Source organism: Proteus sp. G2674 (assembly GCF_009915195.1).
GTDB classification, from domain to species: domain Bacteria; phylum Pseudomonadota; class Gammaproteobacteria; order Enterobacterales; family Enterobacteriaceae; genus Proteus; species Proteus mirabilis.
In genome coordinates this window covers 1-57,671 of sequence record NZ_JAABLS010000039.1, presented here as the reverse complement: position 1 = coordinate 57,671, position 57,671 = coordinate 1, and the positions used below count along the sequence as shown (strand labels likewise).

Sequence of the window (57,671 nt, the reverse complement as noted above, 5' to 3'; positions counted from 1 at the left end):
ATAAAAAAGTGATCAGTTTTTGCATATTATCGGTTGGTAGCCAAGTAAAGTGTTCATCTTTATCTGCTTTAAAGCTCACTAACTCTCGAATAATTATTTGCTCATCTGTGGTTAATATATTTATTAACTGATTAAGCTCCATCGGTGGGATATTCCCCGTTTTTACTGTCCAATAAGCAGCTAAAAGTGAACGTAATAGATAGAAATATTTTTTTAATTTTATGGGCTCATCTATCGCTTTACTTGCATGATTCTCTTCAAAATGATGTCTACTAACGGCTTTTGCAATCCCTCTATAATGATGAACAATGATTTGGGGTTGATAATATAATTGTGCCAACTCAAATAATTCTTTTTGGATACCAGTATATTGTTGATAAACAATAGGTGATTGTAACCACTCAAATAAGATAGCATTTGACTTACGTAATAGATGCAATGCTTTCGTAATATCCCAAGCTCCTACATCAAACCAATTATTTTCTATCCACTCAAATGTTTCTTTAGGTTTATCAATTGAAAGATATGCATTGCGAGGCCGTATAAAAATACCTCGTACATCAACTATCCGTTGATGCGAAGCCCCAAGCACGGCTTCCACTTTCAGCAACATAAAGTAGTTTTATTTGATGCATTTGCTCTATTTGTGGCAGTTTTTTTAATATCTGATTATGCATGATGATGCTACTCGGTATTTCCTTACAACTCTTAAATTTAATAATGTTGCCAATTATGATGATGACTAGGACTAACAATAGCAACATAACTACTTTAGTGTCTTAATTTTATAATTTATTTTTTGATACCGTCTCCTATACCGTCATTTTTTTCGGTTCTTGTCAACCATTACCAACCATAGAAAACAAAAAAGCCACCAGTAACTTACTGATGGCTCTTGGTTTTTTAGCCTTTATCAACTATTGCTGATAAACGGTATTTTATTCCCACTCAATTATATTCTAGTAATTTAACTCACTGATAAATATAAATTATATTTAAATTAGATATCACAAACACCGTCACCGATACCGTCATTATAAAATCTGTCTACTTTTTCATCGGTAAGAGTTGATGAGTTTTTCCTTTGCTTCCAGCTCTGAAATACAAAGGTTGAGTGTTCTGGTGTTTTCATCTGCACGCTGAGCTTCACGCCCATATCTTTCAAGTGTTTCTCGTAGTTGTCGAGAAAGTTCACTGGCTTTGGCTTTCTCAATTCGGCAGGTATTGGTGTTATCGGTACTTGCAACTTCTGTTTGCGTGGTACCGGCTGAGAACTGCAACCTGTCAAAGTGATTAAGAACACGATCAAGCAAAGCATCTGTGCGTATCGTATCATGCTGTTGTGCGTCATGATATATCTCCAACCTATTCTGCTGTTCATTGTCTGCGTGTTTACGCAGTTCAATATTTGTGGCCACATCCTTTTCATCTAATTGATTACCTGCAATCTGTTTACTCATCGCTTGGTTATCAAAATAAATACCGCCAGCAACAAAGCCAGCGGTAAAGGAAACAGCCAAAGCAATTAACGCTATGACGGTTTTATTCATTAATCATCACCATTATTAAATTAATGAAAAGGCTCTATCAAAAACATCATCAACATAAGGTTGTTGAGCATTTTCAACAGAAATGATTGCTTTTGCCATTTTGATTGATGTTGATTTATCAAACAGGTTTAAGCATTCGTGACGTTCAAAGCCAGTATCCTTGCAAACTCGTTTAATATAATTTTCAGTATGGTTGTTATCAGATGATGGCGCCCATCGTTCTATGATTTCTTCAACAGTATCTATTTTGTCACAACCAACATTAGGCTTACCTTTTTGCTTACTATAAGTTTGAAGCAATTTCATTAATGCCCGAACACCATAATAAACATTGATAAAGGTACAAAACTTATCATCACTTTGTACTGTTGCTAGGCCTTGCCATTTAGAAGAACCATGTCGAATATTGCCCGGATTATTATTTCTGATACCTCTTACGCCAGTGTTAACGTAATCGTCTTTAAAAACTGACATATTCACCCCTTTATAAACTTGATGACATTGCCCTTACTGACCAACAACGTTGTGCAGATCAGGATATTGGCAAAGATGTTGTAGATATCAGCGTGATAATTAGGATCGAAGTAAGCGCGAATAGGTACGCTTGAAGAATAAGCAAGAATGAGGAAAGCTAACCATCCACCTTTTTTACAGTGTTGTCTGCCGTCACGTTTAAAATAGAACACACGTAGAAATATGACGGTACAGATGATGGCATTAACAATAGTGAGCAATGTTTCGCATTTCATTGTTGCCCTCCTTGTTTCGGTATATCAGCCCTTCCGTATGCTTTTACGCTTAACTTAACCACAAGCAAAGCGGAAACAAAAGCACCTACGGCGTCGATATGTTCGATTTCGTATTGCTCAGGTTTCACACCGAAAAGGCCAGTAACAGAAATAAAGATAGTTGCTGCAGGGCTAAAGAATATAAGACCACAAACGAAGCTTAGAAAAGCCAATAGTGATCTACGTTTAAAGCTATATTCAGTAGCAGCAGTGGTAAAGAAGATGGCTCCCAACAGTGAACCCATAACAACTTCTGCTGGAAGTCCTGCGAAGTAACCAAGAAAAGCAGTTGTGCCGATCCCAGCTTTTGTATAGACATCTTCTTGCATGAGTGTAGTACCAGTGATTAATGAGTAATCATGATACTACACCACCAAAAAGATAACCAAAAATGCACATTTGGATTTACCAAAACATAATAATATAAAAATTTATTTTATGGATGAAATTATAGCCAAAATGTACAATATAGCATTTGGTATAACAGTCGAGATTTAAAAGTGGAAAAAAGAGTAAATTATATAGATTACATTAGAGCTTTTGCCTGTATTATGGTTGTGTTAATACATACATCTGCACCATATGTAAACAATAAAAATATTATAGGTGAATTAAGTTGGGAATTTGCAAATATTATTGATGCATTATCTCGACCCGCTGTTCCTCTTTTTTTTATGATGTCAGGGTATTTTTTCTTAAATGAAAAAAATATTAAGATGAAAAATATAATAAAAATATTTTCTAGCCTTATATTTTATAGTTTGATAGCGTGGGTTATATTATATATAAATGGAACACCATACGAAAAGTTAACCTTTATTGCGAAACCAGCATATTATCACTTATGGTTTTTTTATACTTTAATCCCAATATATTTGATTATAAGTGTAATAAAAGTTAGGGAATTAAAAACAACACATGTTATATTTGTTTTTTTTGTTTTGTTTTTCTTGCTTAACTCTAATGCAATAAGTATTTACAAGGAAATAAATGTAAACATAGTCAATAAATTTATGGTAAATGGCATATTCATTATGTATTTTTTATATACAATACTTGGTGGATGCTTGAGAAATACAAAAATTAAAGACACATTAATTAACAAGATATTACTTATTTCTATATTCATTATATCATCATTATTAGTAGCATACCTTACTCATAGTTTAAGTTTAACATCAAATAAAGTAAACACCATAATGTATAGTTACGTTAATCCATTGGTATTCATATCAGCATTATCATTATTTTTATTTATGATGCTAATATCAAGTAAACTAAAAGATAATATTATAATTAAAACAATATCAAAATATTCACTAGGTATTTATGGAATACATGCATTTGTGATATTTTATATAAACAAATACTTAAGTTTTAATAACAACAGTGTTATATATATACCTATTTATTTTACCTTAACAATGTTGATATCTATCATAGTGTCTTGCATGATAAAAAAAATAGATAAAAAAGGGTACATATCATAGTTAAAATATAAACAAACCTATTATTTAATAGGTTTGTTCTTTATCTTAATATTTGTTTAATTAAATTTGAATCCAGAAATTTCCATCATAAATAAAACAAATTACATCTCCAGATTCTGGTTGTTTAACTTTACTTCTAATGTTTCCAGTATTGTTTATTGTTGTATTTGATGCTCTAAATATTATTAATATTTTTTGCCCGACCTTCCCATTTAAAATATTTGACAATATAACCCCATCATCATTTATAATGTGATTTTCACTACCATATGCATCAATATAATTAGCACCTACATCTTTAAATTTAAAAATATTCTGAAATGAATTTGGATGTGTAGAGTTTCCAATTGTAGATACTCTATTTTTTGAAATGTCGAAACATATTGCATAACAATCATCATTGTCTTTTGGTATGTTAATCTCTAATTCAGGTGTAGTATTGACATCCCAGTTTTTAAAGTGAATAGAAGTGTTATACCCTTCTAGACTGACCATTTTTACCCCTTTGCTATAAAAAGTTGGGTTTCCACTCCTTCTGTTTTGATGTGAAAATAACAAGTTCCTACAATTCTTGATCGTGATACCATCTCCTATTCCACCACCTTGATCCAATGGGGTTCCTAATGCTATGTTAGTAATATTAAATCCTCTACAATTGTCAAAAATAAACTGTTTTCCACCCTTACCTTCATTTATTAATAATTGCCCAAAAACTCCAACTGAATTAATAAAGTGAAAGCTAGAACTATTTTTATTTCCATTAGTATTGTGTAACATTTTTAAATTACATCCGTGAAGCCTTCCCTTAATTAACGTGTGATACCCACCACGCCTTAATGCTGCATATATATTAGATATATCAGAGTAATGGATTCCACTTCCATCATCATTAGGATATTCAGAATAATCAAAACTAAGCACAATAGGATCGTACTTATGATTTATAGGTGTGCAATCTGCAGTTATGTTATCAATTTTACCATACTTAACATTCCCTTCCAATTTTATAAGCTCGTTGTGATATTCACATGACCCCAATATATATATATTTTTAAATTCAAAATTTCTAAATGTATTATCAAGAACATCTTGTAAATTTGATTTATTTTGTTGTTTGTAATATATAGCTTTAACATTAATTATATTTGCTAATTTTATTGTGAAATTTTTTAAAGATTGAAAGTTAATAGGACCTTTAATTTGTTCCCATTCAAAAGCACCACGATTTTCTGGGAAGTTAATAGATTGAATGAATCTGGTAGATAAAATACTATCTCCAACAATATTAATGACGTACCTTGGTATAACACTTGACTTTGGTAGTATTATTGGTTTATCTAAAAGATAATCCCCTCTGGGGAAATATAAGGTTATACCGTGATTATCTTCTCCTGTTATATATACACTTAGCATATTTATAATACTTTGAATTTGATCACTACATGGAATACTTCCACTAATATCTATATATTCATCAAAATCTAATATAGATACAACTGAATTACTTTGTGGTAATAAATAGCAAACTATTTCTTTATTTCCATCTAAAGAAGATACTATTATTTTTCTTTTATCTATATAAATAATCTCTCCATCTGCTCTATTTGACAACTTATATATCTGAATAGAGTCCTTAATTTCCAATCTGACATGTGTATGTTTAAATGATATATAATCACCTAATTTAATATATTCTGAAATATTTTCAGGGAATACACATCCTTTAATTAAATTATCTCTCATTTTAGACACTTGAATACTTAAAGATAAATTACCAATACTAATCCAAGCCCCTATGTTGACTCCTCCAGTATATTCAGGTGTGGAGTTAATAGGAACTAATTTAGGTAAATCACCATCCCAACGATAATATTCTCCATTACTTTCCCAATGTAACGCCTGATACCGTGTGGTTATCTCCGCACCTTTCTCAAAAGAATCAACAAGTACATAACCAAGCGAACCAGTTTCAGCAGGATCAAGTAATTGAGGATAACCTTCATTATCAAAGCCGAGCTGTTTATTTCTGCGTTGTTCAGCGGATGGTAATGTAGGTATAGGCTTATCCTTTACCCTTAATGTCTTACTATCAATATCCTTAATACTGTTATCAACGTAGTCTTTATTAGCACTATCACTGCCGAATTTAGGTGGTGCCAAATTAGCAATACGATTTCCTTTTGCATCATAGTAATTCGATAGATAGGTAGGCTTACGTAAGCTTAAAGAGAAAGTACCCAATGTCTTTTGAATTAACATTGTTAGATAATCAAAGGCATCTTCATGTACTTCAGCAAAGAATTTTCCTTGATTACGTAAGTCAGTTTCTTGTACAACGGGTAAATCACGTTCTAATAATATCTTCCAGCCTCGAGCTAAAGGTTTATTTAAAACCACCTTACCGCCATGATAAGAACCAGCCCCCACAATAGTGTAATCAGTGCCATTCTTTAATGTTGTTTCATTGCCGTCACTGTCAGCAACTACAACAATCAAATGTTTGCTTTCAAAGATACGGAAACGAAAATCAAAATCCGTTGTTACGCCATTACCTACATACTCTTCATGGCTTAGTTCAGTAGATACCGTCATTGCTCATCTCCTCTAGTGTTAATGAGGATATGATACGTTTAACTACAAAATATATCCATATTTGCAATAATGGTTATCAAATAGAAAATTAAATTAACCATTTAGATGAACATTTTAATGCATTTACATTATTATAGTTTGCGTAATTATTTTCATTAGTGAGGACTTTAGCCATGGAAAAGAAGTATGAATACCCTGCACCAGCTAACTATCCAGATGTAGTGAATACCGATAAAGGGATTGAAAAGTTAATTACAAAATCAAACCTTGAAGCACTTTTAACAAAGATGGAAAGCGATGGTCATGATGTATCAGCTCCACTTGTAGAACTGATAGCAATGAGAAACTTTATAGTTCAAAAGATGAGAGGCAATAAAAATATAATACCGTTAGTGGAATGTATTTTAGCTGAATTAAAGAAATGAGAACAATGCACCGCTTAAGCGGTGCTATTTATCAGTTTTTTTTCAACAATTCTATTATTTTATTCTCTACTTGTTCGAGTATTGATTTTAATCTTTTATTCTGTATTGGTGAGCGGTTAGCCATTGATATATAGTCATATTCTATATCACATATATTCAGGTTTTTTTCATCTGATGAGTTAGTATTTAATTTATTTTTATCTTCTATTAACAGTTCAATATATTTTTTATTAAAATTTGTTTTTTTTGATTCCCTTGTTGAAACATATAATCTAGCTATATATTTATATTCCTCCCACTCACTTTCAGTTAATACTTTAATAGAAGTGCCTTTTTTTATTAAACCATCCACTAATACATCAGGAAAAACACCATTTTTTTCAATAGTTTTTATAAAAATAACATCATAAAATTCCTTTTCTTTTTCATAAATATAATCAGGTGTTAATGTTGATTTATCAAAAATCAAATCTGATAATTGTATTAACGATTGATGAACAACACTCCCACTATAAAAAGTTGTAGGTTGATTTATTAACCCATAATTTCTCAAGATACTAAAGTTCATAGAGAAAAAATTAATACCTTTATTCGCAATTGAGTGCTCATAAGATTCATTGTTTTTATAGCCAACTAAATCATACTTACTAGATATATAATAGTATTTTATTAGTTCAATAGATGAATTCGTTAAATTCTTCAATATATATAAAAAATTTTTTCTATCTGATTCTGAATAATTTGTATTACTAATATTTAGTATTAAATTAATATAATAATTAATTTTATTATTTTCCAATTCTTTCATGACACAATTTATAATCATCTCAGCATACTCAGGGCCAAGAGCTTGTAACATCTGAGGGTTGTCTTTATAGTTAATGCCATAAAAAAATTCAACTAGCCTTAATACTTCACTCTCATCTAGGTATTCAATCAAATCACTTCTAAATTGCGTTATCTGTTTAACTCCAGGTATAAAAGATAGAGCCACTGTCCTTGTTTTTGATAAAAAAACACTAGTTTTTTTCTCTTTTTCCTTTTTAAAATATTCAATTAGCTTTTCTTTATTTTGCTCATTCTCTATTGACATATTAACATCTCATTGTATTAAATTTATCAGATAAAAATCTGACTAGTTTTCTTTTTTATTTTACCAAAGAGCCTCATTTGATATTCCTACTTCATCTGCTCCTCAACCTGATTCAATAATGGTGACAAATAAAACAAGTTTTGGAAAGGTAATAGTTTTCGTACAGATCGCACTTCTCTATCATCAAACTCACCGTTTAATACACCTGATGTGATGTTTTTAATATCACCACCAAGATCAAATGTAGGACCTAATAATGCACCAATCCCATTACGGCTTTGATAACGTGATGCTGGTGGACCACCAAACATGGCACTCATACCATAAGTACCACCGCTAAGGTTTTCCAATACGTTATTAGGCTCACCTAACCAGCCCATCATTCCTGACCAGTCTAAACCCTCTTTTACTAAGTTAGCCGGTTCGGTATTAATATCTCGTCCCGCCATTTTGGCCTTGAGAACATAGACTAGGGATCCAAGTGCAACCTGAAGCAATGCACCATAATAGAATGATGCATCACCTGATTGTATTCCTGAGACCAACGCTCTATTGTGAGTAGCAAAGAAGAAAGTTTTAAACTGCATAACTATCTTACCTAGTTCACTGCTCATCATTAATGGTGTATCACCAATGCCTGGTGTTATAACTGTAGTTCTGACATCTTTTAATACTGCTGCCTGAAATGTTTCACGCACAACACGATCATCCCACAAATGGCTATGCCCTGTTAACATGCCGTCTAAGTCTTCACCGTGTCGCTTAAACTGATCTGCTATACGCTTTAGCATTGATTCATCGATACCAATATGAGCCAGTTTCTTTATTTCTCGTTTACTTAACGAACCACCAGCATCTAAAGTGTTTGCTGCTTTCAGTACCTTAGATTGAGTAATAAGCCCAGACCACATTTTCATAGTATCGGTGTATTGGTTCATCAACGTAAGGTTGCCAAATTTCTGTGACGACCATTGTAACCCACGCTCTAAATAGCTACGTCTACTGTATGGATCGCTAAGGTCAGCAATCACCTTAGAACGACTGGATAATACATATTCAAGACCAATACCCATTTCACGTAAATCAGCTTTAGCAATACGCATAGCACCGATATCAGTTAGCATCTTACCCAATGGTTTTAACGCACTACGTAAGCCGTGTTGCATAATCGGACGAGCCATATCAGGTAACGATGATATTGTCATGCCACCTAATAAACGTAAGAAGTTAACGTGACGAGCCACACGACCAGCACGAACAAAGAAACTAGATGGATCTTTAGGTGCGCCATAAGTTCCTAATAGACGATCACGCATAGCGCGAATATCACGTAAATCAGCTTCTCTTCGTGCTTCTAATCGACTGCGTTCTTTAGGTGTGGTTGCATCAGCAATAAGTTGGTTATATTCCTCTGTAATCGCTTTGATTTGATTATCCATATCAACACGGCCAAATTTAGCCGTGAGTTCAATTTCAGGCGCAACTTGGCGAATATAGTTTTCCATCACATAGTTAACATCTGATTCGAGATAGTCTTTAATGCGTTCATCAGGAATGTTTAGGGTTCTATCTTTTGTAAAACCAGCACGTTTAACTAACCCATCAGGGATCAGTTCACTAGGTACAATGCCAGATGGTGCACCGATAATTTTATTAACGATATCATCTGCTGCCGCATCTAACTCTTCGCGCTCTAAAGGTGTCATGCGATTTAATGCTGATTGCCTAATTCTGTCATGGCGAGTTAATGAATTTGCAGTTCGTGTTAAACGACGATGTTCATTTCTAAACTTGAGAGGGTTATCAAGAATATCTACGCTACGTTGTAACGCAGGCAATTTATTCTCAGCATCATTAATACGCTGTAATTTTCTTTGTAATGTTGCTTGTCTTCTTGTTTGTGTTTTATTTAGCTTAGCAAGGTTAGATAGTGAATTTAGCTCAACTTCTACTGCACTCTTTTCATTAATGATTTTTTGATATTTATTAATATCATCCATCAACAAGGATTTTTTACCTGACCAACTCTCAGCCTCTTTAATTTCAAGCCCTAAACGTTCAGCTTGTGGTGAAGCGTTACGTGCTTTATCAATACCAATTTCAGCACGATCAAGACTACCTTTGGCTTTATTTATCGAGGTTTGATTAATCTCTTCTAACCAGTCAGCAATGATTTTCTTAAATTCAGTACGATCATTTAAAATTTTGTCGAATTTATAAATACGAGGGAAGTAGCTTTGTGCTGTTGTCACCTTTACACCTTCACGTAAGATCCCTAATTCAACCATTCTATCTTTAGTTGCTTCGACAATAGGTCTAATAGAACGTGCCGCCTCTGCCACTTGTGGTATCGCATGAGTATCACCATTGCGCATAGCATCACCAACAGCCTCACTAAATTGGTAATAGCTCATATCACGGCCACCAGATTGACGATACTGTTTAAAGTGATCTTTCGTTGATTCTACTTGTTTATAAACGAGAGTTTCATAACCTCTCACTTTTGTTTCAACAGCGGTAAATGTCGCAATACCTTCTTCATTTTTAGCAAAGGTAAAGTTATTTTCTGTGAGTTGTTGGTTAATTTGGCGTGCTGTTTTAGAGGGTGATTGAGCAACACGGCCAACAGGGCTAACATTCATCGTACGATTAATAAATGATGGCCCTTTTAAGGTTTCTTGTTCTAATGTGGTGTTAGGTACTTCCATTGCACCAACACTAGAATTATCAGGAATATTATTTGGGATATTTTGTTGCCCTGATTGTTGTTCTCCAATTAAATCATTTCTTACTTTTGTTACCAATTCACCCCGGTTTTTTACTAACTGTGCGGCTGACCCTAAGGTTCCACCGATCATGGCATCAAGTGTAATGTTAATTGCACTTTCAGTTAATGTTCGTGTTTCTTGGGTACTATGTAATGCCATTTCAGAAGCTACGCCCCCAGCAGTATTTGCCAATGCAAACTTACCTGCTGTTGCACCAACACTACCGCCTTTTACTATTGCACCACCTGGTATCATCATTGCAGCAACATTAATTGGATCAATAACCCCCATAGCAATACTACTCACAACACCAGCACCGCCAGCATCTGCTAACATTTTCTTATCGTTACGCTCACGATCAATGCGTTGTTTTATTGCAGCAGTTTCTTGAGGAGAGTTTGAATGAATAAAGGAATCAGCATAATCTTCATAGCCTGAAAGCGTTAATTCATCTTCAAATGGATTATAGCCTTCTACATCTTCAAATTGATTAAAAGGTGCAGTAGCAATCAAACTACCCACTGAGTTATCGATACGAAACGCCGCATCACGTAATTCTTTAGTTTGCCGTCTATCATCAAGCGGATTAATAGGGTCATACCAAGACGGTGAAACATTATCACCATAAGTAGGTTCAGGTTGCTGAACAGCATTAATATCCGCAGATAAAACATCATCAGGTTGTTGTTCGTAAATAGGCATCAGTTTTTATCCCAAGAAAAATAATTATTGAATTTATTTACTCGCTCATTGTGAGCTTCTTTATATTGCTCACGGATATTTTGACGACGTTCATCAAATTCTGAGCGTGATTTATCCAATGCTTCTTCTCGTTCCCTTTTATTCTGTGCTTCCTTAACGATTTGCTGACGTTTTTCCATTACCTCTTTGTACATTGGTGATGATGACTGTTCTGGTTTAAAGCGAATAGGCAAGCCGTTATCTCCCGTGTATGGACGATAAATAGGGATATCATCACTACCGGTTTGTTTTATCATTATGCCGTAGCTGTAATCTCTTGGTGTCACTGCATCAGAGACAATAACGATTTCAGTGCTAGAAGAAGCACCACCAAATGACTTAGACATTAATTGCTTTTTCTCTTCCTCCCATTGGCCGGCGATCCAGTTTCCAGCACCTGATTCATTAATACCGTATACAGCTTCTGGCGCATAACGCATAACTTCTTCACTGCCATTAATATTTGATACTGCCCATGTTCTTTTAATTTGAGCGTTAGTCATTTTCTTGGCTAGTTCTGCATCACCGCCTGTTTCAGCAAAGTTAGCGTCATACAACGTTTGATAGTCACGTAAGTAAGCACCATTTTGAGTGCCAGGCTTACTGACGTTTGGTGAAGAAAATGGTTTATACCAAGGGTAAAAATCATTGATATTAGATTGCGCCGCTTTATCTCTATCCTTGATATATCCTTTATCCCTGATTTGAGAAGCGATCATTTGCTTAGTGCGCTCATCTTGTTCAAATGTCGTCTTAAATGCAGTTTCTACCGCTTTCTCATCAGGCATACCAGCTCGACTTAAACTATATACTTTTGAGTAATACGCCATTGTGCTTGATGGAATATCCGTAGCTGATGCCGGATTGTTATCAAATATCTGCCCATACATTTTCGCGATAGGAAGAACAACTTCAGGATCTTTAGATGTTGCCCCCATATTCAATACAGACTTAACTTGTGATGGGATAATCCCTGTTCTTGCTGTAAGTTCAGCAACGGCATTTAAGCTATTAGCATCACGTAAATTAAAGCTCTGCTGAATATGTTTTTCAAAGTAATCATCTGCTGCCTGCTGATTATTCTTATCGTTAGGATCAAGCGGAAAGTTATTTTGAATGGAAAGCTGTAATCGGTTAGCTGCAAACTGTTTATCTTGTTCCTTGATGTTCCCTTCAACGAACTTACCAAATTTCTCCCAACGTTGAATTTTGCTTTCGTAGTTTGCTTCACCCGTTTGAGGTCTAATTTGTGATAACAAATCTTGCTGTGCTTGTGGAGACATCTCTTTAGCTGCTGACATAAAACCAGCATAACGTTTAGCTTCTTGCATATCGGCAGACATGGCTGAACCTTTGTCATAGCCAAACGCAGAGATTAATTCATCATGAGTAGGCGCATTAGGCGCTTCAAGCCCTCTTTCCCATGCTGCGTAAGAGTCCGCTACACGAGTACCAAGTTGTTGCTGTAACTCACCTTGTTTTTGCTTACGTAGCTGTTCTGCTTGTCGTAAATATTTTGCTTGGTAAGCTTCATCTAAGGCATCGAAAGCGGCAGATCCGGTTAATAGTTTTGGAGCTTCTGATGTCGCTTGTAATTCAACAAAACCAAGTGCTGACTGTATGCCTGTTGCTATCTGCTCATCAGTGTAATTAACACGGTTACGCCCATTTTCCTTATACATTATCGCTGTCGATAAATGCGTTAAGGTATCTAAATTCGTTAAATCTAATGGTTGATTAGGTGCAACACCAAGGTAATCAGATACATACTCAATGTATGCCTGAGTATCATTATTATCTTCTGGTGGTGCCCAGCGATTAATGATCTGCTCTGGTGTAACAAAACCTTGTCGAGCATAAGAAAGTAGATTTTTACCTAATGCTCTAATACCGTGCTCAGGTGTGGCAAACTTAGCAAATGCACCATCATCACCGGTTTGCCCTACCCATTTATTACTAGATATACGAATATTACCTGGGTTGTTGTTTCTAACACCTCTTGTATCACCGTTACTAGGTGTATACATATTCTCTTGCTGTTTATGCAGATTATCAGCGTAAGCAGTAGCATCTTCAGGGTTATCAAAAATCCCTAAGTGCTTACCTGTTTGCTCGTATAACGCAATAGCTTCATCATCAGATAACAGCTTACCATCGTCACTTACGGTAGGTATTAGCACTTCGCCATCATCGGTACCAATAGAAATCGTTCTTACTGTACTAATTGAGCCGTCTTCGTTTTTAACTGTTGGCCTATTGAGTAAATTAATATTTCCCTGTTGGGTCATTCCTTTAACTTTACCAACAGTACCACCATAGAACGCATTATTTCTGGTAGCACCACCAAGGCTTGAAGGTTCTCCATTTCGCTCCAAGAACCCCATATAATCAGCACCGAGTTGGTTTTCAATCGCTTTACGTGCAGTCGCTACTTTGAATTCTTGTTTCTTGGCGAGGATCTGCTCTTCACCCCAACCGTGTGATAATCCAAACTCTTCTATTTGCTGAAACACTTGTTTATGTGCAGAAATATAAGCCTGATTATCGCCGTACATTGATGCGGCAGACTCTGCATTTAATGTTAACGTTGATTGAAACTGATCTTGTTCATAAGCTTTGATTTGCCCCATCTCATGACGATTAGCTTGTGATGCAAACTGAACACCCATTTCTTGCGCTTGTTGCATAAAGCTTTGTCGCACAATATCGTCAGGTAATGTTGATGATATTTCACCAGCATAATCACGAAATGACTGCTCATACTCAGACGCTTTGCCAATCGCATTTTTACCTTGCTGAGAAAGTAATCCATTTTGCGGATCGGTCATCAGTTCATTGGCTTTCTTTCGTAGCTGTAATGCGGCATCTTGCGCCAGTGCAACATTGGCTCTTTGTTTTGCTTCTGCAAATAAACCAACATATTGCTCACCAACACGACCAAAGCCAGCGCCAAAAGTATCAGGTGATGATTGAACAGAAAACCCATTATTCGGTAACTGCCCAGGCATAACCGTTCTATTATCGTATGTAGGAACCTTTGGCATAATTAAAATCCTTTTGGTGCTTTAGCAAATGTCTTACCCGCTTTCGCGGCACCTGAGCCACCACCACCGAACGGACTCCATGTACCACCAGCCAACTGATACGCGCCATAAGCTTGAATAGGGGCTGTTAATAACGTTGTCATTGCACCCATATTGCCTGAGCGTCTTGCCATTTTTGCATTAAGGCGATCATTCTCAGCTTGCATACGATAGCCATACGCTTCACGAGAAGCGTTATTTACCATAGTTAACGCATCGAGCTCACCCATTGCGGCAGTATCACCCAAAATATCTAAAGCACCCGCAGTACTTAAATCAATGCCACTGGCTGACATTGTTGCCGCCTGTGTGCCGGCTAATTGGCGAGTACGTCTACGCTGTTCTTGTGCCTGAGCATTTCCTTTATTAATTGCATCAAGTGCAGCATCTTCATTAATTTTGGCGTTTTGATTGGCCACTGATGCTTGAAATTTACCATCGGTATATTGTCCGTATGCTTGCAATGCAGAAGTACCAATTACTGCTGCCGCTAATGTTGTTGGTTCACACATTATTTAGCCCTCAATGTAAAACGATGGAAAGGTAACTGAAGTAAACCTGCTGGCTTTGCTTCTTCAATCTGAAACCCCAACCAATGGAGCCAAGCCTTAGCAATATGATTACGTTCATCGACATAATTCATCAGTGTTGGGTATTGCCCTAACATCTGTTTTAAGATGGGTTTACAGCGTCGTAGAAAGGTTTTCTGGTGTTGCTCTAATAAGTCAGTTCCCACCAACCAAGGAACACCTAAACCAGTCAGTAATGAGCCAGAAGCAACACCAAAAATAGTCATCACCTCCTCATTAATAATGCCGGCATAGGCTTTAGTAGAAACAGATAAGCCATGTCGTAATACCTGTTCAGGTGTTTGCATTGACATAGCGTAGAACTCATCAACATCAGCTTGTCTTACATGTGGCAATAAACGAACAATATGTTCATGAGTAGCAGGAATAATTTGTACATGATGTTTTTTCATATTAGAAACCACCAGCATCAATACGCGGAATGACAGATAGCACCGCTAAAGGTAACGGATCAACCTGTCTAATAAAGACACGTCCGTTTTTGCTCCAATCTGCATCTAAATTAATTTCAACAATACCTGTGGCATCATCAACAGGATTGTCGTAAAACTCGAATTGACGTTGAGGATACTCATATAACCGTTCTTTTTCAGTACCAGCCCAAATACCCCGACTACTATTTACAATTAAGCTGGCAACCTTAATAAGCTTCTTCTTATCAAGTAACGTTTCTTGCCCATTGATATGGATATCAAGCGTTTCTAATTCGCTGGTAATAGGTAATCCGATATGCACTACGGATGATGGCGTATCAATCTCTACTGCACCATTGGTGACAATAGCCTGCGGTGAAACATTAGCATCAGAAAGAATATTAACCGTCTTACCTTCAAGATGATTTAAGCCAGCAAAGCGATAGCGGGCAATGCTCCATTCAGTCGTTGGCGTATTTTGTAATGCTGGTGGAATATTGCGATTAGCAGAAATAACCACTTGATTTGCAGATACATATTGAACAATCTTACAGCGAAGCTCTTTATGTTCATTATCTTCAAAATAAGGAATATTGACGGCACTACCAATATCAGAAGCACTAAAGACCGGATTGCCTGAAATCACTAATTGATAGTTTTCTTGATAGTTCCACTCACCCGATCCACCCGTGATGGTTGCTGTTTTTGATATATCAGTATTTCTACCGTCATAACTTAAGCCTGAATCCACAAAGAAAGCATCTTCTGTACGAGTAAATAAACGGCTAGCCAAGCGCTCTACATACCGAACCTGTTTGCCGTTTACTGTACGCTGAACAATAAAATAGGCTGAATCTTCATTGCCTTCACTGATCGAACACGTTGACTCAAATTTCCCTTCTGTCGATTGTGGTGCCCATGCAAATACTTGTTGTTCTCTTAAATAGGTTAAAGCCAGCATTAACCCATCGTCACGTATGCACCATGCAATAGAATATGGAACCGTAGTAAATGACCAATCAACAATACGATGACGTTGAAATAGGTGATTTGCCAACATAGTTAAGTCAGTGCCTTGGTACCCATCCACATCAAAGGAGTACGATAAATCACGCACAGCACTACCTTTCTCTTGTATATAAAGCGCAATGTTCGCAACAGAGATTGGCGGTAAATCACTTGAACCGTTAGCACCTTGTGATGACATTGAAAAACTGGAAGGTGTAAGCACTTTGTTCTGATCGCCTGTTATTTGATATTCACCGCCTGAGGTCAATGCCACCAGCGAACCGACATCAATCAAATGGCGAATTTCATTAACTTGACGACCTGCATACGTGTAGATAATGCGATCATCATCCTGAATAGGATTATTGCGACCAAAGTCTTTATAGTCACCGCTACGACTGGCCCATATCGTTTGTGGATAGGCACGAGAGCCAGCAAAGAATAAACGTTGTTGATAATAAACAACGGTGCTTGGATAACCATCAACATCATTCCACACTGCACGCGCCCATTTATGGCTGGCGTTGTCTTCACCAACAGCATTGGATGGAATATAAGAGATCACCTTTCCTGTGGCTGTTTTGCCATCTTCACTAACAGTTTCAATTTTTACGATACCAAAACCACTATGCAGATATTCCCACTGTATCCCTGTATCACCACCCCAACCATCCCAGCTCATTCCTTCCGTGTGTGACGGTCTTAGTGTTCCTGTTTTACCGCCACTATTGGCACGATAGTAGTTACTATCAGCACGACGTTGATCATTGAGGTTGGTTGTTTTATCTGTCTCCCATACAGGAACCGCATCAATATCACGTTGCTCTAAATAGAACTGCTTACCTATTTGCTCGGTACCAAAAATATCATGCGTAGACGTTAACGTAATTTGCCCCGTGCTTGCACTAGCATAAACTTTCATTGCCTTATCGGTATTGATATCTTCAAAGGGGCCGTTCTTGGTTTCAACGGAGACTAACTTCCAATCATCATGATCGTAACGCTGTAACTCCATTGGTGGATAATCAGTATGAACAATCGTCATAACATCGGCTGATTGCGTATACTTCAAATCAAACAAATCAGCTTCTTTATAAGGTGTAGATAATTCAAACACTTCGCCTTTATGTTCACCATCAGCATAGAGAACCTGCCCACCATCTTTAAATACGCGAATATAACGATCACCAAACTCTAACGCGTAGGTTTGTACGGTGCTGAATTGGAAAGGAATAAGGCGAGACTTCTTATTTTGATACTTTGTTTCAGCAATAAATCGTGTGCCTGGTCTATTCTCAACACCACCATATTGACGAACAATAAAGTTATGGCACTTTCGCAGTGCTGTTGAATACTTTGCAAGATCAACACGTCCATATAGGCTTGGTGCAATTTCACCGCCTGAAAAACTAGGTTGAATAAGACTAAATGGCATTATGACAACCTCGCTTGTGTGAATTCATCCATATAATCAATTGGCTCTGCTGACTCACTTAATGAATGTGCAGCCGCACTTTTAATAACACCTTGATAAATTTGTAATGCCTCACCATCAATCCCCGCATTTGATGCCAATGGACGAGCCAATTCAGCCGCTAAACGCCATGCAAGCGCATCTTTAAATAACGCATCAAACATATTGACGTCAGTAATACGCGCAACATACTCAAGCCATGCACTAGGATGATCAGTAAAAATTAATCGACCAGTACCGTTTTCATCTGAACCAACATGAAAATGGATTGCCATATCTGGTCTACGGTACTTTTGATGAGGTTCGACAATGCCAATGGCTTTTAGGCAATCATTAGGATAGCGATAGGCATACGCCCAATTAGGCGGGGGATTATTTGTATTGGCTAATGCCACCTTTTTAGTTGCAAAGTTCCAAGGAAAATCGGCAAGCACACTATCACGGCATTGCGCATAATGAAGGTTGCATTGAACAGCTTCTTTGCTGGCTTCGGTCATACTATTAATCGAACGGCTATTACCAATGCGACTTAATGCAATATTGCAAATTTCAATTTCTGAGGCCATTACTCACCTCCATCAAAAAGAACATCTGCCGTTGATTTTGTGTCGCCTACACCTAGAGCCAGATCGGTTATTTGTAACTCTACATATACTGACTTCTTACCTTCACGTTCATTAATAGATTTAGACAGTATTTTGGCAACAGCAGACAGCTCAATACTTTCACCAACATCAGGAATAGAAACGCCTAATTTTTCTATTGTGTCGTTTTCAAGTGAAATACGTAGCCCGTATGGATATTCTTCACGAGTTTCTTTTTCACCTTTGGCATTTTCATAAGTTTCTGTGCTGGTTTTTAGATTGGTTAGTTTCATTGGATATCTCTCGGCTCAGGTAGAAAATAAAAAAGGGGCTTTCGCCCCCTTTATCATCGGGGGTTAAACCCCAAGTTCTTTCCGCTTTTCATCTATTGCGGTGCGCATTTTATCTGCGCCCATATTGTGATGAGGTGCTTTACCAAATAGCTGGGTATATTGCTCACGAAGCGCATCAAGGCTTGAGTCAATCGCCACACCTGAACCGCTTACAGCAATATTACTTACGCCTTCACCAGTATTATCACCAGCCCCATCAGCCACACTATGAGTATTAAGTCGAGCATCAGCGCCACCAATTAACGCTAAGTTATCGCCAGCTATACCGTCGTACTCAACCTCTTCACCGATTTCAAGTAGACGCCCAGCGATAAATGATTTTTTTAAAACCTTATATCGTGACATGTCACACCTTATTGAGTTACAGCATCGTAAATAGGATGAGCATCAACAGTTAGGTTAATGCCCGCAGTGAACTTACCCGCCGTTAATGGACCTTCTGCAACAACATATTGCAGGCGCAGGTACTTCAGAACGCCTTGAGGTACTTTCGCCACAATACGTTTACCTGCATTTAAATCAGCGATTGGTATTGCCACAGATTCAAAGATAGATTTAGCATCAGAGAATTTATCGTCTGTCGCGGTTTCTAACTTGATTTGAACAGTCGCTTCACCTGATGCTTTAGCCTGTTCAGTCACTTGTGCAAACAGCTCTAATGGCTCACCAATACCGATATCACGAAATGCACCATGCACTGGCGTTAAGTCGATAATTTGCTTACTTACAGCAGATGCAGTAACAGCCTGATCCAGTGAAAAAAGCGTTTCTTTATCTAAAATCATTTTGACTATCTCCAAATAAATGAAAGTTAGCGGAGCCGTTAAACGACACCGCAATAACTTATTTCACCTGATCTTCAGTCGTTAAGATGGCATCAACACGGCGAACAGGAATTTCATCGAATGAAACAACTTTCTTACCTGCCACTTCTGCCATAGAAATATTGACGTTTTTACTGTTTTTAATTTGGCGACGCATCCAGCTACGAATTTGCTGGTTACAATAAAAAACAGGACGCCCCATAGAGAGGTTAGGGATCTTCTCAATTGCTTGAATAAACAAGTCTGGCAAATCGAGTGTGTCCGCTTTTTCTGGATCTTTACCAATTTTGGATAAATCAATATTGGCGATACGGACAACATAACGCCAGTCACGAACTGAGATACCATTTTTCCATTGAAAGTGAGTACGAAAGCCTTGGTATTTCCCTTTGTTCTCATCTTCTAAAGTAACTTCACCTAAATGGTTTTGTTCTAAACCTGCTTTAGAACCTTTAGGGAAAATACCGTGGACCGTGTTTTCTCCCCATACCACTAACCACACAGACGTTAAATTACTGCCAGTACCACCAGCATCAATGATGTTGACTGCATTCTTTGCTTTCATATCGTTAAAGCGTGCAGCTAAACCCGTAAAGCGCTGAGGATGAACCGTAGCATCACCATAAATAACTGTTTCAGCCATTTGCTGGTTCATTGACTCTAAGAATGCAATTGATTCAGACAATAGAAATTCATTCTTTTGTCCGTTCAAATTAGCAAGATCTTTATCAACTTCAGAATAGGTTTCAAGCATACCAATCGCATCAGTAACCTGTGCTGTAGTTGATTTGCTTGGTGGTACACCATAATTAAGCAAACGCCATGTTGCTGACGGCAGACCTGTACGAACAGTTGTACGGTGACCCGTTGGTAAGTTACCTTCAACGAAAACCATATCATCAAGAATTTCATTAGACTGATTCAGCAATTCGACGATCTTCGCTTGCTTGCTGTCAGGGCCTTGTCGTTTAGCCCAATCAACGAGAGTTAAAGCAGGCATGTTATTTCCTCTTTGTTATCCAAATAAAACATCAGCAGCACTTTTACTGCCGTTACTGTTGCCAGTGACAAGACCGTCCTCTGACATTGCTTTGCCTATCTTGGCAAAAGCCCGAATAATCTCTGGGTGATTACCTAACCCTGTTTCTGTTAAATACAATTTCAAATCATCAGAACCATAGGTATCTAATACCTTTTGTGCTGCACCAATAGACTCATTTGATCCTAATTCTTCATCTGCTTTAACAGTTTTAACCCATTGCTCAGTCTGCTTTTGCCAACCATCATTGATTTGTTTCTGAATAGCAGGCATGATTTTAGAGCCATAAACATCAACCAGTTTTTGCGCTTGTTCGTTGTTTAAATTCAGCTCACGAGCAATCGGCTCAAAGACTTCTAATGCACCTTTATCAAGCTCTTGCCCTTCTTCTGGTGCTTTAAATTCATACTTTTCAGGCGCACCTACATCTGATTTATTGGCATCATTTTTCTTATCATCCGGCTTGCCCTGCTCTCCACCATTTTCTTTTTCAGTGCTTTTAGTAGGATCATCACTATTTGCTGGTGGCTCATTTTTATCTGTTGCTGATGTTTCTTGAGTAGGTTCCGTTGCTGTACCGCCACCGCCTTCACCTCCCTCGCTGTGTTGCTCTTTATACAAACGACGCATAATTAATTTCTGCCATAAGTTCATGACTGTTTCTCCCGTTGTTAAACGCTTGGTGTAGCTGCTTCATTTGCCATTTGCGCATAAAGCTCAGGGCAAACTTGGTGTAATTGATTGAAAACTTTTAACCCATAGTTACGCTCGCCCTCTCTAAATGCCATTGCATAGGGATCATTAGAAAAAGAGCTACGAAATACGCCAGAGTCAGAAATCAAACGCCAAATAACAGCACGCCCAGCTTCTGTGGACATAACCTCTTTTAGCTGTTGTTCCTCTTTCTCTTGCCTATTTTTTTGTTGAATATCGTATTCAGTGCGAGCAATTCTCTCGTCTTCATACGCATCGAATGGATGTGTCATTGAGCACCTCCACCAGCCATAGCGGACAAGGCACTATCATTATCAAGATTGGTATCACTGAGGGTTTTAGCACCATCAATAGCGGACTGCGCCATTTGCATCTGAGCCATTTGTTGTTGCTGTGCTTGTCGTTGTTGACGTATGGCTTGTACTTGCTCATTGGTTGCAACGATAGTTGGAGAAACACCAATTGCTGATGCATAGTTATCAATGGCATCATCAGCATTAAGCTTATCAAGGGCTTCAGACTTAACTTTTGCCAGATTGCCAACAAAGCCAGCAAAGCGTTCGATACTGCCAACACCAATCGATTTCTGTGCCTGAGCCATTACAGAAATGTACTCAACCTTTAGATCCATTCCCTGCATTTCATCAGGCGCAATGGGAAGTAAATTTTTGTTTACCAAGATTGAGAAAGTGCGATTAATCAGCTTGTCGAGTAACTCAGAATCAAGACGCTGGAGAACAGGCCCTAATTGCAATAGCTTCTCTTCTCGCATCTCAACAACGGCTTCAATCGGCATAGAGCGCGTATTCACCATTTGCATCATGCGGAACAAATCAACAAAGTAAGCTGTATCAATCAGTTGACGGGTATCTTGAACATCTTCAAGTAGTGCTTTCAATGCTACGGGTTGAACATCAAAAATCGTTTGAATTTTATTAGTAGGATTTGCCTCATCAAGATAGTTAATGCCTCCGGGTATGGTATTTACCCGTTGGTTTTTTAATGAGGCTGGCACTTGTAAAGGTGGATTAGTCAGCTTATCAATCATCTGCGCTTTACGCTTTTGCATTAATTGAAGTGCTTTAGTACCACCTAACGCCAACATACCAGGGCAAGATGAACCGTAAACATCTTCACCATTGACTTCCCAACGTGGCGCCATGATAGGAAATTCATCATAGCCAGACTCACGTAACACTTTCTCGTGATCACCCGCCACTTCAAGATAAACGGATTTAAAAGGCTTGTGCTTCGCCTCTAACTTTCCTGTTTGTCGTTCAAGGTTTGGATATACGGCATGAACCACTTCAACCCATTGGCTGTACTGGCTTGAATTCCACATTGATTTAACAGTGTCGCTAATGCTATCAATCCCGAACTCCATTACCAACTGGCGAACGGTCATCGTAAATTTGCGATAGCAAACATCAACACTCAGGCTTGGGCTATTCGCAATGTAGTAACTGCCAAGAGGGAAATGAACGGTACGGATAATACGCTGGCTATCTTCAACAACCGCCATTGCTGCAGTGCCAAAGGTACCTAAATCCCCATACATCAACGGTAATGACTGATAGAGATTAGAACGATTGAACACTTCGTTCATACGCTGTTCTGTGGTTTCTAGCCAAAGTTTTACAGGGCCATAATCCATTAAATCAGGATCAGGTGTCGCTAAACGAAACCAAGGACGAGCAGGACTTGTAATGCCTGACATCATGCCACTGGAAAGCACCGATGAAGCCAAAGACGCCGTAGGGTCAATGATCTTACTATTACGGCGATCACCTCGATTAACATCAGACGCAGTAAAGCGCGTACTACGAGGACGAGTGAAATCTGACAATTCACGCCAATGCGGTTCAAATGAGCTACGCTCTGTTTCCAACTGATTAAGTTGTTGCAGTAGCTGTTGTTTCAATGGCGTTGACATAGTCACCCCTTATTGACCAAGTAAGGTTTTACCGCTGGTGGATGCTGAACTTGTCGCACCCTGAGCACCAGTTAGTAACGTAGACTTACGACCTGCGGCTGCACGGCGACGACGCATTTCATCATCACGACTACCCGTTACTGCCGCATCTTGTTCTTGAGGTGCTGCCTGAACAGCAGGAGGAGTTGTAATTTTTGGAGTATTGCCAAATGGATTACACATATCGACACACCTTTATAATTAACCAATATTGCATATTAAATTAATAATACATGTTATTTGACAATATTGAAAATTATAACTACCATTTTGGTTATGCAATGCCACTGCATTTTTTCTCGGTATTGTTACCACGACAGCGTGCTTTACCTTAGGACTGTTTGCCCTCTACTCCAGAGGGCTTTTTTTATGCGAATGGATCGTAATCTGAATTGCTGACATTAACGCCAGAATGAGGTGAGGAGTAATTTCTATCTATTTTGGTGACTGGATACGCGAACGTCAGTGCTAGTGCATCACCTTTACCCGGTGAACGACCAAGACGCTTTTTAATTTCTGTTTTATCTTCTAGTACAATCTTGCTATCGATAACACGAACCTTGTATTCACCACATGACAAATCATCTGCGGTTTCCTGATCATCAATAGCCCCACCAATTTTTAACCATGTCTTAACGCTGTTATACATTTCACCGCGTTTGTTCAGCATTTGTGGATCTGTTGATGCACCACCAAACTTAACTAAACGCCACACGCGCCCCCAACTTGTTCCAATTGAGTGAATGCCGGTACCATATCCAAAGTCGATATGAACAGCATCAGCCTTGTATTGATCTTCAAAGTCAGCAATACGCTTTGCCATAACAACATCGTCAGTTGTTTTAAAGCCCGTCCACAAGCACTTACTAAATAAACCTTGGCGTAGATAAATGACTGCATCATCAATACCAGAATAGGCAGGGTCAACACCAATAATTACGGGCGCATGAGCAACTTCAGCTTGTGTGACAATGCGTTTCATGGCTTCATCGGTTAAACCTGTTGGAATAAACTGTAGTTCTGATGCTGACGGGAACACACCACGAACACGAACTTTAAAGAAGTCGCTATCTTCGCCGTAGTCCTCTTCCCAATTTTTAATCTGCTCTTTGTTGCTACCTTCAACGGTACGGCTATCAATCTGCTTGGTGTTCCAACGATGTTTAAACTTACGAAAGCACTCACGAAAGCGCCCTGTGTTACGGGTTGGGTTACCAAATGCTATCCAAATGATTTCGGTACCTTCATCCGTTAACGCCCCTTCTGCAACTTCCCATACCAGATCAGCAATGTTAGACGCTTCATCAAACACGAGGATAATACGCTTGCCTTTGTTGTGAAGCCCTGCAAATGCCTCCGTGTTGTTCTCTGACCAAGGTACCGCATCAGCACGCCAAGCATTAGCATGATTAGGATCGTTTGAGTAGATAGCTGTCTTAGTGCAAGTAAACCAATTATTAGTCAGTGATAGCCGTTGCCACTTCGCTATTTCTGGCCACGTTTTAGTGCGTAGTTGATTTTCGGTGTTAGCAGTGACGACTACCTTACAATCTTCGCAGGTATCCATACCCCACTTGATGATCATTGAAATAAATGCAGATTTACCGATGCCGTGGCCAGAAGCACGAGCAAGTAATAATGGCTGGTGGCGTGTCTTTGGATTGCGTAGATGTTCACCGATTTCATTTAATGCTTCGGCTTGCCACTGACGAGGGCCATTGTATTCTTCAAGCTCTCCACCAGCTTCACCCCACGGAAATGCGTAATACGCATAACCTAATGGATCATGCGTAAATGATGCGATATCTTCAATGAGTTGTTCTTCTGGTGACTTCTGCAAAGCTTCTAACATTACTCAACGCTCCCTTGCTGAGCACGTTTACGAGCAGATGCCAACTTATCAGCCAATGATACGTTTACATCGACCTGTACTCTGTCTCTAAAGGCATTGATATCAACGTGCTTACCAATCAGTTCAAGCACCTTGATTTTATCCAGCAACTTCACTTTTTTAATGCGTGTATCACCGTCTATATCGATGATATCGAAAGCAGCAACACTTTTACGCCAAATAGGTGACCATTCAGATATTGGTTTAATATCGCCTTTCTCATTAAGAATATCGGCAATATCTGCATCAAGCATATCAACCAAGCGTTTGAGTACATTGTCAGCACTCATCTTGGTTCGCTTATTGCGCTGTTGCATAAGTTGTGCGATACGCTCTTGAATACGGGGATCAGCCATTAGCTGTGATGCGCGCTTGCAAGCACTGCCAGAAGCATATCCAGCAGAGATTGCAGCATCAGTTTGATTATCGGGGGATTTGATATATTCCTGACAGAAACGTTCCATCTTGTCGTTGATAGGCATTGGCTGTCGTGCAGGTTTCTTTCTTGGTCTTTTGATAGTCATAATCATCACCTCTTTGGTTATTATGGCTATTCAAAATATAACATTCAAATCTAATTAGGTATTAATACACCAATTTAAAACCCCAGTATTTGAGGGAATTAAAATAGAAATGAACACCCGACGGCTATCTGGTTGACAAAATCGCGTCAACCAAATTTCTATTTTGCTATCGTTCTGTCAACCAAGTTAAGCTGTAATTCGCGATATCCATAAGTTACCCAACATTTAGCATCACCAGATAAACAGCATTGCTGAACGGGTAACTGCTCACCACAGCGCTCACATTTACGCTTAGATAGCTCCTCAGCTTGTCGCTTATACTCGGCATCATCTTTACGAATAAGCATCTGTATGTATTCAACATAATCATACGGTTCACGACCAGGCATACGTAGAACACAATTACGCTTTAACATCTCCAGCTCTTGATTATCCACCGGCAATTCAATCTTTGTTATGCCAAGTTCCTTTTGGCGCTTACGTTGTAGTGCCTTACGTTCAGCAGGTGATTTTGCTGTCATGAAATAACTCCTTTCGGAATGCCTTCGTAGATTTCATGAAGATGTCCACGTATTTGCAATCGGCGCAACGCGCTATACATATGGTCACATTCTGCCTGCTTATTGGCTTTAAATGGTTTTTTGTCATACCAATATGTATTGGGAGGCCATCCGTGAACCTTGAACACTCTCTTTCCTTTGACGTGGAGCAACCCCCAGCCAGCAGGTAAATCTTCCGATGAAATAATATCCGGTGGCGATAAGAAGAAACGCCAGTCACCCATTCCTTTTTCCGGTTGCTGTCTGAACCACTTCTTTTTGTCCGCAAGAAAATCAGACCGACTGACTTTCGCTTCAATCAGACAACTTATACCACTTCTGAACCCTATCGCGTCAGGTTGCTCCCCTGTTTCGTTTCTTGACTGGAATCTGTCACCAAAGGCTACATTAAATCCGTTATTTTGCAGGAATCGCACCGCCATTTCACACAGATCACTATGTGTCATTTTAATAGTTCCTCAGGCACATCGACTTCACCACCTAATACCACAGCAACAGTAGCGCGACAAATTGCCTCTTGAGGTGTATCACCATCGTAATAATCATCTTGTAAATAATTACAGATAGCAGACCATGCAATTTGATAATGTCCGAAATCGTTACTCAACATCTCATTGATAAGTTCGATAGCGTAAGTCTCAATAAACTTACCACACTTTAACCAGTCGCTAGATGGGCTATATACGCAGTTATTAGCATCAACAATAAACTCTTTGCCAATACGAACATCAACGCCAACGGCTTTACCTACCGCCCAATCAAGCGCTAATCCTTTTAGTTTTGAGGTTTTAATTTTCATCATTGCACTTTCATTGCTTTGCAAATCATCCTCACCCTGTTCGTTAAGGTAATTATTTATTGCGCCACACTGCTTACATTCCGTATGAGATAAATTTGTTATAGGTCCAATCCAAACAACTTCTCCACCACAATCAGCACATACCATTATTTCGCCCTCAATTAAAAAAACTCACAAGTTTCAATGAATTTAATCGTAACAATCGGTTCATAACTCGCTCACTACGATATGGCTTATATAACTTACGATTCCAATCGTCCGCTTGTTTTCCAGCTTTCACATATCTTCGTTTACGTCTCATCCTTTCATCAGAATAAATCCACATCAATTTTTTAATTTCTGTTCCTTTCATCACTCAACCCTCAATTAATAGCACTGTGGTATTCGACGCTCAAATTGTCTACATGAGCGCCACCTAAATTAGCCCAGAAGATTACCGTTGCCTCTGCATCTAATTCACATTCAGCTTGCATTAGCTTTTCAAATGGTTTTCCATTCCATGTGCCAGTAATTCTGTAAACCGCTCCGTCATCCATCTTAAAAACCCTCTTGCGTGACATGTCACGATTGTTTGATTTATTGAATAAGCCTAATAGCATCAATTTCTTGGCTCATAATTTCTTCCCAAACTCATTCAACGATTAATTAACTCAGTCACGAACTTAACGAATGGTAATAAGTTCATGATTTTCTGTATTTTCAGGTAACGTTACCCCTATCTTTCCCTGTTCACCCCAAAGCTTTGATGCACTGATATTCCACACTCTGCAATCCTCATCAAAGATGGCGTCCATAACGGCTTTAATCAGGTTATCGACATCAGGACGTTGCTGGTGGGGTTTACCATTCATCTCAATGCGTTTTTTCTTGCTCCATGATTTAGGCATAGGGATAACAAACGTTAGGTGAGCACCGCTTTCAGGTAGCGTAAAACGGTTAGCTCTCATCTCGTCACAAAAAGCGTGGTACTTAACGACAACGGGTCTTTTCTTCCATGCGTCACGTTGTGTCATACGTGGCTTCGGTACAGGATTGATATAATAAATTTGCTGTTTCATGCACGTACCGCCACCAGCATTGCGTTCATACGGTTATGAATATCAGCAATCTTTCCATGCTGTAACGGTGGTAAGCTCTTTCTGACGTAGGTTAGTGAGCCTTTCTGACAGATAACATGCTTATCCGTAGGTTTTGCTGGCTTCTTGGTCATTAGAGATGCTTCTTTTTTGATATCTAATTCACGTAGGCGATCCATGTAATCAGGCGTTAGTTTGTAGACATACCCAATGCCGACTACCGCTTTGCGTTCTACAACGGAGCTTTCAATCAATTTAATCAGTGCATAATTGGTTGTTGAACGGTTCTTCCTTCCCTTGAGATCAGAAGCAATTGCCGTTATCTCGTTAACTGACAATGATTTTTTATTGTCACGTAAAATATCAACAACTAAATCCTGCATAAATTTCATATACGATAACCCTTAATAGATTAATCATTATGGTTAATATATCCAATTTGGTTATGTTTTCAAGTATAAAAAAACAGAGTTTTTAATTAAACTCATACCTACTTAAAACGCTCTCAAATCGTCTATACGCTGTTTTCACTACTCAGACATCCAATCGCATACCTACAACAAATAAAACTAACCAGTGTTTATTACGCTAAGGATTTTGATATCCAATAACCCCTATTTGATTTTTAGTTTACGAAATTACTTAACTAAACGCCGATAGCTTTGCCATGTGAAATTTATCGTTGTTGGATTTCCCATTCGGAGTCGATCTATTACTCGTTCATCCAACACTTTGGATAGTTGGGTATAATTTAGGTTTGTAAGCACTCCAACAGGCTTTTTGTTTGCTAGTCTTCGATCCACTACTTGAAATATAATTAATTCCTCATTGAGGTTTCCACGTTGTACACCCACATCATCAAGCACTAGCAAATCAACATCACACAGATCATCTATCAGTTTTGACTCTGTTGTTTTAGCATCCTTTTGATAGGTTTCACGAACCTTCATCATTATGTCCGGCAGTGTAGCGATCAGAATACTTTTCCCTTTTTGGATAATGTGGTTTCCTATGGCTGACGCTAAATGATTTTTTCCAGTACCAGGATTACCACTGAAAATGAACCCACCAAATGATTTACCAAATTGCTCAGCGTATCTCTTAGCTTTGTACAACGCTCTTTGTTGGTCTTCACATGTAACGTCATAATTATCGAATGAACAATTTTGGTGTAATGGGCTAATACCTGATCTACCCATGATTTTATTTAAACGAGCTACTCGGTTTTCATTTGCGATCCTCATTGAATCAATTTCACCCTGCTCTCGTTGCCATGCCATTAATTCAGCAGAAGTAGTAAATTTAGGTTTAATATGCTCAGGCATTATTCGCTTTAGCCTTGCTAAGGTTGATGATGCTGTCATCAGAAGTCCTCCGGTATAAACTCATCGTTCTTTTGAGGTTGAATGATCCGTTGTGGTGGTGGAACGTTTGGTTTGAATAGTCCTTGCCATCCATTTGTAATGGTTTTGCTAATTATTTCTTCAGGTGAAAAACCTAACTCATAACACTCAGTGAGTAATTTTATTTGCCCACTGAACGTCTGTTTTGATTTTATCGGGTGTTTGATTTCCTTTCGGTACTCAATCCACTTCTCCCAAACTTCAGGATTTAGCCAATCAGGTATTTTTTCTTCCAAGATATTAAAACCTCGCTTTTGTACCGACTTTTTTTTCAAGGGGGATTTAGGGGGTTTTATATCTTGTTCTTGTTCCTGCTCCTGTTCTTGGCTTCGTAGGGTCTTCAAAGCCCCTTCCAAGCCCCTTTCATTTTTTATCGATGATTCTCTTGCAGAACTTAAATTAAAAGCATCTTTATACTTATCATAAAACATTGATAGAAATTGATTTTTAGGCTGAGAGTCATACTCTCTTTGTATACCGATACACCGGTTATCTGATGGCTTCAAAGATGATGCTATTTGATATTTTGCCATCTCGATCACCCAAACAACTTCAGCATCCTCATCATAGTGGCAAAAACCTGCTTCAATGCACCTTAGAAGCCCCTTAGAAGCCCCTTCTAAACCTAGCCCTGTTTCGTGCGCCATATAGATAATAGGTAGGTAATACATTCCGATCATATTGGCGTGAGGATTGGTTAATAAGTACATAGAGACAATAAGTGCTTCATGCCCTTTTTCTCTTATTTCCTTACCTGTTTTTCCTATCCAAAATTGTGGGGAAACTTTTCCATAGTCACGCATAAAACACCATTCACTTAGCGCTGTTAATTAATTGCTTTAACACAGAGCGATAGACTGTTGAATTTTCAAAGTTGCATTTAACGCAAACACCATTACAAACATAACGTTCAGCAACATGACCGTTCTTGCATTTCTTACCTGTAAAAAATTTTCCAAGCCCTTTTGAAGCAGCTTCTTTTCGACTAATAATCTCCATTTCAACCTCATTTGATTATGTGTATGTGCAAATGCTATCCGTTATTTTAAAATATATCAACCTAAAAAGACTTATTGGTTATCAATAAAAAATTAAGGACCACCGAAGTGATCCTTATCAATAAATAGCCTTTGAATTATTATCGAATAAAGAAATTGATTAATTGCTCTCTGGTTGTATCTGCACCGAACTCAATACAAATATCATATAACTTATTGAGTTTACTTAGTGAAGGCTTACGTTTTGCATAGCGTAGCTGATGTGATAGATACAATTGGCTATACCCCGTTCTTTGAGAAAATGCTTCTCTTTGCTTAATCGTTAAGCTATTCCAAAATTTTTTAAAGTCGAAAACTTCCATAATTTCACCAATTTGATTAACCAATAAATAATAGTAACCGTTTAGGTACTTTACCAAAAGGGTTATTTGTTTGTTTAATACACCATAACTTAATCAAATTTGTATAAAGAATAGACACCAAAGGACTTGGATAAATGAAAAGCATTGCTGAAATTAGAAAAGATAACCTGATTTATATTATTGAACGCTACTACAACGGCAAACAAAAACTATTGGCTGATGCGTTAGGCGTAGCACCAAGTATGATCTCTCGTTACCTATCACCAAAAGATTTAAAAAGTCATCGTGAACTCACCGATCCAATGTCACGCAAAATTGAATATGTGACTAGAATTAGCAAATATTGGATGGATGTAGACCACTTAAAAGAAGGTCATGCGGAGTCAGAAAAAGAAGAATATATTCCGACTGAAATTGGCAAGATACTCTCAGATAACATCACAACATTTATGTTAAACGATGGAATAAAATCAAGAGTTAAGCTTTCTGTCGATTCAGGGCTTGCACAATCAACAGTTAACCGCATTATCAATTGTGAAGCCAGTGCCACCGCTGAAAGCATTGATGCTATTGCAAAAGCAATGGGTCGCCAAGCCTATGAACTACTGATCCCTAAAAATGATAAAGGCACTATTAACTATGATAGAAGAGCCTATTCAAAACTTCCCGCCAGCGAACAAGCCGCTATTGAAAACTTCATTGAATTTATCATTAATAAAAACCAGCCTATCTCCCACGACTAACCCTCTCCATTAAAAAGAAGTCATATCTTGGCTTCTTTTTACTCTTAATAAATCATTAAATTTCATAGTGATAAAAACAAACATAACCATATTGGTGATTTATTTGTTTTTTACGGTTGACAATGGTTAATTTATGGTTATGATTAAAAGTATAAGTTAACCAATACGGTTAATTTGCTCTTTAACAATATGGATAAAAGAGACTGATTTTTTAATGCGCTCAGACATAACCAATTTGGTGATTAGTCATGATCTTTTATATCAAAGACGGTAAGCATGTATTTACCTTATCTGGCTTAAATGAGTCACAGTCATTTGACAATTTTAAAGCCGGTATTGAGTGGGCTTATGTAAGAAAGCTCGCATTACAAACAGAACAATTAGTAGGTAAACAAAATGTCAGACACTAAGCACTTAAATGTGTTGATTGCAAAAGCTCTTTTACTTAACCAAGATATTACTGATAGCGAACAAGTAGATGCGCTAACAGCTCATATCAATGGTGATATTGAAAAAGAAGAGTTTAAGCAATATGACCACTTTATTAATATCACGCTACTTGCACTTTCATTGGTTCCTAATATCAGCAGTGAACTCAGTGAAGAGCAAATCGTTAACGCTATTATGTCATTTATTGATAACCCTGATATGCGTAGCGTTCGTCATAGAGTTAATCACTTTAACTCATTAATAAATCCAAAAACCACCTCAAATGAGGTAGAAAAAAAGGAAGTACCTCAGGAAGAGGTGATTTTTAACGCCAGTAAAGATAACCAAAACGGTCAACATGAGAAGACGGAAGATATTCCACAGGAAGAAAATGACCAACCTGCTTATTTTGAACCTGGTCGTTATCCAGATATTCCTAACGAGGTGTATCACAGTTCAAACGGCATCAGTAGTTCGATGCTAAAAGATGCTCGTATTAGTTTGATGTATTACGAGTTACGCCATGTAACAAAAGTTATTGAGCGTGAAAATAAGCGTTGTTTCGACTTAGGTAGCGCATTCCACACGTTAACAATGGAACCTGAAAAGTTTGATGCTGAATTCAGTGTTAAACCAATTATTCCAGAAGGTGCCTTTACAACAACAGAAACAATGAAGTCATGGATTGACGAATACAACAATAAGTTGCCTAAGAAGCTCTCACAAGATGAGTTAAAAGCAATTATTGAAGAACATAATGCCACTCTGACACCGCAACTTTCCACCAGCGGAAAAGCCGAAGAGCTAGGTCAGATATACATGCAGTTGCCCGATGAATTTAAAACCATCCCCGAAGATGGGAAATTTACTGGTGCCGCAATGAAAGCCTGTATCAAAGCCTATAACGATACTTTGCCAACACCATTGAAAACCTCAGGTAATACAGATGCATTACTTGAGCAGATATACCACCACATCAATCCTGAATTATATTTGGCAGAAACAAATAAACCTGAGCCACTTAGAAAACCCGTCAAAAAAGATGACCTCATGCAGGTCATTAAAGAAGTGAACACTGATGCTGTATTTGAAGATGAAATCATTAGCCAGTGGCTTAGTGACGATTCAAAAATTCATGTTCAAACCGTTGACTATGAAATGGCAAATAACATGCGTAACGCTGTTATGAACCACAAAGAAGCATCCAGTTTATTAAACCACCCTAACCGTGTATCAGAAGTGAGTTACTACGGCATTGATGAAGATACCGGCCTTGAAATTCGTGTTCGTCCTGATATCGAAATTCAAACAGAAAATAACCGATTAGGTTTTGACCTCAAATCAGTAGCACTTGGTCGATTTAAACAAGATGCCATTGAAACCATGATCCGCAGAGAAATCATTAATCGCGATTATCACATCAGTGCAGCTATGTATTGTGATGTGGCAATGCTTGACCAGTTCTTCTGGATATTCGTTAACAAAGACGAGCATTACCACTGGGTCGCTATCGTTGAAGCCTCTCCTGAATTACTTGAACTGGGTCGCTCTGAGTACAAAAAGACACTGCGTGATATCCGTGAAGCTATGGATACAGGATATTGGCCAGCGCCTATCACCACTACTCTCACTATCGGTATCACTGACTTTGAGCAGAGAAAGTTAGAAGAACTGCAAAACGAAGTCGCTTAATAAAACTGCGCTTGAACAATCAGGCGCACGTTTGGAGTAAATATTATGTCAGAAGTAGCAACTCTCGAAAGAAACCAATCAGTAATGAATAACACATCATTACTTTTTAATCCCGAATCATTAGACCGTATTGTTAAATTTGCTGAGCTAATGGCATCAGGTACAGCAACGGTGCCAAGACATCTGCAAGGTAAACCATCTGATTGTCTAGCTATCACAATGCAGTCCGCACGCTGGGGAATGGATCCTTTCGTTGTCGGTCAAAAAACACATGTCATCAATGGTGTGCTTGGTTATGAAGCCCAATTAGTAAATGCAGTTATTACCAGTTCAAATGCTGTTGTAGGTCGATTCCATTACAAATACGGTGGCGACTGGGAAAAAATTGTAGGCATGAAAGATAAACGTGATGAATCGGGTTTATTTATTGAAGTCGGTGCAATTTTAAGAGGTGAAGAAGAAATTACATGGGGTGAGCCTGTTTACCTTGCTGATGTACAGACTAGAAACTCACCACTTTGGAAAACAATGCCTAAGCAACAAATCGCGTATCTCGCTGTAAAATATTGGGCCCGTCTTTATTGCCCTGAAGTGATTCTTGGTGTGTATACGCCAGAAGAACTTGAAGATCGACCGATTAAAGACATCACCCCACCGAAAGAACGTGTAAGCATTGATGAAATCACCACTCAACAACAGACAACCAATGAAGAACCGATAAAAGAGACTCAAGGCGAGTTTATACCTAAGTTCGATGCTGAAGCCTTTAGATTAGCTATTGATGATGTTCAAACTGTCGAAGAAGCTAAAAATATTCGTGCAGAAATTGAGAACTTAAAAAATGAAATGGGGATCAACCTATTTACTGAATTAAAAAATAAAGCAGTACAGGCATACCACCGTATTGATGCACGTAATGCCCTAGAAGCTTCTATTAACTCACTTCCTGAATCTGGCTCACCTGAAGCTACCGAAGCATTTGAAAAAGTAGACAAGCTACTTAAATCAAGCAAAAGAAAACTTGGTGATGAGTTATACGAATCTTTCTCTATCACTCTTAACGATATGCGCCCTGAATACCAGTGATCCTATTTAAAGCGGAGCGATACAGCTCCGCAAGGAGTTTAAATATGAATATTAAATTACCTACCAACCCTATCCGTATGCCTGCTGTTTTAAAGCTAACAGGACTTTCTCGCTCAACTATTCGCACCTTAGAGAAGAAAGGTGATTTCCCAAAGCGTATGTACTTATCTGTGCGCTGTGTTGCTTGGGAAGCTGAAGAAGTTGATGAATGGTTGAAAAAACGTTCTCAATCAAGAGAGACACCCAAGTGTTACACCGAACGTAAGCGTAATGAAGCTGGGCAGTTTGTGAGTAACGCCTAACCCTACCCGTTAACCAAAGAACTCAGTGTAAGGATGCAATGCGGAAGAATGAATATGAAAGACAGAATCAAGTTTAACGATGTAATGCTAAAGGCTGTCATAAATGGCAGAAAAACGCAGACACGCAGACCGATTAAACCACAACCAAAAGTAACCGAAGATGGGTTACGCTATCTTAGTGCATGGCAAGATGGTTACACACTATCAGAGCAAGTATGCGCAGCATGGCGGCATGGATTTGTTGATGTTGATTGCCCGTATGGTGAGATTGGCGACATTATCAACATTGCAAACAAGGACGGTAATATCAAAGGAAAAATTGAAATTACTGATGTTTGGGTTCAGCAAGTAAACGATATCAGCGAAAGTGATGCAGAAGCCGAGGGAGTTAACGGGAAATTAAATGCACATACTTCTGACTTTGCTGTGGAATGGATTGCAATATATGGAATTGATAGCTGGGTAAATAACGAATGGGTATGGGTGATTGAGTTTTACTATATAAAGAAGTAAAGTCATAGTAATGTAATTCTGAAAAATATTTATCAACAGTATGAAAAATAAATGTATAAAACTTTATCGAAAGCTATTTTCACATACGCCTTCCGTGCGAGAAGATATCGATCTGCTATCCGATGAGCACTATAGAAACAAAGAGTATAATTTTTATTTTATATCATCAGCATCCTTATCAATAATTTCAGCAACTTTTTTTATAGGAATGCTTAGTTTTAATTTTAAAACAGCCAGTATGATTGAGTTAGTGGAAATATATTTATCAATATTCTTCTTTTCCATGTCTCTTTCATTAAACTCATTTTTTATTTTTTCATTATTTATATCTTCTGGTGATGAACTTGACAAAATAAAAATAATAATTTTTAAGTATAGAGTTTTTGGATTGTTTAAGTTGTTATCATTTATATTCCCTTTTCTTGGGATGTTTTTTCTAATATCATATTTCAGTTTTTTAATTGCAATTTTCTCATTACTTAGTTTTTTTGTTATGAATTATTGTTATGAACGGTTAATAATGAAAGCAAAAAAAAGAGCAAAAAAAATTTGAAACGATGCCCTGCACTAGCAGGGTTTTTTATACCTAAAATTCAGAGGATACAATGAAACCAATACTTGATATGTGTTGTGGCTCTCGCATGTTTTATTTTGATAAACAAGACGAGCGAGTTTTATTTAATGATATTAGAGCTGAACAATATATTTTATGTGATGGAAGAATTTTAAATATAACACCAGATATTATTTCTGATTTTAAAAACCTTCCATTACCAGATAATACCTTTTATCAGGTGCTATTTGACCCTCCTCATTTAATTAGAGTTGGTAAAAATAGTTGGATGTTTAAAAAATACGGTTCGTTAAATAAAGAATCATGGAGAGAAGATTTAAGTAAAGGGTTTAGTGAAGCATTTAGAGTGCTTAAGCCTGGAGGAACATTGCTGTTCAAATGGAATGAAACCCAAATACCTGTTAAACAAATTTTAGCACTAACAGACCAAAAACCAACAGCGGTACAGCGTGTAGGTAAGAACGATAAAACGCACTGGATCTCTTTTCTTAAGGAGGTTAAATGAAAAAATACGACCTAATCTATTGTGATCCTCCGTGGGATTACAAAAATAAAGTTTCAAACGGTGCTGCTAAAAATCATTATCCAACAACCTCCCTCTTCAATTTAACCCATATCCCTATTCATTCTATTGCATCTGATAACGCAGTTCTTGCCATGTGGTATACAGGTAATTTTGTACTCGAGGCTATTAAATTAGCCGAAGCGTGGGGTTTTAAAGTCCGCACAATGAAAGCTTTTACTTGGGTTAAGTTTAACCCTTTAGCGTGGCAACGAATTGATAAGGCGATTCAAAACGGCGAGTTATTTGATTATCACGACCTGTTTGAACTATTAGATGCTGAAACAAAAATGAATGGGGGAAACTACACCAGAGCCAATAGTGAAGATGTTTTAATCGCTACTCGAGGCAATGGATTACAGCGCATTAGTGCTAGTGTTAAGCAAATCGTATTTAGTTGTTTAGGTGAGCATAGCGAAAAGCCATGGGAAGTAAAAAACCGTCTTGAACAGTTGTACGGTGATGTAAGTCGCATTGAGCTATTCGCTCGTGACATGTCACAAGGTTGGGATGCATGGGGCAATCAATGTCCTAACAACAGTATCGAACTTATCAACTCTCATTTTATTTGTAAGGAATAAATATGCCTGATATCGCAGATGATGCTAATGACTTAACGGCTCTACAAATCAATACCGCATTAGCAAACAGAGAGCCACCAGCAAAAAGCTTAACGGGATTTTGTATCTGGTGTCGTGAAGAGCCTGTAACAGAGAACAGCGCTTACTGCTCTAAAGAGTGTGGTGATGATCACGCTCAGTACAAAAGGAAAAACGGCTAATGATTATTTTACTCACATTATTAGCTGTGTACTTATGGCTTGCTGGGTATCTGTTTTCAGAGTCTAAGCACGAAAGCGACAATATAAAAGATATTGTGGCCAGACTGTTTTACTCCACAATCTGGCCTGTTGTCGGTGTGCTTTACCTATCGTCACTACTTGCTTATAAAACACTTGGCGAAGAATGACCGAGCGTTAATCTTTCTCTTTTATCCATTCATCTACCATATCAGCCCACTCTTGTAACATATTCCTGCGCTGTTCAGCATATTCAGCTTTGTTGTAAACGGCTCTAACGCCATTTTGAACGTGTGCTAAACATTTCTCTATCCAATCTGAGTTATAACCTGCTTCGTGCAATAGCGTGCTTGCTGTGCGTCGTAAATCGTGAACAGTAACCGGTTCGAACTCAATACCTTTTTCATTGATACGTTTTACGGTGCCATCAATCACGTTATTCAATGCAGCATTAGATAGTGGCTTTTTAATATCATATCGACCAGGCATTAAGTAATCGCTTCCCATAGCACAAACTTTCATACCGGTTAAGATATCCATTGCTTGGTCAGAGAGATAAATAACGTGCTCTTTTCTCCCCTTCATTCGCCCTTTAGGGATCACCCATTGTCTATTTTTAAAGTCTATTTCATCCCATGTAGCATGAATAAATTCAGACTTTCTAACTAATGTCAGCAAGACAAATTTAACGGCCAATTTTAAGGTTGGATAACAACTATAGTTTTCTAGTTCACGAAATAAGATACCGATTTCTTTCGGTGACATTGCCCTTTCGCGCGCTTGAAAAGTACCTATCGAAGATGCCTTTATTGCATCTGCTGGGTTACTAATTTCATAACCTCTATCTATGGCATAAGTAAAAACAGAGCCAACAATCTCACGCACTTGTAATGCGGTCGCTTTTGCGCCCCTATCTTTTATCTTTTCACACAATGCTCTAAGCCGTGGTGTGGTGATCTCTTCTAGCTGAAGCTTGCCGAATACAGGATAGATTTCTTTTTCAATAATTGCTTCTTTCATGGCCCTTGTAGAGTCGGCATATTGAGCATCATTAAGGAAATTGACGGTATAGTCTTTGAATACCGTCCCTATTTTTTTACTCTCAATACCGTCACGCTTCTTTGAAGCTGGCGATATACCTGCGTTTAGTAGCCTTTTTGCTTCAATTAATTCGGCTCTTGCTTCTGCAAGCGTGATACCGTCAGCACTGTATCGACCAAAAGTAACCGTTTCTCTCCTTCCATTAAAACGATAATCATATCTAAATGAAATAACACCACTTTTTGTCACTGCAACGTATAAACCATCTCTGTCAGACACTTTATAAAGCTTGTCTTGTGGCTTTAAACTTCTTAGTTTTGTATCGGTCAGCATGCTATAACCTCAATGCTGATACCGTCAAATGACAGCAAATTTATGACGGTATCAGTGTCTTAATTTTATAATTTATATTTTGATACCGTCGCCTATACCGTCATTTTTTTCGGTTCTTGTCAACCATTAGCAACCATAGAAAACAAAAAAGCCACCAGTAACTTACTGATGGCTCTTGGTTTTTTAACCTTTATCAACTATTGCTGATAAACGTTATTTTATTCCCACTCAATCGTTGCTGGTGGTTTTCCGCTGATATCATAAACCACGCGAGAAATACCATTTACTTCATTGATAATGCGATTAGAAACACGGCCTAAGAAATCGTAAGGTAGGTGTGCCCAATGTGCGGTCATAAAGTCTACGGTTTCCACAGCACGTAATGAAACTACCCAGTCGTATTTACGGCCATCGCCCATAACCCCCACTGAACGGACAGGTAGGAATACTGTAAATGCTTGGCTGACTTTATTGTATAAATCGGCTTTATGTAGCTCTTCAATAAAGATAGCGTCAGCACGACGTAGTAAATCACAATACTCTTTCTTGATTTCACCCAATACGCGCACCCCTAAACCTGGTCCTGGGAATGGATGACGGTATAGCATGTCGTAAGGTAAACCTAATTCAAGTCCGATTTTACGCACTTCATCTTTAAATAGTTCTTTTAATGGTTCTACTAAACCTAACTTCATATCTTCAGGTAAGCCACCTACGTTATGGTGTGATTTGATCACATGCGCTTTACCTGTTGCAGATGCGGCTGATTCAATCACATCAGGATAGATTGTGCCTTGTGCTAGCCATTTGACTTGCGGTAATTTAACCGCTTCTTCATCAAAGATTTCAATGAAGGTATGACCGATAATTTTGCGTTTTTTCTCCGGATCGTTTTCACCTTTTAGCGCAGTTAAGAAACGATCTTCGGCTTCAACATGGATAATGTTGAGGTCAAATTTGCCTTTAAACATCGCCATAACTTGTTTGGCTTCGTTAAGGCGTAATAAGCCATTATCAACAAATACACAGGTTAAGCGTTTACCAATGGCACGATTTAATAATAATGCGGTAACAGAAGAGTCTACACCACCCGATAGCGCGAGAATAACGTGATCGTCGCCAATTTGTTGTTTTAAACGAGCAACAGTATCTTCAATAATCGCCGCGGATGTCCATAATGCGTCACAACCACAGATATCTAACACAAAGCGTTTTAAAATGGCTAAACCTTGATGGGTATGGGTAACTTCTGGGTGGAACTGTACACCATAGAAACGCTTCTCTTCATTTGCCATAATCGCAAATGGGCAAGTTTCAGTGCTAGCAATAGTGACAAAATCAGCGGGAATAGCTGTAACTTTATCACCGTGGCTCATCCATACATCTAATAAAGGTTTGCCATCTTCACTTACGGAGTCTTGAATATCACGGAACAGTTCGCAGGTTTCGCGGATCTCAACTTGTGAATAACCAAATTCACGCTCACCTGAGACTTCAACATCACCGCCTAATTGCATAGACATAGTTTGCATGCCATAGCAGATGCCTAATACCGGCACACCCGCATTAAAGACGTATTCCGGAGCGCGTGGGCTATTGTCTTCTGTAGTACTTTCAGGGCCACCAGACAGAATAATACCATTGGGGTTAAATTGACGAATTTGTTCTTCTGTAACATCCCATGCCCAGAGTTCACAATAAACGCCGATTTCGCGAATACGGCGAGCAATAAGTTGTGTATATTGCGAACCGAAATCAAGGATAAGAATGCGATGATTATGGATATTTGCTGTCATTTGTGGTGAATTCCAAAACAAATAAAAAGTCATTAAATTGAAAGGCTTGTTAACATAATCTGTTTTCAAGCCTTTCTCGAATAATTACATACCTAAACGATAGTTAGGCGATTCTTTCGTGATAGTCACATCATGAACATGGCTTTCCTGAATCCCCGCACCACTGATGCGAACAAATTCAGCTTTGGTATTTAATTCTTTGATGGTTGCACAGCCTGTTAAGCCCATACATGAACGTAAGCCACCCATTTGTTGGTGAACGATATTTTTCAGTAAGCCTTTATATGCCACACGACCTTCAATACCTTCTGGTACTAATTTGTCTGCTGCATTATCAGTTTGGAAATAACGATCTGATGAACCTTTAGACATTGCGCCTAAAGAGCCCATACCGCGGTAAGATTTATAAGAGCGACCTTGGAATAGCTCGATTTCACCCGGAGATTCTTCTGTACCTGCAAACATAGAGCCAACCATTACACATGCTGCTCCAGCGGCTAATGCTTTCGCAATATCACCAGAGAAACGAATACCACCATCAGCAATCACCGGAATATTGCGATCTTTCAGTGCTTCAACAGCATCAGCAATCGCAGTGATTTGTGGAACCCCAACACCTGTTACGATACGAGTGGTACAAATAGAGCCAGGGCCAATACCCACTTTAACAGCACTCACACCTGCATCCGCCAGCGCTAAAGCCCCTTCTGCGGTTGCCACATTACCCCCAATAATAGGTAAGTTTGGATATAAAGCGCGAGTTTCACGAATACGCTGTAATACCCCTTCGGAATGACCATGTGAGGAGTCGATAAGAAGAACATCAACACCAGCTGCTACTAATGCGGCGATACGCTCTTCGTTACCTGCACCAGCGCCAACCGCAGCACCTACACGTAAACGACCATGCTCATCTTTACATGCATTAGGCTTGCGTTCTGCTTTTTTGAAATCTTTAACGGTGATCATGCCTTTTAAGTGGAAATGATCATCGACTACTAAGGCTTTTTCTACGCGCTTCTCATGCATTTTTTGCATAACAACATCACGCGCTTCACCTTCTTTAACGGTAACTAAACGCTCTTTTGGCGTCATTACCGCAGTGACAGGTTGATCTAAATCAGTGACAAAGCGAACATCGCGACCAGTAATAATACCCACTAATTCATTGTCTTTAGTCACTACCGGATAGCCAGCAAAACCATTACGCTCTGTCATTGCTTGGACTTCGCGTAAAGAAGTTTCTGGTGTTACCGTGATAGGATCCGTCACAACACCGCTTTCATGTTTTTTAACACGACGAACTTCTTCAGCTTGGCGTTCGATAGGCATGTTTTTGTGGATAAAACCAATTCCACCTTCTTGAGCTAATGCAATAGCTAAAGATGCTTCAGTCACAGTATCCATTGCAGCAGAAAGCATAGGCACATTTAAGCGAATTGTTTCAGTCAGTTGAGTAGATAAATCAGCAGTATTAGGAAGGACAGTCGAGTGTGCAGGAACTAACAAAACATCATCAAATGTAAGTGCTTCTTTTTTAATTCGTAACATAGCAATATCTCACCAAGGCGGCTTTTAAGAAATGGAAAATATTGCCGCGGCATTATACACACCGTAATCGGTTGCTTCTAGCTTTTTTTGAAAATTTTTATTGATCCTCTGGCTAACTTAGGTAGTATCAGTCAATTAAGTCTTTGTTTTAAAATTTGATCTGGCTCACATGACTCTACCGATAAACAATAATATTTTTACTGTTAGCCGTCTAAATAAGACCGTTCGCCAGTTATTAGAAATGGAAATGGGTCGCATTTGGATCAGTGCTGAAATTTCCAATTTTACTCAACCTGCTTCTGGTCATTGGTATTTCACGTTAAAAGATACCCATGCTCAAATTAGAGCGGCGATGTTTCGCGGTCAAAACACAAAAGTCACTTTTCGCCCTCAACATGGTCAGCAAGTATTAGTACGTGCGACTATCACACTGTACGAACCTCGTGGTGATTACCAACTGATTGTCGAAAGCATGCAACCGGCGGGTGATGGATTATTACAGCAACAATTTGAGCTTTTAAAACAAAAACTAAGTGCTGAAGGTTTATTTGACGCTCTTCATAAAAAACCACTACCAACACCTGCTAAACAAATTGGGGTGATCACCTCCTCAACTGGCGCAGCCTTACACGATATTTTAAATATTCTACGTCGTCGTGATCCCTCATTACCTATTATTATTTATCCCACAGCCGTTCAAGGTGCGGAAGCACCAATGCAGATAGTCCATGCCATTGAGCTGGCTAACCGTCGTAAAGAATGTGATGTGCTAATTGTCGGCCGAGGCGGTGGCTCCTTGGAAGATCTCTGGGCATTTAACGATGAACGCGTAGCCCGCGCTATTTTTGCTAGTAATATTCCTATTGTCAGTGCCGTGGGTCATGAAACCGATGTGACTATTGCCGATTTTATTGCCGATCTTAGAGCGCCAACCCCTTCTGCCGCCGCAGAGCTAATTAGTCGCAACAAACTTGAGCTATTACGCCAATTGCAGTCACAGCAACAACGTCTTGAAATGGCGATGGATTATTATCTAGCAAAAAAATTACGCGCACTAACACAACTCCATCATCGCTTACAACAACAGCATCCACACTTACGCCTTGCTCGCCAACAAAATGTATTGGCTGTAACTAAACAGCGTTTAGTGACCAGTTTTCAGCGCCTCCTACAAACAAAACAGAATCAACACACTCAGCTAAAAAAACGCCTTAACTATCAAGAGCCAAGCCCTCAAATACAAACACTACTGCGCCAACAACAACAGTTAATTTATCGTATGAGAGAAAGTATTTCACAACAGCTTGCTCGTCAACGTGAACAATTTGCAATTAGCTGTTCACGTTTAGAAAGTGTGAGTCCTCTCGCAACCCTTTCTCGTGGTTACAGTATTAGTGAAGTTGCTTCAGGTGATGTACTGAAAAATACGAAACAAGTTAAAAAAGGTGATACGCTAAAAACGCGTGTTGAAGATGGCTGGATCACCAGTGAAGTGATAAATACACAAAAAATACCTGCTAAACGTAAACCAGCCCCCAAGAGTAAGTCATCCATTTAAACCATACATGGCAACCATAACAACGGCATCTTAATGATGCCGTTTGTGTTACTTGGTAACGATGGATAGCAGAAAACGCTTTCGCCCTACTTTCACGATATATTATCGTTTATATTAAAAACGAACTTCTCCACCAAACAGGAAACTTCTGCCTCTAGCCGTTTGTTTATTTTGTCCCTGTTCATCCATAATTGGCGCTGAATTACTTCTATCAAGTGCATTTGAATAATTTTTATTCATGAGATTATGTACCGCAAATTTTAATGACACATTTTTATTCATTTGATAGTTAGCGTACGCGTTGATCACGGTAGGGATTTTTTCTTGTTCGACCATGGGAATAGTGCCTGTATCAAAATCAAACCCTTCAGCTGAAGCTTTACGACTTTTACCGGTAATTTGAATGATGGTGCCTAATTCGAGAGATCGGTCATCGAATAACCTCACACCAGCATCAATCGTTGCGTAGTATTTGGGAAGTTCTGATGCAGGACTTTGCCCAAAATCCCCCATCGCAAGAGAAGTGGGTTGTGAGGTACGCTCATTGCTATAAGAAAGTGTGGTATAGAATACATCAGCATCATAGTTTACTTGTAGTTCATAGCCTCTCATCGTGACAGGATCAAGGCTATTTGTGTATAAATAGATATTTCCATCGTATTCCATACCACTGTAGTCATCGTCAGTAAAAGTGCCATCGATTTTACAGCGTTTACCCCCTTTACAAACATTATAAGAATCACTGGAAATATAGTTTTTAACTTTAGTATGATACCAAAGTGCTTTTAAGCGAAAGCTGTCTCCGGCAACAATTAAATCAGGGCGATAACTATTAAAACCTATTTGGAAAGTATCCGCTTTCTCGCTTCTTAAAAAGGGGTTCATCGATGCCCCACCTTCATTAGCAAAGAAAATTTCCTGTGGGTTTGGTGCCCTTGTCGTATAGGCATAACTGATAAATGGTTCAAATTCAGGGATAATTTGTGCAGAAAAGAGTGCTCCCGGCTCCCACGCTTTTTCGTGGCGATTAACATTCATCGCACCTTCAGGGAAACACGCTGCTTTGGGATCACAAGCGGGTTTATATCCTTTAATATGATAATCCGTATAGTTTAAATTTAATGCGAGGGTATAAATATCGTATTCAAATTTCATTTGTGAAAAAAGACTGCTGATGTCGTTTTTTCCTTGCGGAGCAAATACATTGTATTCAATCATATTTTGTGATTGCCATGGATCGCTCGAAGGAGCTGTCACTTCTCGATTATAATCAATCGACATCAGTTTAGTGCCTAATGTTAGTGCCATATCCAGCTCATGATAATTAAATCGACTGGTATTTTTAGCGACAAGTGCATTGGAAATATTTTTCGCATGCCCATTGCGTAATGACATTAAAGAGTCACCGGCAAATTTTTGCGAAGCTTGGCTTCTACTCAATAATATTTCACTATCAAAAAGATCGTTTAGCGGGGTATAACGATATTTAGCATAATAATCTTGGCTCTCTATGGTTCTTCGATTAAATTTATTATTATAAAACCGACCGCTTAATTCTATTTCATGAGAATCATTGGGTTTAAACGATATTTTTGCTAATTCAGAATGTGGCTTTTGGTTAAAGTCTTTAGTGGTTGCAAACTCATGACTATTAAAACCCGCCCCATTTTTATAAGAAGATTCAATATTATGTCCACTTATGGCAAACATAGCGCCAATATAACCATCATGATTAAATATCGGCTGTTTTCCTGCAATCGCAACCATACCGTTATAACCTAATCCATTAGTCCCTCGAGCCGCTTTACTTCTTATTCCCCAACGATGATTAGAAAATAAAACATCATCAATGCCTATTGTTTTAAAATTAGCACTCCCCGCTAATGCATTAATACTATTTTCACCATCTTGTTGACCACGAGAAATATCAATTTGCACAATAAAGTTAGGATCGATCATGCTATTAAACTGGTTGTATGGTTGTCCACCATGCGCATATTGGCTAGGTGACGTGCTATACATCGTTTGTGTCACCCCATCAATCATCATATTGACTCGACCAAAACCACTTAATCCCCGGATATTAACCCCAACCCCCGGCTGACTGGCATCCATTTGGGTGTAAGTTCCCGGTGTAGATCGTAATGCTTGTTCTACCGAGCCAAGATTATTGATTTCACCAATAGCGCTATAAGCCCCCGGCTTAGCTAACGCTTTTTGCTCTGGTGTTTGTTTTTGTGCCGAGGAGACTTTTAAACTACTAAATTGAACTGTTTTTTCCGTTTCAGCCGCAAACACCAGAGAATGAATACCAGAAAATAAAATACAAGAGCCAAGTATGTTCCTTGTTAATTGAGTTTTCATAATAAACCTATTCTTTGTTTTATTTAAATAGGCTCACTTTGCTTTCTATAAGCTAAAAGTTATTTAATTTAATAAATAACGATATTGTTATTATTGTTTTATAAGATAAAAATTAATAGCATTAACCCTGTCTCTCATTAAAGAGAGACAGGTTAATCATTAAAAATTTAAAAGGCTTGGTTTAATTACTTGATATTTTGTGTCTTAAAATAAATATCAGGCTGCTCTAACATTAAAATAAAGGCATATTCTCTCGCAGTATCACGTAGACGATTAAAACGACCGGATTTACCTCCATGTCCTGCACTCATATCTGTTTCAAGCAGAAGTAAATTATTATCTGTTTTTAATTCACGTAATTTAGCCACCCATTTTGCCGGCTCCCAATATTGAACTTGAGAATCATGTAAACCTGTAGTGACCAATAAATGAGGATAGGCTTTAGCCTCAACATTATCGTAAGGGCTATAAGATTTTAAGCGGAAATAAACGTCTTTATCTGCAGGATCACCCCACTCTTCATATTCACCTGTTGTGAGCGGAATAGAAGCATCCAGCATGGTTGTCAAAACATCTACAAATGGTACCTGAGCCACAACACCACGGTAGAGTTCAGGTGCCATATTGATAACGGCTCCCATAAGTAATCCACCAGCACTACCGCCCATCGCGTAGACATGTTTGGGTGCACCATAACCTTGGTTAATAAGGTATTTTGTGGCGTCGATAAAGTCAGTAAAGGAGTTGACTTTATGCTCCATTTTCCCTTGGTTATACCAGCGTTTGCCTAATTCACCACCACCTCTAACATGGACAATGGCATATACAAAACCTCTATCTAATAAACTTAAACGGGCAGAGCTAAACGAGGGGTCGATACTGCTGCCGTAAGAGCCATAACCGTAAATTAAGATTGGATTTTCGCCTTTCTTAAATAAGTCTTTACGATAAACCAGCGATACAGGCACCTCTACACCATCTTGTGCTTTTACCCAAATACGTTCACTTTCATACAAATCATGCTTAAAGCCTTTCACTTCCTGCTGTTTAAGCAATTGTTTTTCTTTGGTTTGCATATTCCATTGATAGGTAGAAGAAGGCGTGGTCATTGAGGTATAACCAAAACGTAACTCTTCGCTATCAGCTTGTGGATTGACACTGAGCCATGCCATATAGACAGGATCATCAAAAATAATATTTGTTGATTGTCCTGTTTTCCAATCAATTTGACGTAATGACACTAAACCTTGTTTGCGCTCTTCAAGCACTAACCAACGATTAAACAGTTCGAAGCTTTCCAAGTCTACTTCTGGCTGAGGAGCAATTACGGTTTGCCAAGGTGCATCGATAGAGGCCGTTTTATAAAGACCATATAGCTCACTTTCATGATTAGAGCGAATATAAAATTCACCTTTAAAATGATCGATATAATATTCTCGACCTTCTTGACGAGGAGAAAAAACCACCATGGGTTTTTCTGGTGCATTTGCATCAATTAAACGATATTCAGAGGTTGTAGAGCTTGCAATAGTGACTAGAATATAATCTTCTGATTTGCTTTTTTCCATCCAGGTATAAAAACGATCATCATTCTCTTCAAAGATTTTCACGTCTTGTTTTCTATCACTACCGTATTGATGGCGATAAATTTGGTATGGCAATAAAGTTTGCGGATCTTTATCTACATAGAACAGTGTTTGGCTATCATTTGCCCATACTAAATTTGCTGAAATATTGGTTAAAACATTCTCTTGCCATGTTTTGTCTGTCAGATCTTTATAAGCAACTGTATAGTTGCGACGTCCTTCTTTATCTTCAGCAATAGCAATACGTTTGTTATCTGGACTAATGGCTAAATCACCTAATTGATAAAACTCATGTCCTTTAGCTCGCTCATTACCATCAACAAGAATTTCCCATTCTCCATCACTTCCTATTGGTTTACGTTGATAAATAGGAAAGTCTTTACCTTCTTGGTAAATGGTTTGGTAAGTATAGCCATTATAGTCATAAGGCACTGAGGCATCATTTTGTGCCATACGCTCAACCATCTCATTATAGAGCGTATTTTCTAGTGTTTTGCCCGCTGCCATTACTGACTCAGTATAAGCATTTTCAGCATTAAGATAGTCAATAACTTGTTTATCTTTGCGTGCATCATCCCTAAGCCAATAATAATTATCAGTACGAGAGTCACCATGTTCTGTCATCACATGGGGGATTTTATTCGCTTTCGGTGGCATCATAATAACGTCCTTCTCTGTTTGAGCCATTGTCGGTGTTGCGGTGATTAAGATTGCCATCATGGCACCTGTTAATCCCTGCGTCACCGTTTTTCTTGTCGCGGATAACATGTTTAATTCCTTGTTATGTTAGGATTATAAAGTCAATGTGGAAAATTCAATTGCCATTTCAATTGTTATTTGACCATTAAAAAGCAGTTCTTCTGGGGGCTTTGGTAATGGCTGAGCACGCTTAATAACACTTTGTGCCTCTTTATCTAGTGAGCGCACACCACTACTATTAATCAATTCACAGGCTATGACATAACCTTGTCCATCAACAATAAAACGCACTTTAGGTGCTCCCGTACGCCCTTTTCTTTTCGCTTCTTCAGGATAAGCTTTATAACGATTTAAATGACCTTTGGCCTTAGCTTGCCATAATGCCAAGGCATCTGCTTCTTTATTTGCATCACTATCATAATTTGCAGAAACATCGTTAGCCTGTTGTTTCGCAACAGAATGGCTTGTTGAGGGCGCGGATAAGCTCGATACATTTTCACTGACAATAGGTGAAGGTTTGGTTGGTGCAATTGAAGGGGCAACCTTAACTGAAGTCTGGTTTTGTAGCACTTTTTTCGGCTTTTCAAGCAAAATATCTGCATTTTCATTAATAATAAGATTGGGTTGTTTCTCCGCAATCTCTTGCTGCTGCTTTTTTTGGCTGGCGACAGCCATTTGCTGATCAACACCGACAATCTGTTTTTCTTTATTCACCGCTTGGACGTTTTCACTTAAGCTAAGCATAACAGCCGGTGCAGGTTGATGGATTATCACCGGGCGTTGTTGCGTGATATAGAAATAACTAATGACTAAAGTAAAATGAAATACTATTGATAAAATAAAGCCTGAATATCGACAAGGCTGTAATTGCGCCATTTGGTTAACGGAAGAAGAGATCAACATATGCGTATTATCAATAATCAAGGATGAGCTGCAGGGGTTATCCACAAATAATCGGCATGTTCAGAGGTAATATCGCTACCTTCTTCTGCCATAATAAGTACCGTGACTGTTTCATTAGGGGCTAAATCCTTAATATGTAAAGGTACACCCATTAATTTAGTGGCATGAAATGAGCCGGCAATCAACAGTGCGGGTATCGGGGCATTTAATAAACTTTTTGCCATTGCACGATCACGCAGTTGTTGGATCACGGTCATTTTTTCAATTTGTGTTTTATCAAGTGCACCACCATGAGAAAGCTCAATAGTTTTACTAATAAGCTGACGAACAGCAGGTTGCGTTGAATATTCACCTTCAATATTAGGTGGATTTTTATATGCATTTGTAATATCACTGCGATCGATATTAGCCGCTAACAATGGATAATCTGCTTGTAGCCCTTCTTTAATCAGATTGCCATACCCTTTCCAAGACCAGCCTTTATTCCAATTGAGTACAGACATTAAACGTTCATCACGTAAATATTGTGAGCTAGAGTAACGTTTTTTCGTATTATCAACTAAATTTTGCTGATCTGGCGTCAACATCTCTAATAAAACCGCACCTTGAGGACGTTTATTGGGAAGTTGTGTCATTAACCAATACTCAATCTCATGGTGATATTGATTGTCATGTTTTTCGCCAACAATCACCCGCGATTGGCTGGCTAATTGAGTTAATAGCGCATTAGCTGTGATTGTCTTTCCTGTACGCGTATCAATAATATTGGCTGATGTAATAATAGCGGGAGTTGTACTAGGTACGGTGTTTTTTTCTACGGTACTACATGCGCAGACAGTAATAAGTGAAACTAATAACAAGAACCATTTAGATATTGAAAAAAACATATTAACCTTACTAGTTATATTTACTTATTTTTAATATAGGCTTAGATTAATATTAATAAGAATAATTATCAATATCATTGTTATAATTATTTGTATTTAACGTTGGCGGATTGATACCGTAAAATAAAAACGCCTTTTATTAAAAAAGGCGCTTTGCTTAAAGTGGTTATTTTAATCAGTTTAGCGATTAGCGTTGAGATTGTGTTTGTGCTTCAACCACAGCTAATGCCACCATATTAACAATGCGACGAACAGATGCAATTGGCGTTAAAATATGGGCAGGCTTAGCAACTCCCATTAACACTGGGCCTACCGTTACCCCATCGGAGCTAGTGACACGTAATAAGTTATAGCTAATGCGCGCCGCTTCCATTGTTGGCATCACTAATAGATTAGCTGAACCTTTTAGTGGGCTGTCTGGCATAATATCGCGACGAATTGACTCAACTAAAGCAGCATCAGCATGCATTTCACCATCAATTTCTAATTCTGGTGCGCGTTGTTTAATAAGCTCTAACGCTTTTCTTAATTTTATGGATGATGGGCTGTCAAAAGAGCCAAAACTTGAGCGGGATACTAATGCTGCTTTTGGCTCAATACCAAAGCGACGAATAGTATCTGCCGCCATTATAGTGATATCAGCAAGTTGCTCAGCGGTAGGATCTTCATTTACATAGGTATCAGTAATAAAGGTGTTACCACTAGGCAGTAATAGTGCATTCATCGCCCCTGCAGTATTAGATCCTTCACGTAAACCAAAAACATTTTTATATATTTCAAAATGTTCCGAATAACTTCCCACGGTTCCACAGATCAAGCCGTCTGCTTCCCCTCTACGTACCATAATTGCGCCAATCAGTGTTGGATTACCAATAACGGCTCGACGAGCTTGTTCTTGCGAAACACCACGACGTTTCATTATTTGATAATATTCTTGCCAATACTCTTTAAAACGCGGATCGTTTTCATTGTTTACAACTTCAAAATCTCTACCCGCTTGAATATGTAAGCCTAATTTCTGAATACGCATTTCAATCACACTAGGGCGACCAATTAGGATCGGCTCAGCAAGTCCTAAAGTGACTAATTCTTGAGTCGCATGCAGAACGCGGTTATCTTCCCCTTCCGCCAATACAATGCGTTTTTTCTCTTTTTTCGCTTGAGCAAAGATAGGTTTCATAAATAAATTCGTTTTATAAACGAATTCATTGAGGTGTTCGATATAAGCGGCGAAATCTTCAATTGGACGGGTTGCCACACCTGAATCCATTGCAGCTTTTGCAACGGCAGGCGCAATTTTAACAATTAAACGTGGATCAAAAGGTTTTGGAATAATGTATTCTGGGCCAAATGACAGTTCTTGATCGCCATATGCGCTAGCAACCTCTTCATTTTGTTCTGCCAGTGCCAATTCAGCAATTGCATGTACACAGGCAAGTTTCATCTCTTCATTGATAGCGGTTGCCCCCACATCCAGCGCACCACGGAAAATGAACGGGAAACAGAGAACATTATTGACCTGATTAGGAAAATCAGAGCGTCCGGTACAAATAATCGCATCTGATCGTACCGCTTTGACTAACGGTGGTAAAATTTCTGGCTCCGGATTTGCTAGCGCAAGGATCAGCGGGTCCCGTGCCATTTTTTTCACCATCTCTTGGGTCAGTACCCCCGGCCCTGAGCACCCTAAGAAAATATCGGCATCGTTGATCACATCATCAAGTGTGCGGCTGCCGTTATCTTTAATCGCATAAGCCGCTTTAGTTTCTGCCATATTGGCTTCACGGCCTTGATAAATAACCCCTTTTGAGTCACAAACAACAATATTTTCACGCTTTAACCCTAAAGCGACAAGAAGGTTCATACACGCGATAGAAGCAGCACCGGCACCTGAAACCACTAAGCGAACTTTATCAATATTTTTACGAACAATACGTAACCCGTTGATAATAGCGGCCGTAGAAATAATTGCCGTACCATGCTGATCATCATGAAAGACAGGGATATTCATTCTCTCACGCAGTTTTTGTTCAATATAGAAGCATTCCGGTGCTTTAATATCTTCTAAATTGATCCCACCAAAAGTCGGTTCTAATGAAGCGATAATATCAACCAACTTATCAGGATCGGTTTCATTCACTTCAATATCAAATACATCAATGCCGGAGAATTTTTTAAATAATACGCCTTTACCTTCCATCACAGGTTTACCTGCTAAGGCGCCAATATTACCGAGTCCTAAAACAGCCGTACCATTAGAGATAACGGCAACCAAGTTACCTTTCGCTGTAAAGCGATACGCAGCTAAAGGATTAGCCGCAATTTCAAGGCAAGGAGCCGCAACACCCGGTGAATAAGCTAATGCTAAGTCACGTTGTGTTATTAGTGGTTTAGTTGGTGTCACTGTGATTTTGCCAGGATTAGGGAATTCATGAAAATCCAATGCACTTTGTTGTAGTTTGTCTTCCATCTTCATATCCTTTGTATCAATAGGGTAAGGGCTTGGTTAGTATAATGGTAATAGCTCGTTAAATCATGATGGTATCGACACTTTTTTCAAATTAGTTCATCTCATTTATTATAAACTGCTCATACCTATTTCTGGGTATATTATTAACCCAGTTTAATTTCATTATGGAAATAAACACGAACAGAAAAAATACAATCTTTGTTTATTATTTATCTATAACTAAATTAACTCTTAAAATAATTAAACTTTTTATATTGTTTTATAAATCAATAACTATTTTTACTTGTAGTTGCATTTTTATATAGTTAAAAATTAACTTAATACATTGTAATAAAAGGATTTATCTATCATTAGAACTTTTATTAGTCGTTTTGGTTATTTTCTTTTTTACCCGTAACAATAATTGGTGTAATATTGCCAACCGTCAATTTTATTTTCTTATTGTTTTAATAAGATATCTGATTCTAATTTTTATTCCTTATTTGGAATTTATTTTTTATTTTCTGCTGTTGAAAAGATTACGCATATTATTTTTTAGGGAGAGGGGTTATGCCTAGCTACTCAATTATGATAGTGGATGATCACCCTATCATGAGATATGGATTACGGCTATTGTTAGAGCAAGACAAGGAATTTATTGTAGTAAGCGAAAGTGGCAATGCTCAAGAAGCAATCACCACAGCAAAACAGTTAAATCCTGATCTTATTATGATGGATTTACACCTTCAAGGACGCTCTGGTATTGATATTATTCGTTCTCTGCGTCGCTGTGGTTTAACATCTTATGTATTGGTTTTATCAATTTCAGATTCTCGCAATGATGTGTATGCTGCATTAGATGCTGGTGCTAACGGTTATTTATTGAAAGAGTGTGAACTTGATATGTTGCTACTCAGTTTACGTAAAGCGGTGGTTGGGCGCCCCGTTTACAGTGAAAAAGTTTGGCAATATATCCAATTAAGACAAAACTATTCTGATCCGCTATCTGCATTAACAAAAAGAGAGCTTGATGTCCTTCAAGAAGTGGCGGTGGGAATGAAAAATAAACAGATTGCCGAAAATCTGTTTATCTCAGAAGAAACCGTCAAAGTACATATTCGTAATATCTTAAAGAAACTACAAGTGACATCACGTTTAGCGGCGAGCCTTATCTTAATTAAGCATCAGCACTAAACGAATTTACCCCGACATTAAGTCGGGGTAATTAAGTTCTTAAGGAAGCCATTCTCTCACTTTAGAAAATCACTCAATAGGGACAGGATAACTTAATACTTTGAAGTGATTATCGGGTAACTTTTCAATTTTTAACTGATAAAGCTCTCGGTTGATACCGTTAATCACTATATCCAGTTCACTAAATGCTGACTGTACATCACTATTTCTAGCCCAAGCAGGAATATCTTTGACACCATAATAAAAATAGATAGTACTTTTATCTGAATCGATAGGTTGTATCTCTTTTATTTGGCTAATAAAAAGGTGTCCATAACAAAAATCTTGATATGGTTGCCAAGCTTTTCGTCCCTTCTCGCTTAGAGAGAACACCCACTCGTCACCATCGACAGTTTGTTCAATTAAACCAGCATCCATTAATGCATTCATTCGCTCTAAAACCCATGGAGCATCATTTTCATTACTGTAAACGGGCCATTTCCCTTCGCCTAAACACAATAAATAATCACTGTTAAAAAATGCCTGTAGGGCTGTTTTATACTCATCAACCTTTTTGCTGTCTTCATCTTCATTAGCCCAGCTAAAAGTAGAGAGTAAAAGCAATATAAGACTCAGTGAAATACTTTTCATATTTTCTTTTACCAACGGAAATCTTTATTTCTATTACTCTACGTTACACAATTCGTTACACTTAGGTGACAGGTTAATATCCAATATATTTTATAATGTAAATAGGATTTTTCACTACAACAAAACCTGCTACTTTGGATCTGTATAACACTTATACGTATTGATACCAATATTACGTATTGTCATATAAGGAAAATATCATGTCTACTACTAACCTGACATACACGATGTACGGCATAAAAAATTGCGATACAATCAAAAAAGCACGTAAATGGCTAGATGATAATCATATTCCTTATGTTTTTCATGATTACCGTAAAGACGGTTTGAAGGAAGCATTATTACTCACCTTTACAGAAAATTTAGATTGGCAGACATTGGTGAACAAAAGAGGAACAACTTGGCGTCAATTATCTGATGAAGAAAAAAATGCTATCACTGATGTGAATGCAGCCATTGCACTTATGCTTGATAAACCTGCCATTATTAAACGCCCAATTTTAGTCTCTTCTGATAATCGTTTTATGGTAGGTTTTAATGCTAATGATTACCTGACTTTTACAGGAGCCTAATTTTTATGTCCTGCCCTGTTATTGAACTTGCACAACAACTTATTTCTCGACCTTCCGTAAGCCCAGATGACCAAGGTTGTCAGCAACTGATCATCGAAAGATTAGCACCTTTGGGCTTTACCATTGAAAAAATGCCTTTTGGTCAGACCGAAAATCTTTGGGCATGTCGTGGTGGTGAGGGAGAAACCCTCGCATTTGCAGGACATACCGATGTTGTGCCTCCTGGCGCTAATGCATTATGGGATAATCCACCTTTTGAGCCGTCTATTCGTGATGGAATGTTATATGGCCGAGGTGCCGCCGATATGAAAGGCTCTCTCGCAGCCATGATTGTCGCGGCTGAACGATTTGTGCATGCTTATCCGCAACATCGTGGACGTCTTGCTTTTTTAATTACCTCCGATGAAGAAGCCGATGCGCATGATGGTACCGTTAAAGTGGTCGAGTCATTAATATCTCGAGGAGAGCGACTTGATTATTGCTTAGTGGGTGAACCATCAAGTCAGCATCAACTCGGCGATATGATAAAAAATGGCCGACGGGGTTCAATAACAGCAAATGTCACTATTTATGGTACGCAGGGCCACGTTGCTTACCCTCACCTTGCACAAAACCCTATTCATATGGCTTCACCTTTTATTCACGAGTTAGTGAATACAGTATGGGATAATGGCAATGAGTATTTTCCCGCCACTACCATGCAAATTGCCAATATTAATAGTGGAACTGGCAGTAATAATGTGATCCCAGGTGAGTTATTTATACAGTTTAACTTTCGTTTTAGCACGGCTATTACAGATGAAGAAATTCGTCAACGTACTGAAGCATTACTACAAAAATATCAGTTGCGTTATCACATTTCTTGGTCTTTATCTGGGCAACCTTTTATCACTGGTGAAGGAAAATTACTGGATGCGGTACGTTATTCAGTAAAACACTACACCAATATAGAGCCAACGCTTTCAACTAGCGGAGGCACCTCCGATGGACGATTTATCGCCCAAATGGGTGCACAAGTTGTTGAATTAGGGCCTATTAATGCCACCATTCATAAAGTAAATGAGTGTGTCAGTGCTGCTGATTTACAACAACTTAGTCGCATCTATCAGCGGATCATGGAGCAGATTATTTTATGATAACCTCTTTAATGTTAACGGGTCGTTCTACGGATCATTTAGTGACTTTATCAGAGCGACATCATTTACAGTTTAATGCGACAAAAGCCTTTTTAGCGTTACAACAACAAGCGGCCAAAGCGGGATTTAAATTAATGCCTGCCAGTTCATTTAGAAGTTTTGAACGTCAGTTAGCGATATGGAATGGCAAATTTGAAGGCACTCGCCCTGTATTAGATGCTGAAAGTCAACCTATTGATATTCAGACATTATCAGAAGGCCAACGCTGCGAGGCGATATTAAAATGGTCTGCATTACCCGGAGCAAGTCGCCATCATTGGGGAACCGAAATTGATTTTTACGATCCTTTCCGTTTACCTAATGGGCAATCATTGCAATTAGAACCTTGGGAGTATGAACAAGGGGGCTATTTTGCACAACTTAATGACTGGCTGACTGAAAATATGTCAGCTTACGATTTTTATCGCCCTTTTACCGATAAAGAGAGTTATATTGCCTATGAGCCTTGGCATATCAGTTATTTGCCTCTCTCTTATGAAGCTTCGCAGGCCTATACTATCGATATCCTTCGCGCTGTTTTAGAAGAAGAGCCGATTTTAGGTAAACAATGGCTATTAGATAACTTAGAAACGGTTTATCAACGCTATATTGTACTACCAGAATAATTAGATTTTATCCAAAGCACCGTAAAACCCCGTCCTTCAGGTCGGGGATAGGGGATATAAGGCGCTGTTTTTTAACTAACTAGGTGTTTCCTGTTGCTCAATGTACTGGTGGATAATGGATATTGGTGCGCCACCACAACTCCCCGCGAAATAACTCGGCGACCAAAGAACCCCCTTGTAGTAATCACGTTGGGCAATATCAGGACGATCACGTCGAAGTAATCGACTCGATACCCCTTTAAGGCTGTTAACCAGATTAGATATCGCCAGTTTTGGCGGGTAATTAATCAGTAAATGAACGTGATCCCGTTCCCCATCCATTTCAACCAGTTCAACATCAAAGTCAGCACAAACACTGGCAAAGTAGCCTCGCAATTTTTCAATTGCATCCTGATCAAATATTTTTCGCCGGTATTTTGTGACAAAGACCAAATGGACGTGTATCAGGAATACACAATGTCTGCCACGGCGAATATTAGTTTCATTTTTCATA

At 38.5% G+C, this 57,671-nt stretch carries 59 protein-coding genes and 1 pseudogene (1 of these 60 running past the window's edge); 16 read left to right on the top strand and 44 right to left on the bottom strand.

Annotated features, from left to right (window positions below; all coding sequences use genetic code 11):
• From GWI58_RS15635 to GWI58_RS15615, 5 genes and pseudogenes are all read right to left on the bottom strand, one after another.
• A pseudogene (locus GWI58_RS15635) lies at positions 1 to 635 on the bottom strand (nucleotidyltransferase domain-containing protein) (it extends 98 nt beyond the left edge of the window).
• A 420-nt stretch (positions 636 to 1,055) separates the two neighbouring features.
• The gene (locus GWI58_RS15630; RefSeq protein WP_161769343.1) at positions 1,056 to 1,550 is read right to left on the bottom strand and encodes a hypothetical protein; all 495 of its coding nucleotides are present in this window, start codon (positions 1,548 to 1,550) and stop codon (positions 1,056 to 1,058) included.
• 15 nt (positions 1,551 to 1,565) lie between these two features.
• Positions 1,566 to 2,024 carry a structural protein gene (locus tag GWI58_RS15625; protein ID WP_161735175.1) on the bottom strand — a complete coding sequence of 153 codons (459 nt, stop codon included), beginning with the start codon at positions 2,022 to 2,024 and terminating at the stop codon, positions 1,566 to 1,568.
• Positions 2,025 to 2,026: 2 nt separating this feature from the next.
• Positions 2,027 to 2,299: a phage holin family protein gene (locus tag GWI58_RS15620; protein ID WP_004243326.1), complete on the bottom strand. Its 273-nt coding sequence runs from the start codon at positions 2,297 to 2,299 to the stop codon at positions 2,027 to 2,029.
• The gene (locus GWI58_RS15615) at positions 2,296 to 2,667 is read right to left on the bottom strand and encodes a putative holin (RefSeq protein WP_075674257.1); all 372 of its coding nucleotides are present in this window, start codon (positions 2,665 to 2,667) and stop codon (positions 2,296 to 2,298) included. The genes GWI58_RS15620 and GWI58_RS15615 overlap by 4 nt, the downstream gene beginning before the upstream one ends.
• A 171-nt stretch (positions 2,668 to 2,838) precedes the next feature.
• On the opposite strand from GWI58_RS15615, the gene GWI58_RS15610 reads away from it, so the two are divergent.
• Complete coding sequence (locus GWI58_RS15610) at positions 2,839 to 3,828, top strand: acyltransferase (protein WP_161769342.1); 990 nt, start codon at positions 2,839 to 2,841, stop codon at positions 3,826 to 3,828.
• Between the two features lie 60 nt (positions 3,829 to 3,888).
• Here the strand turns inward: GWI58_RS15610 and GWI58_RS15605 are convergent, their stop codons facing one another.
• On the bottom strand, positions 3,889 to 6,420 hold the full coding sequence (locus GWI58_RS15605; RefSeq protein WP_161769341.1) for a glycosyl hydrolase family 28-related protein: 2,532 nt from the start codon (positions 6,418 to 6,420) through the stop codon (positions 3,889 to 3,891).
• A gap of 173 nt (positions 6,421 to 6,593) precedes the next feature.
• Here GWI58_RS15605 and GWI58_RS15600 point away from each other — a divergent pair, with 173 nt between their 5' ends.
• On the top strand, positions 6,594 to 6,845 hold the full coding sequence (locus GWI58_RS15600; RefSeq protein WP_070486757.1) for a hypothetical protein: 252 nt from the start codon (positions 6,594 to 6,596) through the stop codon (positions 6,843 to 6,845).
• Between the two features lie 31 nt (positions 6,846 to 6,876).
• Here the strand turns inward: GWI58_RS15600 and GWI58_RS15595 are convergent, their stop codons facing one another.
• The 27 genes from GWI58_RS15595 to GWI58_RS15470 form a co-directional block, all read right to left on the bottom strand.
• On the bottom strand, positions 6,877 to 7,938 hold the full coding sequence (locus GWI58_RS15595) for a hypothetical protein (protein WP_161769340.1): 1,062 nt from the start codon (positions 7,936 to 7,938) through the stop codon (positions 6,877 to 6,879).
• Between the two features lie 86 nt (positions 7,939 to 8,024).
• Complete coding sequence (locus GWI58_RS15590) at positions 8,025 to 11,408, bottom strand: hypothetical protein (RefSeq protein WP_161769339.1); 3,384 nt, start codon at positions 11,406 to 11,408, stop codon at positions 8,025 to 8,027.
• Entirely contained in the window at positions 11,408 to 14,491 is a 3,084-nt protein-coding gene (locus GWI58_RS15585; protein ID WP_161769338.1) for a hypothetical protein, read from the bottom strand. Before GWI58_RS15585 ends, GWI58_RS15590 begins: the two co-directional genes overlap by 1 nt.
• 2 nt (positions 14,492 to 14,493) lie before the next feature.
• Positions 14,494 to 15,042 (bottom strand): hypothetical protein, encoded by a 549-nt coding sequence (locus GWI58_RS15580; RefSeq protein WP_004243338.1) that lies wholly within the window; start codon positions 15,040 to 15,042, stop codon positions 14,494 to 14,496.
• On the bottom strand, positions 15,042 to 15,512 hold the full coding sequence (locus GWI58_RS15575; RefSeq protein ID WP_237611714.1) for a hypothetical protein: 471 nt from the start codon (positions 15,510 to 15,512) through the stop codon (positions 15,042 to 15,044). Before GWI58_RS15575 ends, GWI58_RS15580 begins: the two co-directional genes overlap by 1 nt.
• A 1-nt stretch (position 15,513) precedes the next feature.
• Entirely contained in the window at positions 15,514 to 17,976 is a 2,463-nt protein-coding gene (locus tag GWI58_RS15570; protein WP_161769336.1) for a hypothetical protein, read from the bottom strand.
• A complete protein-coding gene (locus GWI58_RS15565; RefSeq protein WP_161769335.1) occupies positions 17,976 to 18,581 on the bottom strand; it encodes a hypothetical protein in 606 nt (201 codons plus the stop codon). The genes GWI58_RS15570 and GWI58_RS15565 overlap by 1 nt, the downstream gene beginning before the upstream one ends.
• Positions 18,581 to 18,892: a capsid staple protein gene (gp10, locus tag GWI58_RS15560; RefSeq protein ID WP_099660563.1), complete on the bottom strand. Its 312-nt coding sequence runs from the start codon at positions 18,890 to 18,892 to the stop codon at positions 18,581 to 18,583. The genes GWI58_RS15565 and gp10 overlap by 1 nt, the downstream gene beginning before the upstream one ends.
• A 63-nt stretch (positions 18,893 to 18,955) precedes the next feature.
• Entirely contained in the window at positions 18,956 to 19,297 is a 342-nt protein-coding gene (locus GWI58_RS15555) for a hypothetical protein (RefSeq protein ID WP_036936189.1), read from the bottom strand.
• Between the two features lie 8 nt (positions 19,298 to 19,305).
• Positions 19,306 to 19,737, bottom strand: a complete 432-nt coding sequence (locus tag GWI58_RS15550; RefSeq protein ID WP_020945808.1) for a Bbp16 family capsid cement protein — start codon at positions 19,735 to 19,737, stop codon at positions 19,306 to 19,308.
• 58 nt (positions 19,738 to 19,795) lie between these two features.
• The gene (locus GWI58_RS15545; protein ID WP_004243350.1) at positions 19,796 to 20,776 is read right to left on the bottom strand and encodes a major capsid protein; all 981 of its coding nucleotides are present in this window, start codon (positions 20,774 to 20,776) and stop codon (positions 19,796 to 19,798) included.
• 15 nt (positions 20,777 to 20,791) lie between these two features.
• A complete protein-coding gene (locus GWI58_RS15540) occupies positions 20,792 to 21,469 on the bottom strand; it encodes a peptidase (RefSeq protein WP_161769334.1) in 678 nt (225 codons plus the stop codon).
• 17 nt (positions 21,470 to 21,486) lie between these two features.
• Positions 21,487 to 21,801, bottom strand: a complete 315-nt coding sequence (locus GWI58_RS15535; protein WP_069368913.1) for a Bbp19 family protein — start codon at positions 21,799 to 21,801, stop codon at positions 21,487 to 21,489.
• Entirely contained in the window at positions 21,798 to 23,462 is a 1,665-nt protein-coding gene (locus tag GWI58_RS15530) for a portal protein (protein ID WP_161769333.1), read from the bottom strand. The genes GWI58_RS15535 and GWI58_RS15530 overlap by 4 nt, the downstream gene beginning before the upstream one ends.
• Positions 23,463 to 23,471: 9 nt before the next feature.
• The gene (locus GWI58_RS15525; RefSeq protein ID WP_004243356.1) at positions 23,472 to 23,684 is read right to left on the bottom strand and encodes a hypothetical protein; all 213 of its coding nucleotides are present in this window, start codon (positions 23,682 to 23,684) and stop codon (positions 23,472 to 23,474) included.
• A 184-nt stretch (positions 23,685 to 23,868) separates the two neighbouring features.
• Entirely contained in the window at positions 23,869 to 25,353 is a 1,485-nt protein-coding gene (locus GWI58_RS15520) for a hypothetical protein (protein WP_046334334.1), read from the bottom strand.
• Positions 25,353 to 25,916: a terminase small subunit gene (locus GWI58_RS15515; RefSeq protein ID WP_052715523.1), complete on the bottom strand. Its 564-nt coding sequence runs from the start codon at positions 25,914 to 25,916 to the stop codon at positions 25,353 to 25,355. The genes GWI58_RS15520 and GWI58_RS15515 overlap by 1 nt, the downstream gene beginning before the upstream one ends.
• Positions 25,917 to 26,074: 158 nt before the next feature.
• Positions 26,075 to 26,437, bottom strand: a complete 363-nt coding sequence (locus GWI58_RS15510) for a hypothetical protein (protein WP_141192046.1) — start codon at positions 26,435 to 26,437, stop codon at positions 26,075 to 26,077.
• Positions 26,434 to 26,922, bottom strand: coding sequence for a hypothetical protein (locus tag GWI58_RS15505; RefSeq protein ID WP_202608564.1), 489 nt, complete (start codon positions 26,920 to 26,922; stop codon positions 26,434 to 26,436). The genes GWI58_RS15510 and GWI58_RS15505 overlap by 4 nt, the downstream gene beginning before the upstream one ends.
• Positions 26,919 to 27,422 carry a phage protein NinX family protein gene (locus GWI58_RS15500; protein WP_161769332.1) on the bottom strand — a complete coding sequence of 168 codons (504 nt, stop codon included), beginning with the start codon at positions 27,420 to 27,422 and terminating at the stop codon, positions 26,919 to 26,921. The genes GWI58_RS15505 and GWI58_RS15500 overlap by 4 nt, the downstream gene beginning before the upstream one ends.
• A 215-nt stretch (positions 27,423 to 27,637) precedes the next feature.
• A complete protein-coding gene (locus tag GWI58_RS17780) occupies positions 27,638 to 27,811 on the bottom strand; it encodes a hypothetical protein (protein WP_166465207.1) in 174 nt (57 codons plus the stop codon).
• A 126-nt stretch (positions 27,812 to 27,937) separates the two neighbouring features.
• Positions 27,938 to 28,333, bottom strand: coding sequence for a RusA family crossover junction endodeoxyribonuclease (locus GWI58_RS15495; RefSeq protein WP_049203709.1), 396 nt, complete (start codon positions 28,331 to 28,333; stop codon positions 27,938 to 27,940).
• Entirely contained in the window at positions 28,330 to 28,743 is a 414-nt protein-coding gene (locus tag GWI58_RS15490) for a hypothetical protein (RefSeq protein WP_161769331.1), read from the bottom strand. The genes GWI58_RS15495 and GWI58_RS15490 overlap by 4 nt, the downstream gene beginning before the upstream one ends.
• Positions 28,744 to 28,989: 246 nt before the next feature.
• Positions 28,990 to 29,715, bottom strand: a complete 726-nt coding sequence (locus GWI58_RS15485) for an ATP-binding protein (RefSeq protein ID WP_004243368.1) — start codon at positions 29,713 to 29,715, stop codon at positions 28,990 to 28,992.
• Positions 29,715 to 30,557: a hypothetical protein gene (locus GWI58_RS15480; protein ID WP_004243369.1), complete on the bottom strand. Its 843-nt coding sequence runs from the start codon at positions 30,555 to 30,557 to the stop codon at positions 29,715 to 29,717. The genes GWI58_RS15485 and GWI58_RS15480 overlap by 1 nt, the downstream gene beginning before the upstream one ends.
• Before the next feature lie 10 nt (positions 30,558 to 30,567).
• Positions 30,568 to 30,753, bottom strand: a complete 186-nt coding sequence (locus GWI58_RS15475; RefSeq protein ID WP_004243371.1) for a hypothetical protein — start codon at positions 30,751 to 30,753, stop codon at positions 30,568 to 30,570.
• A gap of 139 nt (positions 30,754 to 30,892) precedes the next feature.
• On the bottom strand, positions 30,893 to 31,114 hold the full coding sequence (locus GWI58_RS15470) for a hypothetical protein (RefSeq protein ID WP_223231915.1): 222 nt from the start codon (positions 31,112 to 31,114) through the stop codon (positions 30,893 to 30,895).
• Positions 31,115 to 31,248: 134 nt separating this feature from the next.
• On the opposite strand from GWI58_RS15470, the gene GWI58_RS15465 reads away from it, so the two are divergent.
• The 6 genes from GWI58_RS15465 to GWI58_RS15445 all read left to right on the top strand — a co-directional run bounded on the left by GWI58_RS15465 (position 31,249) and on the right by GWI58_RS15445 (position 35,879).
• A complete protein-coding gene (locus GWI58_RS15465) occupies positions 31,249 to 31,857 on the top strand; it encodes a hypothetical protein (RefSeq protein WP_004243373.1) in 609 nt (202 codons plus the stop codon).
• Positions 31,858 to 32,105: 248 nt separating this feature from the next.
• On the top strand, positions 32,106 to 32,267 hold the full coding sequence (locus tag GWI58_RS17775) for a hypothetical protein (RefSeq protein ID WP_004243375.1): 162 nt from the start codon (positions 32,106 to 32,108) through the stop codon (positions 32,265 to 32,267).
• Entirely contained in the window at positions 32,254 to 33,978 is a 1,725-nt protein-coding gene (locus GWI58_RS15460; protein WP_161769330.1) for a PD-(D/E)XK nuclease-like domain-containing protein, read from the top strand. Before GWI58_RS17775 ends, GWI58_RS15460 begins: the two co-directional genes overlap by 14 nt.
• Before the next feature lie 45 nt (positions 33,979 to 34,023).
• The gene (locus GWI58_RS15455; RefSeq protein WP_049203700.1) at positions 34,024 to 35,064 is read left to right on the top strand and encodes a RecT family recombinase; all 1,041 of its coding nucleotides are present in this window, start codon (positions 34,024 to 34,026) and stop codon (positions 35,062 to 35,064) included.
• Between the two features lie 44 nt (positions 35,065 to 35,108).
• Positions 35,109 to 35,366, top strand: a complete 258-nt coding sequence (locus GWI58_RS15450) for a helix-turn-helix transcriptional regulator (protein WP_161769329.1) — start codon at positions 35,109 to 35,111, stop codon at positions 35,364 to 35,366.
• Between the two features lie 54 nt (positions 35,367 to 35,420).
• Positions 35,421 to 35,879, top strand: a complete 459-nt coding sequence (locus GWI58_RS15445) for an ASCH domain-containing protein (protein ID WP_161769328.1) — start codon at positions 35,421 to 35,423, stop codon at positions 35,877 to 35,879.
• 153 nt (positions 35,880 to 36,032) lie between these two features.
• On the opposite strand, the gene GWI58_RS17945 is transcribed toward GWI58_RS15445, so the two are convergent.
• Positions 36,033 to 36,164 carry a hypothetical protein gene (locus GWI58_RS17945; protein ID WP_258165033.1) on the bottom strand — a complete coding sequence of 44 codons (132 nt, stop codon included), beginning with the start codon at positions 36,162 to 36,164 and terminating at the stop codon, positions 36,033 to 36,035.
• 320 nt (positions 36,165 to 36,484) lie between these two features.
• On the opposite strand from GWI58_RS17945, the gene GWI58_RS15440 reads away from it, so the two are divergent.
• Genes GWI58_RS15440 through GWI58_RS15430 form a run of 3 tightly spaced genes read left to right on the top strand, consistent with a single transcriptional unit; the run spans position 36,485 to position 37,796 of the window.
• Complete coding sequence (locus tag GWI58_RS15440; protein ID WP_161769327.1) at positions 36,485 to 36,958, top strand: class I SAM-dependent methyltransferase; 474 nt, start codon at positions 36,485 to 36,487, stop codon at positions 36,956 to 36,958.
• Positions 36,955 to 37,596, top strand: coding sequence for an MT-A70 family methyltransferase (locus GWI58_RS15435; protein ID WP_161769326.1), 642 nt, complete (start codon positions 36,955 to 36,957; stop codon positions 37,594 to 37,596). The genes GWI58_RS15440 and GWI58_RS15435 overlap by 4 nt, the downstream gene beginning before the upstream one ends.
• A gap of 2 nt (positions 37,597 to 37,598) precedes the next feature.
• The gene (locus tag GWI58_RS15430) at positions 37,599 to 37,796 is read left to right on the top strand and encodes a hypothetical protein (RefSeq protein ID WP_036936127.1); all 198 of its coding nucleotides are present in this window, start codon (positions 37,599 to 37,601) and stop codon (positions 37,794 to 37,796) included.
• A gap of 195 nt (positions 37,797 to 37,991) precedes the next feature.
• On the opposite strand, the gene GWI58_RS15425 is transcribed toward GWI58_RS15430, so the two are convergent.
• The 3 genes from GWI58_RS15425 to guaB form a co-directional block, all read right to left on the bottom strand.
• Positions 37,992 to 39,188 carry a tyrosine-type recombinase/integrase gene (locus tag GWI58_RS15425; RefSeq protein WP_161769325.1) on the bottom strand — a complete coding sequence of 399 codons (1,197 nt, stop codon included), beginning with the start codon at positions 39,186 to 39,188 and terminating at the stop codon, positions 37,992 to 37,994.
• Positions 39,189 to 39,406: 218 nt separating this feature from the next.
• A complete protein-coding gene (guaA, locus tag GWI58_RS15420) occupies positions 39,407 to 40,984 on the bottom strand; it encodes a glutamine-hydrolyzing GMP synthase (RefSeq protein WP_110229155.1) in 1,578 nt (525 codons plus the stop codon).
• A gap of 84 nt (positions 40,985 to 41,068) precedes the next feature.
• Positions 41,069 to 42,535 (bottom strand): IMP dehydrogenase, encoded by a 1,467-nt coding sequence (guaB, locus tag GWI58_RS15415; protein ID WP_004243391.1) that lies wholly within the window; start codon positions 42,533 to 42,535, stop codon positions 41,069 to 41,071.
• 169 nt (positions 42,536 to 42,704) lie between these two features.
• Between guaB and xseA the strand changes: the two genes are divergently transcribed.
• Positions 42,705 to 44,093 carry an exodeoxyribonuclease VII large subunit gene (gene xseA / locus GWI58_RS15410; protein ID WP_161769324.1) on the top strand — a complete coding sequence of 463 codons (1,389 nt, stop codon included), beginning with the start codon at positions 42,705 to 42,707 and terminating at the stop codon, positions 44,091 to 44,093.
• Positions 44,094 to 44,207: 114 nt separating this feature from the next.
• Here xseA and GWI58_RS15405 read toward each other — a convergent pair whose 3' ends face one another.
• The 5 genes from GWI58_RS15405 to maeB all read right to left on the bottom strand — a co-directional run bounded on the left by GWI58_RS15405 (position 44,208) and on the right by maeB (position 53,002).
• Complete coding sequence (locus GWI58_RS15405) at positions 44,208 to 46,457, bottom strand: TonB-dependent receptor domain-containing protein (RefSeq protein WP_161769323.1); 2,250 nt, start codon at positions 46,455 to 46,457, stop codon at positions 44,208 to 44,210.
• 185 nt (positions 46,458 to 46,642) lie between these two features.
• Positions 46,643 to 48,811, bottom strand: coding sequence for a S9 family peptidase (locus GWI58_RS15400; RefSeq protein WP_094959477.1), 2,169 nt, complete (start codon positions 48,809 to 48,811; stop codon positions 46,643 to 46,645).
• A 24-nt stretch (positions 48,812 to 48,835) separates the two neighbouring features.
• Complete coding sequence (locus GWI58_RS15395) at positions 48,836 to 49,666, bottom strand: TonB family protein (protein ID WP_004243396.1); 831 nt, start codon at positions 49,664 to 49,666, stop codon at positions 48,836 to 48,838.
• Positions 49,663 to 50,532, bottom strand: coding sequence for a ChaN family lipoprotein (locus GWI58_RS15390; protein ID WP_036918485.1), 870 nt, complete (start codon positions 50,530 to 50,532; stop codon positions 49,663 to 49,665). The genes GWI58_RS15395 and GWI58_RS15390 overlap by 4 nt, the downstream gene beginning before the upstream one ends.
• Positions 50,533 to 50,719: 187 nt before the next feature.
• Complete coding sequence (gene maeB, locus GWI58_RS15385) at positions 50,720 to 53,002, bottom strand: NADP-dependent oxaloacetate-decarboxylating malate dehydrogenase (RefSeq protein ID WP_004250839.1); 2,283 nt, start codon at positions 53,000 to 53,002, stop codon at positions 50,720 to 50,722.
• 549 nt (positions 53,003 to 53,551) lie between these two features.
• Here maeB and GWI58_RS15380 point away from each other — a divergent pair.
• A complete protein-coding gene (locus GWI58_RS15380) occupies positions 53,552 to 54,175 on the top strand; it encodes a response regulator (RefSeq protein ID WP_004248273.1) in 624 nt (207 codons plus the stop codon).
• A 69-nt stretch (positions 54,176 to 54,244) separates the two neighbouring features.
• On the opposite strand, the gene GWI58_RS15375 is transcribed toward GWI58_RS15380, so the two are convergent.
• The gene (locus GWI58_RS15375) at positions 54,245 to 54,805 is read right to left on the bottom strand and encodes a hypothetical protein (protein ID WP_004248274.1); all 561 of its coding nucleotides are present in this window, start codon (positions 54,803 to 54,805) and stop codon (positions 54,245 to 54,247) included.
• Between the two features lie 200 nt (positions 54,806 to 55,005).
• Between GWI58_RS15375 and GWI58_RS15370 the strand changes: the two genes are divergently transcribed.
• The 3 genes from GWI58_RS15370 to GWI58_RS15360 are packed head-to-tail and all read left to right on the top strand — an operon-like array spanning position 55,006 to position 57,178.
• The gene (locus tag GWI58_RS15370) at positions 55,006 to 55,377 is read left to right on the top strand and encodes an ArsC family reductase (protein ID WP_004248275.1); all 372 of its coding nucleotides are present in this window, start codon (positions 55,006 to 55,008) and stop codon (positions 55,375 to 55,377) included.
• 5 nt (positions 55,378 to 55,382) lie between these two features.
• Positions 55,383 to 56,513 (top strand): succinyl-diaminopimelate desuccinylase, encoded by a 1,131-nt coding sequence (dapE, locus tag GWI58_RS15365; RefSeq protein WP_036918492.1) that lies wholly within the window; start codon positions 55,383 to 55,385, stop codon positions 56,511 to 56,513.
• Positions 56,510 to 57,178: a M15 family metallopeptidase gene (locus tag GWI58_RS15360; protein WP_161769322.1), complete on the top strand. Its 669-nt coding sequence runs from the start codon at positions 56,510 to 56,512 to the stop codon at positions 57,176 to 57,178. The genes dapE and GWI58_RS15360 overlap by 4 nt, the downstream gene beginning before the upstream one ends.
• Before the next feature lie 75 nt (positions 57,179 to 57,253).
• Here GWI58_RS15360 and tnpA read toward each other — a convergent pair whose 3' ends face one another.
• On the bottom strand, positions 57,254 to 57,670 hold the full coding sequence (tnpA, locus tag GWI58_RS15355; protein WP_161769321.1) for an IS200/IS605 family transposase: 417 nt from the start codon (positions 57,668 to 57,670) through the stop codon (positions 57,254 to 57,256).
• Position 57,671: the final 1 nt, after the last annotated feature.

What these genes read in the sequence shown, in the direction of transcription:
- GWI58_RS15515 (WP_052715523.1), bottom strand. Translation starts at nt 25,916, where the DNA reads ATGACTATCAAAAGACCAAGAAAGAAACCTGCACGACAGCCAATGCCT.
- GWI58_RS15360 (WP_161769322.1), top strand. Translation starts at nt 56,510, where the DNA reads ATGATAACCTCTTTAATGTTAACGGGTCGTTCTACGGATCATTTAGTG.
- GWI58_RS15400 (WP_094959477.1), bottom strand. Translation starts at nt 48,811, where the DNA reads ATGTTATCCGCGACAAGAAAAACGGTGACGCAGGGATTAACAGGTGCC.
- GWI58_RS15580 (WP_004243338.1), bottom strand. Translation starts at nt 15,042, where the DNA reads ATGTGTGAACCAACAACATTAGCGGCAGCAGTAATTGGTACTTCTGCA.
- GWI58_RS15480 (WP_004243369.1), bottom strand. Translation starts at nt 30,557, where the DNA reads ATGCGTGACTATGGAAAAGTTTCCCCACAATTTTGGATAGGAAAAACA.
- GWI58_RS15485 (WP_004243368.1), bottom strand. Translation starts at nt 29,715, where the DNA reads ATGACAGCATCATCAACCTTAGCAAGGCTAAAGCGAATAATGCCTGAG.
- GWI58_RS15625 (WP_161735175.1), bottom strand. Translation starts at nt 2,024, where the DNA reads ATGTCAGTTTTTAAAGACGATTACGTTAACACTGGCGTAAGAGGTATC.
- GWI58_RS15570 (WP_161769336.1), bottom strand. Translation starts at nt 17,976, where the DNA reads ATGCCATTTAGTCTTATTCAACCTAGTTTTTCAGGCGGTGAAATTGCA.
- GWI58_RS15445 (WP_161769328.1), top strand. Translation starts at nt 35,421, where the DNA reads ATGAAAGACAGAATCAAGTTTAACGATGTAATGCTAAAGGCTGTCATA.
- GWI58_RS15390 (WP_036918485.1), bottom strand. Translation starts at nt 50,532, where the DNA reads ATGTTTTTTTCAATATCTAAATGGTTCTTGTTATTAGTTTCACTTATT.
- GWI58_RS15495 (WP_049203709.1), bottom strand. Translation starts at nt 28,333, where the DNA reads ATGAAACAGCAAATTTATTATATCAATCCTGTACCGAAGCCACGTATG.
- GWI58_RS15590 (WP_161769339.1), bottom strand. Translation starts at nt 11,408, where the DNA reads ATGCCTATTTACGAACAACAACCTGATGATGTTTTATCTGCGGATATT.
- GWI58_RS15535 (WP_069368913.1), bottom strand. Translation starts at nt 21,801, where the DNA reads ATGACACATCCATTCGATGCGTATGAAGACGAGAGAATTGCTCGCACT.
- GWI58_RS15430 (WP_036936127.1), top strand. Translation starts at nt 37,599, where the DNA reads ATGCCTGATATCGCAGATGATGCTAATGACTTAACGGCTCTACAAATC.
- GWI58_RS15425 (WP_161769325.1), bottom strand. Translation starts at nt 39,188, where the DNA reads ATGCTGACCGATACAAAACTAAGAAGTTTAAAGCCACAAGACAAGCTT.
- GWI58_RS15530 (WP_161769333.1), bottom strand. Translation starts at nt 23,462, where the DNA reads ATGTCAACGCCATTGAAACAACAGCTACTGCAACAACTTAATCAGTTG.
- GWI58_RS15380 (WP_004248273.1), top strand. Translation starts at nt 53,552, where the DNA reads ATGCCTAGCTACTCAATTATGATAGTGGATGATCACCCTATCATGAGA.
- tnpA (WP_161769321.1), bottom strand. Translation starts at nt 57,670, where the DNA reads ATGAAAAATGAAACTAATATTCGCCGTGGCAGACATTGTGTATTCCTG.
- GWI58_RS15595 (WP_161769340.1), bottom strand. Translation starts at nt 7,938, where the DNA reads ATGTCAATAGAGAATGAGCAAAATAAAGAAAAGCTAATTGAATATTTT.
- GWI58_RS15525 (WP_004243356.1), bottom strand. Translation starts at nt 23,684, where the DNA reads ATGTGTAATCCATTTGGCAATACTCCAAAAATTACAACTCCTCCTGCT.
- GWI58_RS15555 (WP_036936189.1), bottom strand. Translation starts at nt 19,297, where the DNA reads ATGTCACGATATAAGGTTTTAAAAAAATCATTTATCGCTGGGCGTCTA.
- GWI58_RS15550 (WP_020945808.1), bottom strand. Translation starts at nt 19,737, where the DNA reads ATGATTTTAGATAAAGAAACGCTTTTTTCACTGGATCAGGCTGTTACT.
- guaB (WP_004243391.1), bottom strand. Translation starts at nt 42,535, where the DNA reads ATGTTACGAATTAAAAAAGAAGCACTTACATTTGATGATGTTTTGTTA.
- GWI58_RS15450 (WP_161769329.1), top strand. Translation starts at nt 35,109, where the DNA reads ATGAATATTAAATTACCTACCAACCCTATCCGTATGCCTGCTGTTTTA.
- xseA (WP_161769324.1), top strand. Translation starts at nt 42,705, where the DNA reads ATGACTCTACCGATAAACAATAATATTTTTACTGTTAGCCGTCTAAAT.
- GWI58_RS15565 (WP_161769335.1), bottom strand. Translation starts at nt 18,581, where the DNA reads ATGGCCTCAGAAATTGAAATTTGCAATATTGCATTAAGTCGCATTGGT.
- GWI58_RS15615 (WP_075674257.1), bottom strand. Translation starts at nt 2,667, where the DNA reads ATGCAAGAAGATGTCTATACAAAAGCTGGGATCGGCACAACTGCTTTT.
- GWI58_RS15375 (WP_004248274.1), bottom strand. Translation starts at nt 54,805, where the DNA reads ATGAAAAGTATTTCACTGAGTCTTATATTGCTTTTACTCTCTACTTTT.
- GWI58_RS15455 (WP_049203700.1), top strand. Translation starts at nt 34,024, where the DNA reads ATGTCAGAAGTAGCAACTCTCGAAAGAAACCAATCAGTAATGAATAAC.
- GWI58_RS15540 (WP_161769334.1), bottom strand. Translation starts at nt 21,469, where the DNA reads ATGAACTTATGGCAGAAATTAATTATGCGTCGTTTGTATAAAGAGCAA.
- GWI58_RS15460 (WP_161769330.1), top strand. Translation starts at nt 32,254, where the DNA reads ATGTCAGACACTAAGCACTTAAATGTGTTGATTGCAAAAGCTCTTTTA.
- GWI58_RS15545 (WP_004243350.1), bottom strand. Translation starts at nt 20,776, where the DNA reads ATGCCTGCTTTAACTCTCGTTGATTGGGCTAAACGACAAGGCCCTGAC.
- GWI58_RS15575 (WP_237611714.1), bottom strand. Translation starts at nt 15,512, where the DNA reads ATGAAAAAACATCATGTACAAATTATTCCTGCTACTCATGAACATATT.
- maeB (WP_004250839.1), bottom strand. Translation starts at nt 53,002, where the DNA reads ATGGAAGACAAACTACAACAAAGTGCATTGGATTTTCATGAATTCCCT.
- GWI58_RS15470 (WP_223231915.1), bottom strand. Translation starts at nt 31,114, where the DNA reads ATGGAAGTTTTCGACTTTAAAAAATTTTGGAATAGCTTAACGATTAAG.
- GWI58_RS15630 (WP_161769343.1), bottom strand. Translation starts at nt 1,550, where the DNA reads ATGAATAAAACCGTCATAGCGTTAATTGCTTTGGCTGTTTCCTTTACC.
- GWI58_RS17775 (WP_004243375.1), top strand. Translation starts at nt 32,106, where the DNA reads ATGATCTTTTATATCAAAGACGGTAAGCATGTATTTACCTTATCTGGC.
- GWI58_RS15370 (WP_004248275.1), top strand. Translation starts at nt 55,006, where the DNA reads ATGTCTACTACTAACCTGACATACACGATGTACGGCATAAAAAATTGC.
- GWI58_RS15475 (WP_004243371.1), bottom strand. Translation starts at nt 30,753, where the DNA reads ATGGAGATTATTAGTCGAAAAGAAGCTGCTTCAAAAGGGCTTGGAAAA.
- GWI58_RS15505 (WP_202608564.1), bottom strand. Translation starts at nt 26,922, where the DNA reads ATGACACATAGTGATCTGTGTGAAATGGCGGTGCGATTCCTGCAAAAT.
- GWI58_RS17945 (WP_258165033.1), bottom strand. Translation starts at nt 36,164, where the DNA reads ATGGAAAAGAAGAATATTGATAAATATATTTCCACTAACTCAATCATA.
- GWI58_RS17780 (WP_166465207.1), bottom strand. Translation starts at nt 27,811, where the DNA reads ATGGATGACGGAGCGGTTTACAGAATTACTGGCACATGGAATGGAAAA.
- guaA (WP_110229155.1), bottom strand. Translation starts at nt 40,984, where the DNA reads ATGACAGCAAATATCCATAATCATCGCATTCTTATCCTTGATTTCGGT.
- GWI58_RS15440 (WP_161769327.1), top strand. Translation starts at nt 36,485, where the DNA reads ATGAAACCAATACTTGATATGTGTTGTGGCTCTCGCATGTTTTATTTT.
- GWI58_RS15405 (WP_161769323.1), bottom strand. Translation starts at nt 46,457, where the DNA reads ATGAAAACTCAATTAACAAGGAACATACTTGGCTCTTGTATTTTATTT.
- GWI58_RS15605 (WP_161769341.1), bottom strand. Translation starts at nt 6,420, where the DNA reads ATGACGGTATCTACTGAACTAAGCCATGAAGAGTATGTAGGTAATGGC.
- GWI58_RS15600 (WP_070486757.1), top strand. Translation starts at nt 6,594, where the DNA reads ATGGAAAAGAAGTATGAATACCCTGCACCAGCTAACTATCCAGATGTA.
- gp10 (WP_099660563.1), bottom strand. Translation starts at nt 18,892, where the DNA reads ATGAAACTAACCAATCTAAAAACCAGCACAGAAACTTATGAAAATGCC.
- dapE (WP_036918492.1), top strand. Translation starts at nt 55,383, where the DNA reads ATGTCCTGCCCTGTTATTGAACTTGCACAACAACTTATTTCTCGACCT.
- GWI58_RS15620 (WP_004243326.1), bottom strand. Translation starts at nt 2,299, where the DNA reads ATGAAATGCGAAACATTGCTCACTATTGTTAATGCCATCATCTGTACC.
- GWI58_RS15435 (WP_161769326.1), top strand. Translation starts at nt 36,955, where the DNA reads ATGAAAAAATACGACCTAATCTATTGTGATCCTCCGTGGGATTACAAA.
- GWI58_RS15490 (WP_161769331.1), bottom strand. Translation starts at nt 28,743, where the DNA reads ATGAAATTTATGCAGGATTTAGTTGTTGATATTTTACGTGACAATAAA.
- GWI58_RS15500 (WP_161769332.1), bottom strand. Translation starts at nt 27,422, where the DNA reads ATGGTATGTGCTGATTGTGGTGGAGAAGTTGTTTGGATTGGACCTATA.
- GWI58_RS15465 (WP_004243373.1), top strand. Translation starts at nt 31,249, where the DNA reads ATGAAAAGCATTGCTGAAATTAGAAAAGATAACCTGATTTATATTATT.
- GWI58_RS15520 (WP_046334334.1), bottom strand. Translation starts at nt 25,353, where the DNA reads ATGTTAGAAGCTTTGCAGAAGTCACCAGAAGAACAACTCATTGAAGAT.
- GWI58_RS15510 (WP_141192046.1), bottom strand. Translation starts at nt 26,437, where the DNA reads ATGACAGCAAAATCACCTGCTGAACGTAAGGCACTACAACGTAAGCGC.
- GWI58_RS15585 (WP_161769338.1), bottom strand. Translation starts at nt 14,491, where the DNA reads ATGCCAAAGGTTCCTACATACGATAATAGAACGGTTATGCCTGGGCAG.